The sequence below is a fragment of the Vibrio sp. CK2-1 genome (genome assembly GCF_021726515.1).
Lineage (GTDB): Bacteria > Pseudomonadota > Gammaproteobacteria > Enterobacterales > Vibrionaceae > Vibrio.
In genome coordinates, this window is sequence record NZ_JAKKCJ010000005.1 from 1 (window position 1) to 57671 (window position 57671).

Below are 57671 nucleotides of genomic sequence, written 5' to 3' on the forward strand. Positions count from 1 at the left end.
AGAATTTGCTTGGCGACCATAGCGCTTTGGACCCACCTGATTCCATGCCGAACTCAGAAGTGAAACGAAGTAGCGCCGATGGTAGTGTGGGGTTTCCCCATGTGAGAGTAGGACATCGCCAGGCTTTGAATTGAAATACTGAATAGACACTGCGGAGTGGTAGTTCAGTTGGTTAGAATACCGGCCTGTCACGCCGGGGGTCGCGGGTTCGAGTCCCGTCCACTCCGCCACTTATTTTAAGAAACCTGATTCGAAAGAGTCAGGTTTTTTTTCGTCTGTTGAAAATGGAATCTATAAGAATCGGTATTGAGAAGTGGTTATTCAGTTGGTTAAAGCAAACTAGCTGTCAGTTTGAGCATACCAAGTAAGGTATTAGGGGATGTTTACAGTTCTTCTACTCCGTCATGAGCATTCTCTCATTCTAAAATACATAGACTTGATTCGAAAGAGTTAGCGATTACTGAGCGAATAAAGAGTGATTATTCTATGCTGTAACTACAAATTTTAGCATTCATTGCTTAGATGCCGTATTAGGTATTGCTTTTTACTACGTAACTCTACCCTTTGGCTATGACAACTTAGCTTATTAAGTATAGAAGCACTTTTACTCTTTCTAAATAAGGGGAGATATATGTGCTGCTTATTGGTATTAGAGTGCAGGTTTTTAGTAGCAAGATCGATTGGAATTACAGAGAGCGGGATAAGTGAATATTTAGCTCTAAAAAAGCAGAGTAATCATACTCTGCTTTCGTTATATGCGAATTAAACCTGTTTGAAGGAGCTAATTTACGGCGTGGTTAATACATCCGTTTCATCAATAGGCGTATCTACACCTTCAATTATTGGTGTAGCTGTGCCATTACTATCGTTTATCGGATCTAATTCTGTTGAAGTGCTCTTATCTTCTTCTAGCGTACTACTCGCCTGATTGGGCTCATTGCTATTTGAAGTCGGAGTTGGCTTGGATTCGATAGACGGCGAGCTTACGTAATTGAATGCTTTGATTACTTTGGAGACATCTTCTATTTTACTAGCAACATCCGCCGCAATTTGAGCGCCTTCTTTCGATATGTTACCAATTAAAAATACTTCTTTATTTTCAGTGGTGACTTTAATGCTGTATTTATCTAGACGATCATCCGATAGAAGCGCGCTTTTTACTTTAGTGGTTAGCCAAATATCATGGCTGATTTGTTGGAATGATAGAGGTTTTGCGATGCGAATTTGGTTATAGACTTTATCTACGTTTGGTAAGTTTTTTACGTAGCCTTCGATGTACTGTCTATTATCTTCATCAACGGATTGCCCTAAAAGTAAGATGTGTCCAGCGCTCGTGATTTCGGAAGTGACGCGAACCTTTCCTCTATATTGAGGGGCTTGATTTAATGCATTGATGTTTGATTGTATGTTTTTTTCTTGCCATTGCTGTTGCTGAGCGGGATCAGAAGAGTTGCCTGTTGAGGCACAACCAGCAATTAAAAATAAGCTAGATAGGCATAAAATAACAACGTTTTTTTTCATATTACTTATCCGTCGTGAGAGGGAAAGATCACTTGATCGACCAAGTCACATAAACAATGAAGTGTCAGCATATGAACTTCATGTATTCTTGCTGTTCTATGTGATGGAATGCGTATTTCTACATCAGACTCACCAAGTAATCCTGCAAGCTCACCGCCATCTTTACCGGTAAATGCAATGATGGTCATATCTCGAGTAACAGCCGCTTCAACCGCTTTGATGATATTACTGCTGTTACCACTGGTAGATATCGCAATCAACACATCTCCGGCTTGGCCGAAGGCTCTTACCTGTTTAGAAAAGATCTCTTGATAGTGATAGTCATTGGCTATAGCCGTTAGCGTAGAAGTATCTGCAGTTAAAGCCATTGCCGGAAGGCTTGGTCGTTCTGTCTCGAAGCGATTGAGTAAGCAAGAGACAAATTGTTGTGCGTTAGCTGCTGAGCCGCCATTACCACAACAAAGGATTTTATTGCCATTCAATAAGCTGCTCACCATTGCTTGTGCAGCATGAGTTATGGCGTCGGGGAGAGACTCTGCTGCGGCAATTTGAATCTGAATGCTTTCTTTAAAGCTATCATTAATGCTTTCTAGCATGCTTTATCCTTGAGTAATTGCATTTTTTATCCAATTGATGTCCTCACCATTTTTATGAATAGCAATGACATCAAAACGAAAGGAGGTTTGCTCGATTGGCAGTGATTGTTTCTTAAGCCACACCATAGCGGTTTTTATCAGTTTTTGAGACTTTTGATAGGTTACCATTTCCGCTGCATGACCAAATGATGATGAGGCTCGATACTTAACTTCGACAAACACAAAAGTTTGTCCATCTTTCATGATTAAATCGATTTCGCCAAAGCGGCAGTTCATATTTCTATCTAACAGTTGAAGCCCTTGGCCAACCAGATATTGACTGGCCAAGGTTTCATATTGAGAACCAATTTCTCGCTTATTTTTGATCTTCTGACTGAAAAGCTTCATGCTCAGCCCAGCTTAGATCTCTTTGTACCACACATTGATCATCGATACTTAAATTGCCCGTTTGACCCTGGTATTGATAGCTTTGGACAACCTTCATTGTTGGAAGTTGTGCAAGTAAACTATATGAATCCATACCTAACGCATGTAGACGCTTTTCTGTGTTGCTGCTTTTTGGCCACAAGTTATCGTACTCAGTCAATTCAGTATTATCTTTATCCAATAGCATTGGAATGTCGCTAAATACAATGCCACTGACATCTTGATAGGCACGAGCTTTACCGTTATTACTGCTAGAGTTAGAGAACAGTTTAGGTGGTTTAGCATCAGGGTTAATAGCGACTTCAATAAATGGTTTTAGCAGCGTTAGCTCTGAGCGGTTTGCGATAATGTAAACGGAATCAATATCTCTACGGCTACGCGCTTCGGTTTCCATCTCCATATTGCTGATTTGTCTGATCTGGTTGATGCGAGCCTGGCTATCAGTTAGGCCGAATGCATCTTTAACATTTTTTTGCAATTCAGCACGGTTACCAAATGGCGTTGACGCCACTGGCGTATTACTTAATTCATTCCATTTTTCTGTAAATGCCTCAGTAATACGCTCACCAAGTTTCCCTTTAGGTGCCAGTACTAGTGGGTATTTAAAACCAGTTTCGAAAATGTGCTTAGCCGCTTGTGCCCCTTCTTGCTCTGGTGATAGCGTTAAGTAACAAACTTGAGAACCTTGCTCTAATTCATCTGGGAAGTTTAGCGCCAACATAGGAATATTGTCGCTATTGATATCCTGTAGCTGTTCTACATTATCTTTGATCAATGGACCAACGATGAAATCAGTATTATTGGCTTTTAGTTGAGCATAAATATCTTGCAGGGTCTGTGTTGACGTATCGTAAACCGTCATTTTTAGAGCAGGATCTTTATCTGCATCATCTGTCATTGCATGAATAAAGCCATCGCGGATTAACTTCGCAGGCATTTCATATTTACCAGAAAGAGGTAGTAGTACCGCGACATTTTGCGGCGTTGAAATGTCTAGATCTAAAATGCGTTGCACATCTTCAGGCGTGTGGGTCACGATTGGATGGCTAATATTGATACCAAACCACTGCTGAAGTTCTGTTTTCAAACCACTTGGATTGTTTAGCTGTGTCTTCATTTGAGTGGCCACATATAACCAACCTTGTAGCTCAGTTTCACTTGGTTGAGCTTCGAGTTGAACAATTTCATCTTTAGAATATTGCTCTAAGTTCTCCCAAATTCGCTTATCGGTTGATTCTTGCTTATTGACAGGTTGAAACTCTTTGTAAGCAATCCATTCTCGGTCGGCATTGAAGAAATCGCGAATATCTTCAAACAATTTAGCGCGTTGTTGATGATAATTACGCCATTGCACGTCCGCTAATTGCCACTGCTGTTGGAAGTTTAACCCTTTCAATGCTGTCTCTGAGTCAATGGTAGCAGCTGTAATTTGCGCTTTTGCTAATTGCCATTCTGCTTGTTGCATATCATTTAAAGGAAATTGAACGATGCGTTTTAGTAGGCTTTGGCCTTGGTCGTAATCTTTTTCAACCACAGAGGCTTTTAGCGCCATAATGAACAAATCAGTCTGCTCAGTCGATGGTTGAGTGTCATTCGCCTCGTTGGTATAGGCAAGTGAGGTTTGCGCCGGTGGGGCAGTAATATCAACTTTATCTGATTCAGACGTAAGTGATGAACACGCTGATACTAATAACATCAAGGCGATAGAAGTAAATAAGCGTGGTACACTGAAGATCTTATGATTCATAATTTGCATGCGTTTTATTCTTTATGTGAAAGATGACTCTATATTAATCGCTCAAGTGACGGTAAACAAATGATAGATAACAAAACTGCTCTTTTAGAGTCCCCAGCCCTGTATATTGTTCCTACCCCAATTGGTAATTTAGGGGATATCACTCAACGATCATTAGATATTTTAAATCAAGTTGACCTGATTGCTGCTGAAGATACAAGGCATAGTGGTCGTTTACTCTCTCATTTTGGCATATCAACTAAAACTTATGCATTACATGATCATAATGAGCAACAAAAAGCACAAGTATTAGTTGAAAAAGTGTTAGCGGGAGAGTCGATCGCATTAGTTTCTGATGCGGGTACACCTCTAATCAGTGATCCAGGGTATCATCTTGTGACTAAATGTCGTCAAGCGGGTGTTAAAGTTGTGCCATTACCAGGTGCTTGCGCCGTGATCACCGCATTAAGTGCTTCAGGATTACCGTCGGATCGCTTTAGTTTTGAAGGTTTCTTACCGGCTAAAAGTAAAGGTCGTAAAGATAAGCTATTAGAAATCAGCAAGGCCGAGCGCACTTGTATCTTTTATGAATCACCTCATCGAATTACAGACAGTTTAGACGATATGCTGGCAGTATTAGGGCCTGAGCGTGAAGTTGTGCTTGCTCGTGAACTAACCAAAACATTTGAAACGATTCATGGCGCGCCGCTAGGTGAGTTGATCGATTGGATCAATGAAGATGACAACCGTAAGCGCGGAGAAATGGTCATTCTTATTCATGGTCATCGAGAAGATAAATCTGCTGATGCGCTTCCTGATGATGCTTTAAGAACGTTAAAAATTTTGACTCAAGAATTACCACTGAAAAAAGCAGCCGCTCTGGTGGCGGAAATTCACAATTTGAAAAAGAATGCCCTATATAAATGGGGACTGGATAACCTAGATTAATATATTTCTATATGTGCCGATTCGCTTGTCTTCTAAGGTGATGTGCGTATAATCCGCGTCGGAGTTGACTGGATAGTCGCTGCTTCGTTGATGTCCTTACTGGTTTTTGCCTAGGTAGAAATCGGTGGGAGACTGTCGGAGGGGAGGAAAGTCCGGGCTTCAAAGAGCAGGGTGCCAGGTAACGCCTGGGGAGCGTGAGCTCACGACAAGTGCAGCAGAGAGAAGACCGCCGATGACGCTATTCTTCATTTCTTCGGAAGTAAGAAGCGAACAGGTAAGGGTGAAAGGGTGCGGTAAGAGCGCACCGTGCGTCTGGCAACAGTTCGTAGCAGGGTAAACTCCACCCGAAGCAAGACCAAATAGGCCCTCACATTGCGTTGCTCGCGTAAGGGGGCGGGTAGGTTGCTCGAGCCAGTGAGCGATTGCTGGCCTAGACGAATGGCTATCGCCGCGCAAGCGGAGACAGAACCCGGCTTATGATGTCAACTCCACCTATTTAAATGAACCCATCGCAGTTTTCTGTGGTGGGTTTTTTTATGAATTTCTTCATTCGTTGTCGCCCTTTTGACCTGCTATTAACGATTCTAGTTAGAATTAGCATAAACTAAGCCAAATAAGCGCAAATATCCGCTGATTTCTTGCGTTGCGCGCCTGACATGAATATCCTAAGCCATTCATCTTAAATTGAGCTATTGAACCCTATGACCGACACCTTCCAACACGTTTCTGTACTCCTTAATGAATCTATTGAAGGATTGAATATAAAGCCAAATGGTATTTATATTGACGGCACATTTGGTCGAGGAGGTCATAGCCGTACGATCTTATCTCAGCTCGGCCCAGAAGGGCGCTTATATAGTATCGATCGAGATCCTCAAGCGATTGAAGAAGCGAAAAAAATAGATGATCCCCGTTTTACCATTATTCATGGCCCTTTTTCTGGTATCCAATCTTATGCTGAGCAATATCAATTAGTTGGTAAGGTTGATGGCGTATTATTTGATCTTGGTGTGTCATCGCCACAACTTGATGATGCTGATCGCGGCTTTAGCTTTATGAAAGATGGCCCGTTAGATATGCGAATGGATCCGACAACCGGTCAATCGGCTGCAGAGTGGCTAGCGGAAGCGGAGCTTGATGATATTACCTGGGTACTACGAGAGTTTGGTGAAGAAAAACACGCCCGTCGTATTGCTCGTGGTTTAGTGGAATATCGTGAAAACCCTGAAAATGAGCCTCTGATAAGAACCAGCCAATTGGCTAAGCTTATCTCAGATGTTGCGCCAAAGAATTTTAAAGAAAAGAAGCACCCTGCAACGCGTAGTTTCCAAGCGATTCGAATTTACATTAACAGTGAATTGGAAGAAATCGATTTTGCTTTAAAAGGGGCGATGAATATTTTAGCGCCAGAAGGTCGTCTTTCTGTGATTAGTTTTCACTCTTTAGAAGACCGCATGGTAAAGCGATTTATGCGCCGTGAGAGCCAAGGCCCTCAAGTACCTCATGGTATTCCTATGACGGAAGATCAAATTAAAGCCTTAGGTTCTGCCAATATGAAAACGGTAGGTAAAGCGATTAAACCGTCGAAATCAGAAGTTGAAGTGAATACACGTTCACGCAGCTCGGTATTACGTATTGCTGAAAAACTATGATCATTAAAATACTATGACAGATAAACAACCACCCACTCTAATACGTAGTATCTGGACCGATCTTATTTCGGTAGGTCGAGTTCCGTTGGTATTACTGCTGCTTATTTTCGTAAGTTCTATAGCGGTAGTGTTAACCACTTATAATACTCGTCATCAAATTACTCTACGTGATGAATTATTAGAAAGTCGCGAGCAGCTTGATAGTGAGTGGCGTAACTTGATATTAGAAGAAAACGCTCTTGCTGAGCATACTCGAGTTCAGAAGGTCGCAATCAAAGATCTTGATATGAAACGTCCTGATTCGGATAAAGAAGTGGTTGTGAATCTTAAATGAAAAAGCCGACAAATAAAAAAACGGTAAAGAACAAGAAAACCGTTAATAAAAAGAAATCATCCCAATCCTCCGATATTTTGATCCCTTGGCGATATAACCTAGTCATAGGCTTTATCGTATTGGCTTTATTTGTGCTGGTAGCGCGAACGGCGTATATCCAAGTGATCGAACCTGACCAACTTATTCAACAAGCCGATATGCGTTCAGTGCGCGTAAAAGCAATAGCAACCGCTCGCGGCATTATCTCTGACCGAAATGGTGAACAGCTAGCGGTGAGTGTTCCTGTGCAAGCCGTTTGGGCAGATCCTGCCACCATCATTAAAGAAAATGGTCTTGATGAGCTTGATCGTTGGTATGCACTCGCTAACGTACTTGGGCTCGATCAACAAGGCTTAGTGGATAAAATTCGCCAGAATAAACGTAAGCGCTTTATCTACTTACAACGCCAAGTTAGCCCTGCAATGTCTAAATATGTTCGAGAGTTGAAATTGCCAGGTATTGGCCTGAAAGATGAATCTCGTCGCTTTTACCCAGCCGGGGAAGTCAGCGCCCATGTTGTTGGTGTGACAGGGATTGACGGACATGGCCTTGAAGGCATGGAACGAAGTTTTGATGATTGGTTAACGGGAGAAGCCGGTAAGCGAACCATTCGAAAAGACCGTTTTGGACGTGTTGTTGAAAATATTTCATTAAAAACACAAGAGCCGGGTAAACCTTTACAACTGACTATTGATCAACGTTTACAGGCAATTGCCTATCGTGCCATTAAGCAAGCGGTAGCCGATTTCCGAGCCACTTCAGGAACTGCCGTTCTGGTTGATGTGAAAACCGGTAATGTATTGGCGATGGTTAATGCACCTTCCTATAACCCGAATAACCGCGAACAATTGCAAAGTTTCCGCATGCGTAACCGTGCGCTTACCGATTCTATTGAACCTGGTTCAACCATGAAGCCATTCGTGATCTTGGCGGGTTTAGATAAAGGCATTATTGACGATAAAACGGTTATCGATACCGGCAATGGCATCATGCGCGTTGGTGGTAGTCGAGTTCGAGATTCTGAGCGCGCTGGTAAAGCCGATTTAACGACTATCCTAAAGAAATCAAGTAACGTAGGTGTAGCAACCATTGCTTTGAAAATGGATGTACGTGAAATTCTTGGCATGTACAGCGGAGTAGGCTTTGGTAATGTTTCCGGCCTACGCTTACCGGGTGAAGTCACCGGTATATTCCCAGATCGCCGTCGTTGGTCCCCATTTGAACAAGCGACCTTAGCCTTTGGTTACGGTATTTCAGTCACACCACTACAGCTTGCGCATGCTTACGCTACTCTAGGTAATATGGGGGTGAATAAGCCGCTGCATATCTTAAAAGGAAGTACATCTGGTCGTACTTTTAGAGCTGCCGATGCCGATGCGGCTCGTAAAGTGGTCGATATGCTTGAGCAAGTTACTCATAAAGGTGGTACCGCGCGTTCGGCTAAAGTACCGGGTTATCGTGTCGGTGCGAAAACAGGTACATCACGTAAGGCAAAAGCGGGTGGATACAGTGATCAATACGTTGCATTAACGGCTGGTCTTGCGCCAATTAGTGATCCTCGCTTTGCATTAGTTGTAGTCGTCAATGAGCCACAAGGTGATCAGTTCTATGGTGGTTCGGTTGCAGGCCCTGTTTTTGCCGAAATTATGAAAGGGGCTCTGCAAATTATGAACGTCACGCCAGATGCGACACCTGAATCTGAGGCTGGAGAATAAAGATATGGCTCGATTACTTTCCGATTTGTTAAAACCTTGGATTGAATTAGATTCTGAATTCGCCATTAGTGTCGCGAATTTACAGCTTGATAGTCGTAAAGTGTCTGTTGGCGATGTATTTGTTGCCATTCAAGGGCATGCGATTGATGGACGTGTCTTTATTGATAAAGCGATTTCTTCTGGTGCGGTTGCGGTTATTGCAGATGCTAGCAAGGAAAATCCTCACCAAGATGTTGAATGGCGTGCTGGCGTGCCGGTTATTTACTTATCAGAAATTGGATCGCAGCTTTCACACCTTGCGAGGAGTTTATATCAGTTTGCTCCGATGCAATTAATCGGCATTACTGGCACCAACGGGAAAACCACCATTTCACAGTTGATTGCCCAGTGGATAGACTTGGTCGGTAAAAAAGCCGCCGTGATGGGAACAACAGGCAATGGATTTTTGAATGATCTAAAACCTGCGGTCAACACCACGGGCAATGCAATTGAAATTCAGCAGACATTAAGCCAATTGCAACAACAAGGTGCTCACTATACGGCATTAGAAGTTTCCTCCCATGGTCTTGTGCAAGGGCGTGTTAAAGCCTTGCCTTTCGCTGCTGCTGCATTTACCAACTTAAGCCGTGATCATCTTGATTATCACGGCAGCATGGAAGAATACGCGGAAGCCAAATTCAGTTTGTTTTCTCAACATGACTGCCAACATAAAATTATTAATGCAGATGATGAGGTTGGTCAGCAATGGCTTGAGCGTTTACCTGATGCCATTGCCGTTTCTTTAGCTAAGCCGCAACTTTCTTCGACAAACTTATCTTTGACAAATCTCGCTTCGACACACCCTGCTTCAACACATGATTGTTTGTGGGCCAATGAAGTTCACTACTCAGATGCCGGCATCAGCTTATCGATTGATGGACATTGGGGAACCGCCGATCTGCAAGCCCCGTTAATTGGTGCTTTCAATGCCAGTAATTTGCTGGTGGCGTTAGCAACTTTGCTGAGTCTAGGTTTTGAATTAGATAAGTTAGTTCAAGTTGCTCCTCAATTGACGCCGGTAATCGGTCGTATGGAGCTTTTCCAAGCATCTAAGCCGCAAGCTAAAGTTGTCGTAGACTACGCACACACACCAGATGCGTTAGAAAAAGCATTGATGGCTCTACGTGTTCATTGCCAAGGAAAGCTTTGGTCAATCTTTGGTTGTGGTGGAGATCGTGATTCCGGTAAGCGCCCAATGATGACGGAAATATCTGAGCGCCTTGCCGATGAGTCGATCATTACCGATGATAATCCACGCTCAGAAGATCCGGATCAAATCGTCGCCGATATGTTGCAAGGGGCGGTAAACCCAGAACAGATTCATGTGATCCACTCTCGTTACCAAGCGTGTCAATATGCTCTGCAACAGGCTGGTGAAAACGATATTATTTTATTAGCGGGCAAAGGGCATGAAGACTATCAAATCATTAATGGTCAAACCGTACATTATTCTGACCGCGAAACCGTACAAGTTTTATTAGGATTACCCTTATGATCCCATTTTCTTTACAGCAACTCGCACAGATCACCTCAGGTACTCTTATCGGTGACAATACCGACATTACCTCGGTGACGACAGATACTCGCAGCGTTGAATCCGGCGCTTTATTTGTTGCCTTAATTGGTGAGCGATTCGATGCTCATGATTTTTGTCAGCAAGCGGTAGATTCTGCTGCCAATGCGTTATTAGTTTCTAAGAAGCTCGAACTCAATATTCCACAAGTTGTTGTCGCTGATACTCAAAAAGCACTCGGTCAACTTGGACAATGGATGCACCAACAATCAAAGGCGAAAACTTTAGCGCTGACAGGAAGCTGCGGAAAAACCACAGTCAAAGAAATGTTGGCCGCTATTTTAAATCAAAAAGGCCAAGTACTTGCTACAGCCGGTAACTTTAATAATGAAATTGGTGTTCCGTTAACGCTGTTACGTACTCAAGCAAATGACGATTATGCAGTGATTGAATTAGGCGCGAACCATTTAGGTGAAATCGCTTATACCACGAGCTTGATTCAACCTGATATTGCGTTAGTGAATAATGTTGCCGCCGCGCACTTAGAGGGCTTTGGCTCAATTGATGGCGTGGCAAAAGCGAAAGGTGAGATTTACCAAGGCCTATCTGCTGGTGGCGATGCAGTCGTTAACCTAGACAGCAATGGGTTGTCTCATTGGCAATCTATCTTGGCTGATAAAAATGTTATCACTTTTTCGGTCGATAATTCGGATGCAGACTTTTATTCACAACAGATTGAAGTTAACCAGCGCGGTGAAGCTTCATTTGTTTTAGTAAGCCCTCTAGGTGAAAAATCCGTGAGCTTACCTATGATCGGCAAACACAATATCAGCAATGCTTTGGCTGCTGCCGCGATGGCGATTCAAGCGGGAGCGACGTTAGATGAAGTGGTTAGTGGTTTACAAATACCAAGTCATGTTAAAGGCCGAGTGGAAGCGATTGATTTAACCGAACAAGTACGCGTGATTGATGACAGCTATAATGCGAGCGTACCTGCGATGAAAGCTGCCGCCGATTTATTGGCAAACTATCAAGGTACACGTTGGTTGATTCTTGGTTATATGGCAGAGCTTGGTGATGAAAGCCAGGCGTTACACCAAGAAGTTGGCGAGCATGCGGCGCAATATAATTTTGACTATGTCCTCACTTTTGGAGAGGATACCGCGATTATTAGCCAGCTTTGCCAGCAAACCGATGATTTATCGACTTGTGGTAAACATTTTACTACCCATAGCGCTATGATTGATTTTATTAAGCAGCACTTACCTAACCCAAAACTAGAAATGCAAGCAGACCAAAAACACACTTTACTGATCAAAGGGGCAAACAGCTCTAAAATGAGTCAGGTTGTTGCTGCTTTGAAGGAGAACTACGCATGATTATTTGGCTCGCAGAACTGTTACAGCCATATTTATCCTTTTTCCGATTGTTTGAATATCTCTCTTTTCGAGCGATTTTGAGCATTTTGACCGCTTTGGGATTATCTCTTTGGATGGGACCTAAACTTATCCAACGTTTACAGCTTTTACAGATTGGCCAAGTTGTGCGTAATGACGGCCCTGAATCTCACTTTAGTAAACGTGGCACCCCAACGATGGGCGGTGTGATGATACTGGCGGCGATCACGGCGACCGTTTTCCTATGGGCAGATTTATCTAACCCTTATGTTTGGGCTGTGATGGCTGTACTGCTTGGCTATGGTGTCATCGGTTTTGTGGATGACTACCGTAAAGTGGTGCGCAAAAATACCGATGGCTTGATTGCTCGCTGGAAGTACTTTTGGCAGTCAGTGATTGCACTAGGCGTAGCGTTTGCTCTATATGCAATGGGCAAAGATACTTCAGCGACTCAGTTAGTAGTTCCTTTCTTTAAAGATGTGATGCCACAGCTTGGTTTGATGTATATCGTGCTAACTTACTTTGTCATTGTTGGTACCAGTAATGCAGTGAACTTAACCGATGGCCTAGATGGCTTAGCGATTATGCCAACGGTATTAGTTGCATCTGGCTTTGGCGTTATTGCTTGGGCAACGGGTAACGTTAACTTCTCTGAATATTTGCACATTCCTTATATTCCCTACACCAGTGAACTTGTGATTGTTTGTACCGCGATAGTCGGCGCAGGCTTGGGCTTTTTATGGTTTAACACCTACCCAGCACAAGTATTTATGGGCGATGTTGGTTCATTAGCGTTAGGTGGTGCTTTAGGTACGATTGCTGTTTTGGTGCGCCAAGAATTTGTATTGGTGATCATGGGCGGTGTATTCGTGATGGAAACCCTGTCGGTTATCTTGCAAGTTGGCTCTTATAAACTACGTGGTCAGCGTATTTTCCGTATGGCGCCGATTCACCACCATTACGAATTAAAAGGTTGGCCGGAGCCTCGCGTTATCGTGCGTTTTTGGATCATCTCTATCGTGCTGGTATTAATTGGCTTAGCGACACTGAAAATACGTTAATTTTTTATAGGATATTACTTTATGTCACACTCATTATTAGCAAAATGGCAAGGGATACAACGTGTCGTTGTGGTTGGTTTGGGTGTGACGGGGTTATCCGTTGTTCGATATTTACAAAAATTGCCGCACGATCTATCGATAAAAGTTATTGATACGCGTGCAGAACCACCCGGTGTGGAATCGCTGGATGCTAGTGTTGAAGTACATACTGGTAGTTGGCAGCTTGATTGGTTGTTGGAAGCCGACTTAATTGTGACTAATCCGGGAATTGCATTAGCCACTCCTGAGATCCAACAAGCGCTGGCAAACAATATTCCGGTAGTCGGTGATATCGAGTTATTCGCATGGGCAGCTAATGCTCCAGTGGTTGCTATCACAGGTTCAAATGGCAAAAGTACAGTCACCGATTTAACGGGCGTTTTGGCAAAATCTGCCGGGTTAACGGTTGGCGTCGGTGGCAATATCGGTGTGCCAGCTTTGGAGCTACTCGCAGATGATGTGGATTTGTATGTGTTGGAACTCTCTAGTTTTCAATTGGAAACCACATCTTCATTGAAATTGGCCGCGGCTGCTTATTTGAATCTTTCTGAAGATCACATGGATCGCTATCAAGGCATGGAAGACTATGCTGAGGCCAAGCAACGTATTTTCTTACATGCCGACAAAGCGATTGTTAATCGTGCTGAACCTGATACCTATCCCAAAAATGATATTCCAGTTGTCAGTTTTGGCTTTGATGAGCAAGACTTTGGTTTGGTGTGGTTAGAAGCGCAAGAATATCTTTCTAAGCAAGGCCAACCAATTGTCGCTGTTGAGGATTTAAAACTCGTCGGCCGACACAATATCGCCAATAGCTTAGTTGCTTTAGCCTTATTGGATAGTGTTGATGTTGAATTATCGAGTGTAGTGCCAGCGCTGAAAACTTACTCAGGGCTAACACATCGCTGCCAATTAGTTGTGGATAATAATGGCATCAAATGGATCAATGATTCTAAAGCAACCAACGTAGCAAGTACCTTAGCGGCATTATCTGGGTTGCAATTAACGGGCTGCTTGCATTTGTTGGTCGGTGGTGTTGGAAAAGGAGCGGATTTCTCTGAACTCGCACCTGTGCTGCAAAGCTTAAATGTTCAATTGCATTGCTTTGGTCAAGATGGTGACGCGTTTGTTCCGCTACACTCTTCGGCACAACGCTGGGAAACCATGGAGCAAGCCATTAAGTCGTTTCACAATGAATTAAAAGCCGGTGATTTAGTTATGCTATCGCCTGCTTGTGCCAGTTTTGATCAATTTAAAAACTTTATGGCCAGAGGAGATGAGTTTACTCGTCTGGCGCAACATTATGCGAAATTATCGTCTTAATAATTTTTCTCATTGCTCATTTATCGGATTGAAGGCTGACCGTGGTTAAAGCAAAAGTGCAAAATATGGGTAAAGGATTTCAAGGGTGGGTGAGTCAAGCCTCTCCTGATGTGCTTTACGATCGTCAATTAGTTTGGTTAGCATTTGGCTTAATGTTAATTGGTCTGGTGATGGTAACGTCAGCGTCTTTTCCTATCAGTACTCGTCTAACTGGCGAACCGTTTCACTTTATGGTGCGACATGGCATATTCTTATTTCTCGCTTTATGTGCCGCGACGGTGGTGGTACAAATCCCGTTAGAACGTTGGATGAAGCATAGTATGCACTTACTTTTGCTTTCTATGTTTTTGTTGTTAGTAGTATTGCTGGTAGGGCATTCCGTTAACGGTGCGTCTCGCTGGATCCCATTAGGCTTATTTAACTTACAGCCTGCGGAAGTGGCAAAGTTATCTCTGTTTGTCTTTATGTCTAGCTACCTAGTTCGTAAGCATGATGAGGTCAAAAGTTCATTTTTTGGTGGGTTTTTAAAGCCTATTATGGTGTTTGGCTGTTTAGCGGTATTGCTACTTGCTCAGCCTGATTTAGGTACTGTGGTGGTAATGTTGGTGACGTTATTCGGCATGCTATTTATCGCAGGAGCCAAACTAAAACAGTTTATTGCTTTGTTATTGGTCGGTATCGGCGCAGTAGCTTTGCTTATTTTGGCTGAGCCTTACCGTATGCGTCGCGTAACCTCATTCATGAATCCATTTGAAGACCCATTCGGTAGTGGCTATCAGTTAACCCAATCGTTAATGGCATTTGGTCGTGGTGGTTTATTTGGCCAGGGGTTAGGTAACTCGATTCAAAAGCTAGAATATTTGCCCGAGGCACATACTGACTTCGTGTTTGCGGTGGTGGGCGAAGAGTTAGGCTTTATTGGCGTGACATTAGTCTTGTTGATGATTTTTGCTTTGGTATATAAAGCATTATCGATTGGTAAGAAGTCGCTTGAATCGGGCCATTTATTTGGTGGTTTCTTAGCAACTAGCATTAGTATTTGGTTCGCATTTCAAACCTTAGTTAACGTTGGTGCAGCGGCTGCGATTGTACCGACTAAAGGTTTAACATTACCTTTGATCAGCTATGGTGGTTCTAGTCTTATTATTATGATGACGGCGGTAGCACTGTTGTTACGTATTGATTATGAGCGTCGCTTGGCAGAGTTGTCAGGTAGCACCAAACCGATAAGTGAAAAGAAATCTCAACCAGAGCAAACCCAACAAGAATTAAGTGATAATGAAAAAGAATAAACGTTTATTAGTAATGGCTGGTGGTACTGGTGGGCATGTTTTCCCCGGTTTGGCTGTGGCGAAAAAGTTGCAACAACAAGGTTGGGAAATTCGCTGGCTAGGCACACCGGATCGTATGGAAGCAGATTTAGTACCAAAGCATGGTATTGAAATTGATTTTATTCATGTAAAAGGTCTGCGTGGTCAAGGGCTTGCTAAGCTAATTAAGGCCCCTTTCCAAATTGTTAACGCCATTATGCAAGCGAAAAAACACATTAAAGCTTGGCAACCAGATGTGGTTTTAGGCATGGGTGGCTATGTCAGTGGTCCGGGTGGTGTTGCGGCTTGGATGTCTGGTATTCCAGTGGTTCTGCACGAGCAAAATGCCGTCGCTGGTTTAACCAATCAATGGTTATCTAAAATAGCCAAGAGAGTGATGCAAGCATTCCCTGGTGCATTTCCCAATGCTGAAGTGGTGGGAAATCCTGTGCGCCAAGATGTCGTCGAGATTGCTGAGCCACAACAACGCTTAGAGCAACGCGATGGACCTATCCGTATTTTGGTTATGGGTGGCAGCCAAGGTGCTCGAATACTTAATACAACGTTACCTCCTGTAATGAAAGCTTTAGGTGATGATTACGAGATCCGCCATCAAGCGGGTAAAGGTCAGTTGCAAATGGTAGAAGGCTTATACCAAGAAAACCAAGTGAATAATGCTCAGGTTACCGAGTTTATTGATGATGTGGCGCAAGCTTATGAGTGGGCAGATTTATTAGTATGTCGCTCTGGTGCTTTGACGGTTTCTGAAGTTTCTGCAGCTGGTGTTGGGGCTATTTTTATCCCCTTTATGCATAAAGATCGCCAGCAAGCCCTGAATGCTGATCATCTTGTTCAATGTGGTGCTGCCTTAATGATTGAGCAGCCGGATTTGACTGAACAAGTTTTAATGGAACAAATACAACAACTGGATCGGACTCAGTTACTAGCGATGGCAGAAAAAGCACGAGCGGCTGCCATTACCGATGCCGACACACGAGTTGCTGAAGCGATTATCGCTGTAAGCCAAGATTGAGAAAGAATTGATGTTAACAAAACAAAATCCCAACCTATCTGAACTACGTTCTATCGTACCCGAAATGCGCCGAGTAAAGTGCATTCACTTTGTGGGTATTGGCGGTGCTGGCATGAGTGGTATTGCTGAAGTTTTACTTAATGAAGGTTATGACATTAGCGGTTCTGATTTAAATGAAAACACCGTAACCGAGCGTTTGAAGTCAAAAGGGGCGACAATATATATTGGTCACCAAGCGACTAATATTGAGAAAGCCAGTGTAGTGGTGGTCTCGACTGCAATTTCAACCGAAAACCCTGAATTGGTTGCGGCTAAAGAGTTACGTATTCCAGTGGTACGTCGCGCCGAAATGCTCGCTGAACTGATGCGTTTTCGTCATGGTATTGCGGTTGCCGGTACTCACGGTAAAACCACAACCACAGCGCTTGTCACGCAAATTTATTTTGAAGCCGGTCTCGATCCTACCTTTGTTAATGGTGGATTAGTGAAAAGCGCCGGAACTAACGCGCGCTTAGGCTCTAGCCGTTACTTGATTGCTGAAGCCGATGAAAGTGACGCATCCTTCCTGCATTTACAACCAATGGTGAGTATTGTTACCAACATCGAAGCCGATCATATGGATACCTATGGTGGTGATTTTGAGACGTTGAAGCAAACTTTCATCGATTTCCTGCATAATTTGCCATTTTATGGTCAAGCGATCATGTGTATTGATGACCCTGTTGTCAGAGAGTTGATCCCAAGAGTTAGCCGCCAAGTGATCACTTATGGCTTCTCTGAAGATGCGGATGTTCGAATTGTTAACTACCATCAAAAAGGTCAGCAAGGGAAATTTACCGTAGTCCGCCAAGGGCGTGCTGATTTAGATATTACGTTAAATATCCCTGGTAAACACAATGCGTTAAATGCCTCTGCGGCTATTGCGGTCGCCACTGAAGATGATATTGCCGATGATGCGATTGTACGTGCTTTAGTGAGCACTCAAGGTACTGGTCGTCGTTTTGATCATCTAGGTGAGTTTGAAACGGGTAATGGTCAAGCCATGCTGGTGGATGACTACGGCCACCATCCAAGTGAGGTCGACGTTACTATTCAAGCGGCTCGTTCAGGTTGGCCAGATAAGCGCTTAGTGATGATTTTCCAACCCCATCGCTATAGCCGTACACGCGACTTATATGATGATTTCGCGAATGTTCTCGAAAAGGTCGATGTGTTGATTATGCTTGATGTCTATTCTGCAGGTGAAAAGCCGATTGCGGGAGCAGACAGCCGTTCTTTATGCCGCACGATTCGTAGTCGTGGCAAAGTGGATCCAATATTTGTGGATTCATCGAATAAACTACCTTCAACCTTGGCGAGTTTATTAGAAGATAATGACTTGGTTTTAACTCAAGGGGCGGGTGATGTTGGCCGTGTCGCAAAGAGCTTAGCCGATTTTCAGCTGAATATTGACAAAATGAAAGTCATTAGTGAGTAAAATAGCTGCAAGTTGTCTTGGCACTCAGGCCTTGGGTCAGTATAATCCCTGTTAATTGTAGTTATTTTCAGGGATGTACCATTAGTTAACCTCAGATTATGGGCATTTAATGAATATTTTAGAGTCTAACTGCTCATTATGAATATCACCGCGGAAGATTTGGTTGAAGGCAATACTCAATCACCATCATCGAAACAGCATTGGGTCGGTGGCGTTTTTTTACTATTAGTCGTGATTGGTATTGGTACTTTAATTTATTCAACTTTTAGCTGGATGACCGATGACCAGCGTTTACCTCTTTCGCGTTTAATGGTTGAAGGGGATTTGCATCATGTAAGTCCTAAGCAGGTACAAGGTGCTTTAGCTGAACTACCACGCATGGGAACATTTATGACCCAAGATGTGGACCAGTTACAGCAAGCGTTACAAACCTTACCTTGGGTTGCTCAAATTTCGATCAGAAAACAATGGCCTGACCTAGTTAAAGTCTATATTGTTGAATATAAAGCGCTTGCGATTTGGAACGGTAATTCGCTATTAAATCCTGAAGGTCATATTTTTAATGGTCACCCAGAAGATGCGCCTGAAAATACGGTGAACCTATACGGACCAGAAGGTTCAAGTGAACAAGTCTTGTCGGTTTGGCAAAAAAGCACGCAAAAATTAAAGCCGTTAGGTCGTACTATTACATCGGTTGTATTAAATGATAGACGCGCATGGCAATTAATATTAGATAACGGTATTCGCTTAGAGCTCGGAAAAGATGCTCGTGAAGACCGTTTGAATCGTTTTATTAAACTTTATAGTCGTTTGGGCGATAAAGTAGAGCAAATTAGCTACATCGATCTTCGATATGATACTGGGGCCGCCGTTGGTTGGATTCCAGATGATGATTCAGCACAAGAGAGAAATAAATGACGAAGACCGCAGAAGGTAACATAGTCGTTGGTCTTGATATTGGCACAGCTACTGTATCCGCGTTAGTAGGTGAAGTTCTTCCTGATGGACAAATTAACATCATCGGAGCCGGAACGAGCCCATCTCATGGTATGGACAAAGGTGGTGTTAACGATCTTGAATCGGTTGTAAAATCCGTTCAGCGCGCTATCGACCAAGCCGAATTAATGGCAGAATGCCAGATTACAAGTGTCTATCTTTCTCTTTCAGGTAAGCATATTGCTAGCCGTATAGAAAAAGGTATGGGGGCGATTTCAGAAGAAGAAGTCTCTCAAGACGATATGGATCGTGTTATTCATACGGCTAAATCGATTAAAATCGGTGAAGAGCAGCGTATTTTGCACGTCATTCCGCAAGAGTTCACCATCGATTATCAAGAGGGGATTAAAAACCCTTTAGGTTTATCTGGTGTTCGTATGGAAGCAAGTGTTCACTTGATTTCTTGTCATAACGACATGGCAAGAAATATCATCAAAGCGGTAGAACGCTGTAATTTAAAAGTGGAACAGCTGATATACTCAGGCTTAGCATCAAGTAATGCGGTTATTACTGATGATGAGCGTGAACTCGGTGTCTGTGTGATCGATATCGGTGCCGGTACAATGGAACTATCCATCTGGACTGGTGGTGCGCTACGTCACACAAAAGTATTTTCTTATGCTGGTAATGCCGTAACAAGTGACATTGCCTTTGCATTTGGTACACCTGTCAGCGATGCTGAAGAGATAAAAGTTAAGTATGGTTGTGCGCTTAGCGAGTTAGTAAGCAAAGACGATACTGTTAACGTACCAAGTGTTGGTGGTCGTCCTTCTCGAAGTTTACAACGTCAAACTTTGGCAGAAGTGATAGAACCCCGATATACTGAGCTTATGGGCATGGTTAATCAAAGCATTGATTCTGTGCAAGCAAAGCTACGTGAAGATGGAATTAAACATCATTTAGCCGCAGGTATTGTGCTAACCGGTGGAGCATCACAAATTGAAGGATTAGTGGAGTGTGCAGAACGCGTATTCCGCAACCAAGTAAGAATTGGTAAACCCCTAGAAGTCAGAGGGTTAACTGACTACGTTAAAGAGCCATATCATGCAACGGCGGTTGGATTATTACATTACGCCAAAGACAGCCAGTTTTATGATGAGGGTGAATATCAACACACAGCACCAAAGCAGCGCTCTGGTAGCTCGTTTACTGATATCATTCAAAAGCTACGTAATTGGATACAAAAAGAGTTTTAACCTGAGGCGAACAGGAAGAAACGGAGAAAACACATGTTTGAACCGATGATGGAAATGTCTGACGATGCTGTAATTAAAGTCGTTGGAGTTGGTGGCGGTGGCGGCAACGCCGTAGAACACATGGTGCGAGAGTCCATCGAAGGGGTGGAATTCATCAGTGTTAATACGGATGCCCAAGCGCTACGTAAAGTAAGTGTCAGCAATGTTATTCAAATTGGTGGCGATATCACTAAAGGTCTAGGTGCCGGAGCAAACCCTCAAGTAGGTCGTGACTCAGCATTAGAAGACCGTGAAGCGATTAAAGCTGTTTTAGCTGGCGCTGATATGGTGTTCATCGCAGCTGGTATGGGCGGTGGTACGGGTACTGGTGCAGCGCCTGTGATTGCAGAAGTTGCTAAAGAGCTTGGTATTTTAACCGTAGCGGTTGTGACTAAACCGTTTAGCTTTGAAGGCAAAAAGCGTATGGCTTTTGCTGAGCAAGGTATTGAAGAGCTTTCAAAGCATGTTGATTCATTGATCACCATTCCAAATGAAAAGCTACTGAAAGTACTTGGCCGTGGTATTACATTGCTTGAAGCCTTTGCTAAAGCGAATGATGTACTACGTAATGCTGTTCAAGGTATTGCTGAGCTGATTACTCGCCCTGGTATGATGAATGTTGACTTCGCCGACGTACGTACGGTGATGTCTGAAATGGGTCATGCCATGATGGGTAGCGGCGTCGCTACTGGTGAAGACCGTGCAGAAGAAGCAGCTGAAATTGCTATTTCAAGCCCATTACTAGAAGACATCGATCTTGCTGGTGCGCGTGGTGTGTTAGTTAACATCACTGCTGGTCTAGACATGCGTTTAGAAGAGTTCGAAACCGTAGGTAACACAGTTAAGGCATTTGCCTCAGATAATGCAACGGTTGTTATTGGTACTTCTCTTGACCCTGATATGAGCGATGAAATCCGCGTGACTGTTGTTGCAACGGGTATTGGTAACTCACATCAGCCTGATATCACTTTAGTTAAAGGTAGTTCAGCAAAACCAGTTTCAGCACCTCAACCTGCAGTGCAAGCGCCAGCTCAACCAGCAGCTAAGCCTGAGGAAGAAGCGCCACAGCCAATGCTTCGTACCAACAAAGCACCGGCGACAAGTTCTTCATCAAGCTCTTCGAATGAAAATTCAAATACGGTGAAGAAGCCGGATGAAAATGACAGTGGTTACCTTGATATCCCTGCATTTTTAAGACACCAAGCTGATTGAGTTTTGCACAATTAGTTGAAATGTGTCTAAAATGTGATAAGATATCTGACCAGTCAGGTATTGGCTGCGATATGTAGCGTAAATTAGAGGCAAATTAGATGATCAGACAACGTACATTGAAAGAAATGGTGAAAACGACTGGTGTGGGTCTCCACTCTGGACGTAAAGTCACGCTTACGCTACGTCCTGCACCAGCTAATACCGGTATAATTTATCGTCGCACAGATATGAATCCACCAGTGGATTTCCCTTCTGATCCAAACTCAGTACGCGACACTATGTTGTGTACTGCGTTAGTGAACGATGAAGGCATTCGAATTTCTACCGTTGAGCATTTAAATGCGGCTCTAGCGGGTATGGGAATCGACAACATTATCATCGAGGTTGATGCACCTGAAATTCCAATTATGGATGGCAGTGCTAGCCCGTTTGTATATCTGCTGCAATCAGCAGGCGTCGAAACTCTAAATGCACCAAAACGTTTTATTCGTATTAAAAAGCCAATTCGTATCGAAGACGGTGATAAGTGGGCAGAACTTGTTCCTTATGATGGTTTCCGTATGGATTTTGAAATTGAATTTGATCACCCTGCTATCGATTCTGAACAGCAACATATGTTGTTTGATTTCTCTTCACAGGCGTTCATCAAAGATATTTCTCGCGCTCGTACCTTTGGTTTTATGCGTGATATCGAATACTTACAGTCACAGAACCTATGTCTAGGTGGTAGCTTTGACTGTGCAATCGTTCTTGATGAATACCGCATCTTGAATGAAGAAGGCTTACGTTTTAGTAATGAATTTGTTACGCACAAAGTATTAGACGCCATTGGTGACTTATACATGTGTGGCCATAGCATTGTTGGTGAGCTTCGTGCTTATAAAACAGGCCATGCTTTGAACAACCAGTTATTGCGTGCAGTTCTAGCTGACCAAGAAGCTTGGGAATGGGCAACGTTTGAAGAAACTGCCGGTTCACCAGTTGCATTTGGTGAAGTTATGCCGAATACAGTATTAGCTTAAGATTGAATTAAGCGTTGAAGAAGCCAGGCTGAAAAGTCTGGCTTTTTTATTACCTAAAATTTATCAAAACAAGAAAGAGTTATTTGTTTTTTGATTGGGCAAGTTTGGCTAGGCTTTCCATTCGCTGTTTCAGCTTAGGTGGCGCTAAAGAGGCGGCCATTAGAATAGATTGAGCCGCTTCCTCGCTTAAAGCGTGTTGCTTATAAGTCACTTCTTTTTCTTTGAGTGATTCACTGCGATATAGCTCAGGATTTACTTTAAATTCGATCCCAGCCAAACGAGAAAATCCTGCCGCTCTTAGCTCAGATAAAATCCTGATCCGTTCATAGTTGAGTTTCATTTGGAAAGAAGCATTCGCCACTTCGATCAGTAGTTGGTTTTGGCGAACATTGGCCGCTCGACAATGAGCTAATAAGTTCTTCGGCAAGATACTTTTTAGTGCTTGGTTGATCGATAAAATTTCAGAAACATGCTGAGAAAAGGCCTTTAACTGGCTATCACCAATCAGGTCTTGTGTTAGTTTTGGGCGGTGGTCTCGCATAAAATATCTCATCATATTAAAGCTTAATCGTAATATTATGCGTTATGAAAAATTATTAATGTCAAAAAATACTATTTTTGATCAAAAATAATGAGGATGAACGCAAACAACGGTGTTTGTAGATAGAAGATAGGCGCATAATCCCATACTATATAGCCACTTGTCTTTTAGTCTTGAAAATGGGCTTGATTGGCACCATATGACAAGTAGACCAAATTTTATCTCAGTATTCTTAGAATTAAACTGTGAGAAGCTGAAAGCAGAGATCCGAAAGATCAGGAAGAGAGATTCGTAAATAATGTTAACTAAGTTACTGACTAGTGTCATCGGCAGCCGTAATGATAGAACGTTGCGCCAGCTGAGAAAGATCGTAAATCAAATTAATAGCTTTGAACCAGAATATGAAGCATTAACTGACGAACAACTTCAACATAAAACCATTGAGTTTCGTGAGCGTTACACCAATGGTGAATCGTTAGACAAACTATTACCAGAAGCTTTTGCAACGGTACGTGAAGCGTCAAAGCGTATTTATGGCATGCGTCATTTCGACGTTCAGCTTATTGGTGGTATGGTACTTAACGCGGGTAAAATCGCCGAGATGCGTACTGGTGAAGGTAAAACGTTAACCGCGACTTTAGCTGCTTACCTCAATGGTATTTCAGGCAAAGGCGTTCATGTTATTACCGTGAATGACTACTTAGCCAAACGTGATGCTGAGACTAACCGCGAGTTATTTGAATTCTTAGGTATGACGGTTGGTATTAACGTACCAAACATGATCCCATCTCAGAAAAAAGCCGCTTATCAATGTGATATTTTGTACGGAACGAACAACGAATTCGGTTTCGATTACCTACGCGATAACATGGCGTTTCGTCCAGAAGACCGCGTACAACGCGAACGTTTTTTTGCGGTAATCGATGAAGTCGACTCCATCTTGATCGATGAAGCGCGTACTCCGCTGATCATTTCAGGTCCAGCTGAAGACAGCTCTGAATTATACACTCGCATTAATACTTTAATTCCATACCTAGAGCGTCAAGACGAAGAAGATACGGAAGAGTATCGCGGCGATAAGCACTACACCATTGATGAAAAAGCCAAGCAAGTACACATGACTGAAACTGGTCAAGAGTTCGTTGAAGAGCTACTGATCAAAAATGGCTTAATGGAAGAAGGCGATACATTATATTCCCCAGCCAACATTAGCTTATTACACCACGTTAATGCAGCACTTCGCGCGCATGTATTGTTTGAAAAAGACGTTGATTACATCGTTAAAGATGATGAAATTATCATTGTTGATGAGCATACCGGTCGTACTATGCCGGGACGTCGTTGGTCTGAAGGTCTTCATCAAGCGGTAGAAGCGAAAGAAGGCGTTAAGATTCAAAATGAAAACCAAACTTTAGCGTCGATTACCTTCCAGAACTACTTCCGTTTATATGAGAAACTGTCTGGTATGACAGGTACTGCGGATACTGAAGCGTTCGAATTCCAGTCTATTTACGGTCTTGATACGGTGGTGATTCCAACTAACCGTCCAATGATCCGTAATGATATGCCGGACGTTGTTTATCGCACCGAAAAAGAAAAATTTGATGCGATCATTGAAGATATTAAAGAGCGCGTTGCTAATGGTCAGCCGATCTTAGTTGGTACGGTTTCGATTGAAAAATCTGAACTGCTTTCTAATGCGCTAAAAGCGGCAAAAATCAAACATAACGTTTTGAATGCTAAGTTTCACGAACAAGAAGCTGAAATCGTTGCTCAAGCCGGTACTCCTGGCGCGGTGACTATTGCAACCAACATGGCTGGTCGTGGTACCGATATCAAACTAGGCGGTAGCTGGGAAAACCAAGTTGAGAAGCTAGAAGAATCTCAAGGTACTCCTGCCACTGAAGAGCAAATCGCGCAAGTGAAAGCCGAGTGGCAAAAAGTGCATGACGCGGTACTAGAATCTGGTGGTTTGCACATCATAGGTACAGAGCGTCATGAATCTCGCCGTATTGATAACCAGCTACGTGGTCGTTCTGGTCGTCAAGGTGATGCCGGTTCTTCACGTTTCTACCTATCAATGGAAGATTCACTACTACGTATCTTTACTTCTGAGCGTATGGCTGGCTTGATTCAGAGCGGCATGGAAGAAGGTGAAGCGATTGAAAGTCGCATGCTATCTCGCTCAATTGAAAAAGCGCAGCGTAAAGTAGAAGGTCGTAACTTTGACGTACGTAAGCAATTGCTTGATTACGATGATGTCGCCAATGACCAACGTAAAGTGGTGTATGAGCTTCGTGATGAATTAATGGCATCAGAAGACATCAGCGAAATGCTTGAACAGAACCGTACTGACGTTTTAAGTTCGGTATTTGAGCAGTACATTCCACCTCAATCACTTGATGAAATGTGGGATGTAAAAGGCTTAGAAGAGCGTTTACAAGCTGATTTCGACTTACCACTACCGATTCAAACTTGGTTAGATGAAGACGACAAGCTATATGAAGAAGTCTTGCTTGAGCGTGTGATCAGCGAAGCGAATATCATCTATAAGCAAAAAGAAGAAGCGGTGGGTGCGGAAGTACTACGTAACTTTGAGCGTCAAGTAATGCTACAGACACTTGATAACTTATGGAAAGAACACTTAGCGGCGATGGATCATTTGCGTCAAGGTATCCATTTACGTGGTTACGCACAAAAAGATCCAAAACAAGAGTTTAAGCGTGAATCGTTTGAGCTATTTGGTGAGCTATTAGATAGCTTGAAGTTCGATGTGATTTCTACCTTGAGTCGTGTTCGCGTACAACAGCGTGAAGAAGTTGACCGTATGGAAGAGCAACGTCGTATTCAAGCAGAAGAAGCGGCACGTAACCAACAGTTCCAGCATGAATCAGCAGAAGGCATGGAAGAAGAAGCCGCTGATGCTCCAAATCAACCAAGTGTTCGCGAAGAACGTAAAGTTGGTCGTAATGAGCCTTGCCCATGTGGTTCTGGTAAAAAATACAAACAGTGTCATGGTAAAATTTAGTTATTAGATTGATTGACACAACTAAGGCCGCAGAGATTGCGGCCTTTTTATTGCTCACTTTTTTAAACTTATTTTGGGAATAGCAATGAAACGAGTTCATATTGTTGCCGCGATTATTTTAAATGCACAGCAAGACCAAATATTTATTACTAAACGCCCTGAGAAGCTGCACAAAGGTGGATACTGGGAGTTCCCCGGGGGTAAGGTCGAGCTAGGAGAATCTGCTGAGCAAGGCTTGATTCGCGAGCTACAAGAAGAAATTGATATTACCGCTACCGAGATGTCACTGTTTGAACATTTTGATTTTGATTACCCAGAAAAAAGCCTAACTTTTGATTTCTTTACCGTGACGGATTTTTCAGGCCAGCCGTATGGTAAAGAAGGGCAAGAAGGCAAATGGGTCGCGATCGGTGATTTGAATGGTTACACCTTTCCAGAAGCTAATGAGCCAGTGTTGGAGAAGGTTATTAAACGTTTTGGTTAATGATTCGAGCTTGTTCGAGCCTCGTTGCTCGGGCGCTACGTTGCTCGTTTCTAGGAAAAGATAGAGCCTAGATTGATATTTCCTACATAAACCTAAAAGAATATATAGAATCACCTACAATATGTTGAGAATCCAAACGCTGTTGGAGATCCTGAACTGCGCTCCTTCGTCGCTTTTCAAGATGACGTTTCAATCGATATATTTCTATAAAACTAGGGGCTTATTTCTTTTCCGAGCCACGAGCAGCAAAGCGTCCGAGTAACGAGCAACGTAAATCCCCTTTAACCTTCCGACCACCCATCAGAATCCGACATATCGGGCGCGCCCGGAATGGCTTTTTCTTCATCGGCCCATTCACCAAAATCAATCATCTGGCATTGCTTGCTACAAAAAGGGCGGTAAGCACTCACTTCCCCCCAAACAACGTCAGTTTGGCAAGTCGGACATTTAACTACGGTAACTTTCTTGGGTTGTGCTTGTGTCATATTGATGGATAACCTGAACATTAAATATTAAGTTAATTCTAACAGACTGCCAGCTTAAACTCGACATCCTGACTGTACGCCTTTGCTGTTTCAAAGCTGATAAACTTAACCACAAAGCGGTTCTTATGACCGGATATCATAGGGTAGATACCCAATTCTGATGGGATTTCTAGACGTAGAATATTGGCGTCATTGGCATCGCTTTGAAAAAATCCATTATGTGCAATCTGAGATTTAAAATGACCGCTGCCACGTAGTAGCTTTAACAGTAATTCAAGGGCGTGATGCAGTGGCGTTAAGGTAGAAAGCCATTTATCGACATCTAATAAACGTTTATCTAGTGGCAGGTTTTGCCAATAGTGTAGTGAAGGTAAGTCAAAGCAACAGTGGCCACCGGGTAAATTAAAACGCTGTCGAATCGCACTTAAAAAGCGATCTTCTTTTAGAGATTGGCCAAAACGTTCTGCTGCCATCACTTCACGGAAGCAAGAGTCGAGTTGTGTTAATATGTTATCTAATAGAACTTGATCGACACCGGGTACATTCGCCCAAGTTTTGACGGTGATTTTTTGTTTTTCGAGCTCTTTGGTGATCTCAGATTTAACATGAATTTGCTCAAACAGATCCATCAAATTAAACAGTGAGCGGAACAAAATCTGGTCATCTAGCGGGGATTCAAACTTAGCGGATTTATGCAACTGGGCCATTAGAGTTTCGACTCTAAGGTAAATTCGTACTTTTTCGGTTAACGGATGTTCGAATTTAAGCATAATGCCTTCAAGTGATGGAGATACTTGTTCTATTTTTACAGAAAGTGACCAGATAATGCTAGGTACTTTTTGTGTAAAACTGTGACTTGAGATAAAAGTTTTTGCTTTGCCTGCTCAGTGAGCGGAGCATCATTGTTAATTACGTCATCGGCTGCTGAGAGACGTTGTTCACGAGATGCTTGAGAGGCTAAGATTGAATGAACTTGCGCTTCTGGCACTCCATCACGTTGGCAAGTGCGAGCAATTTGCGTTTCTGGGGTAACATCCACGACTAGCAAACGGTCGATCATGGTTTGCCAGTTATTTTCCACCAATAGCGGCACCACCAATAAAGCATAGTCTGAGGTTACTTCGGTTAGCTGTTGTTTAATGCGTTGACGGATCAGTGGATGAAGTAAATTATTAATCCACTCTTTTTCATCGGGATGATTGAAAATACGCTCTCTTAATGCCGCTCGATTAAGCTGCCCATCAAGAGTTAATATTGCTTGACCAAAATGTTCGGCAATCGCCTGTAATCCAGCACTTTGGGGTTCAACCACTTCTCTTGCCACAATATCAGCATCGACAATATTAATTCCAAACTGATCGTAGAATAGGTTAGCGACAGTGGTTTTACCGCTGCCAATGCCTCCCGTTAAGCCTACTACCATGGTCATGGTTTACATTCCTAGCATATTGGTTAGGTACCAAGACGTTAAGTCATTACCCCAAATTAAACAAAACCAACCGGCAATCGCGAGGTAAGGGCCAAATGGAAAAGCTTTCTCTATGCCTTTCTTTTGTAAGCGTAGTTGGATAATGCCAAAAATTAATCCAACCACCGAAGATAACAATATGAGTAAAGGGAGTTGTTGCCAACCTAGCCAAGCACCGAGCGCAGCTAATAATTTAAAGTCACCGTAGCCCATGCCTTCTTTGCCAGTGAGTAACTTAAATGCCCAAAAGATTGACCATAAACATAGATAACCGGCCATGGCGCCAATCACGGCATCTTGTAGTGATACTGGGCTAATCTCAAACAAAGACAGCGCTAAACCTGCCCACATTAAAGGTAGTGTCAGTTGATCGGGTAACAACATAGTATCTAGATCGATAAAAGTGGCTGACACTAGAGTAAAAGTGAAGAACAGTAATGCGAGGCCATACCAATCGGCTGCAAAATTAACGCCGATCACCACACATAAAATAGCGGTAAGGAGTTCAATGGCTGGATAGCGAAAGCTGATTGGGTTAGCGCATTTGTGGCATTTGCCTTTGAGCATTAACCAACTAATAACTGGGATATTATCGACCGCGCGAATTTGTGTATCGCATTTTGGGCAACGTGAACGCGGCACATTGAGATTAAATGGTTTATTGAGTTCGGTAAGTTCTTGTTTGATCTTTGGATCTTTTTTCAGCTGTGGGAAAAACTCAATGCACTCTTGCTTCCACTCTCGCTCCATCATAATGGGTAGGCGATGGATCACCACATTTAAAAAGCTGCCAATTAATAAGCCAAAGATACCAGCCGCAATCGGAAAGAGAGCTGGGTAATAATCAAAGATCACCATGAGATACGACAATGTCCAATAATCAAATAAATAATATGGGCTCTAGAATACACTAACTAGCTTAAAGATTGGCAGATAAAGTGACACAACTAAGCCACCGACGACCACGCCAAGAAAGACAATAATTACAGGCTCAATAATTTTACCTAAGTTATCGACGGTATTATCGACTTCAAATTCATAAATCGCCGCAACCTTATTAAGCATATCATCGAGGTTACCGGACTCTTCGCCTATCATAACCATTTGCAAAACCATTTCCGGGAAAGCATCGGCGTTACGCATCGCAATGTACATCGGCATCCCCGCGGCAGTATCTTTATGTACTTGTTCGATAGCCACTTGATAGTGCAAATTACCTGCGGTTTTCGCGGTGGTCAGTAGACTCGTTAAAATTGGAATACCAGCGCTAAAGCTGGTGGCTAGTGTACGACTAAATTTGGCAATTGCTGCCTTAGAAAACACCCCACCGAGAACGGGCATATTGAGTGCCAAGCGACTGGTTTTAAGCTTAAAAGTAAAGGATCGTTTACGCGCTTCTTTCATCGCAAAGATAGAGCCGAATAGTGCGAGGATCATGATAAATAAATAGCTCTGAATAAAATGAGATAAATAGATCACTTGCTGAGTAAACCAAGGCAGTTCCGCACCAAAGCCCTTAAACATGGCTTCAAATTCTGGGATCACCATAGTTAGCATCAGAATCGATACGCTGGTAGCCACCAAAACAACCATCGCAGGGTAGATCATCGCTTTAATAACTTTCGATCTTAACTCTTCACTTTTTTCACGATAAGTCGCAAGGCGATCAAATACATCGGCCAAGTTACCGGTTTGCTCACCAGTGGCCACTAGATCACAATAGAATTCATCGAAGAAAGGGCTGCTGGATAACATGGCTTTGGAAATTGGAGTACCGGCTTCTACCTGAGTACAAATTTGTGAGAGCACCGATTTCATTTCGGCTTTACGTTGGCTATCTGAGATCAATTTGATCGCCTGAACGATAGGAACGCCGGTGCCGAGCATGGTGGCTAATTGTCTGGTGAGTACCGTAATATCTTTGCGTTTTACCTTGTGGCTCATTTTGGCAAAAATCGACACACTACGTCGTTTGAGTTTCTTGATTTGGACGCGTTGTTCTTTCAGTTTGGCGCGCACCTCAACTTCGTTGATCGCCAACATTTGCCCTGATACTTTTTTGCCAGAGCTATTTACCCCACGCCATTGAAAGTTTTTGAGTGCTGGCGCTTTAAGAGTCGATGCTTGTGCCATGAGATTCTGTCCTTGTTTGGCATTCCAAATTTGTCGAAAGCTTTATTTATTAAAAGTTTTATTGGTCGAGTTTCTTGGTATAAAGGGTTAGAAGTACAGCACACGCTGCAATTCAGCAAAGCTAGTAACGCCTTGCTTTAAGTTCTCAATACCTGATTGGCGTAGCGTTGCCATGCCTTGTTTTACTGCGATCATTTCAATGTCATTGGCAGAGGCTTTCTTGATCACTGCACTCGCCAATTCAGTGGTAAATGGCATCACTTCATAAATCCCCACTCGACCTGAATAGCCGCCAGTGCATTCCGGGCAACCTTGCTTAGACGATTTATAAATCACCACATCGGGCGAGATATGAAATTTTTCACGCAGCGCATCAGGGAAATCATCGGGCTTTTTGCAATGGTTGCATAAACGACGCGCCAGACGTTGAGCAATGATTAAACTCAATGAGGAAGCCAAGTTAAACGCTTCAATCCCCATATTAGATAAACGCACCACGGTTTCGGCGGAAGAGTTGGTATGTAGCGTCGAGAGAACTAAGTGACCGGTTTGCGCTGCTTTTACCGCAATTTCGGCGGTTTCTAGATCGCGGATTTCACCGACCATCACTATATCGGGATCTTGACGTAAGAACGCGCGTAAAGCCGCCGCAAAAGTAAAGCCAATCTTAGGTTTGACTTGTACTTGATTGATGCCAGTTAAGTTAATTTCGACCGGATCTTCGGCGGTGGAAATATTTTTATCTGGGGTATTTAAAATCCGTAGGCCGGTATACAAAGAAACGGTTTTACCGCTCCCGGTTGGACCGGTCATTAAGATCATGCCTTGCGGTTGTTGCAGGGCATCTAGATACAATTGTTTTTGCGCTTCGCTATAACCGAGTTTATCGATATTCAGGTTGGCAGCGCTGCTATCGAGCAAGCGCAGTACGATCTTTTCGCCCCATAAGGTCGGTAGAGTAGACACCCGCATATCGATCGCAGTATCAGCATTAAGGCGGATCTTGATTCGTCCATCTTGCGGTAGGCGACGTTCAGCAATATCCAGTTTCGATAAGATCTTGATCCTAGCAGCAAGGCGTCGACCTAAATGAGGCGCAGGGCGATTGGTTTCCACCAAGATCCCATCACAACGTAGACGAACTCGGTAGAGTTCTTCATAAGGTTCAAAGTGAATATCTGATGCGCCTTTACGTACCGCATCGAGTAAAATTTGATTGATAAAACGGCTGACCGGCGCTTCATCTTGACTAAGATCTTCGGTTTCTTGAATCTCATCGCTGCCAACTTCAACGAGATTTGCCAGCTCATCTTGGGTTATATCTTTGCCTTGCGTAGCATCCGAGTTGACCGCTCGGCCATACAAGCGGCGAATTGCGCCTTCGAGCTCTTTACAATCCGCGAGAATAAATTCGATTTGTTTGCCAGTTGCGAAACGAAAATCGTCTTCAACATTGGTATTGGTTGGGTCGGCGACCGCAAGCAGTAAGCTGTGAGAATCGACCTGTAGCGGCAGCACTTGGTGATTAATGATTAAATCACGCATCCCCAGTTGTTCACATACTTGGGCGAAGCTGTAATGTTCTAGGTTGGCTTGAGGTAGGGCAAATAAGTGGCAAAGTTTTACTAATAGTTGATCACTAGAAATAAAACCAGCGTCCACGCAAGCTACGGGGACGCTTTTATTATCATTAAGAACGCTACTCACCACCATAAGCTCTTGATCGTTAGTCAAAAGCTCCGCTTGGCGTAATATGGAGGCGAGGTTGGTGTTCATGGCATCCTTACTAAGCGTTGGTGTTTGAATAAATACATTCTACAAACTGGCATCATACCCACAGCCTTGAACGGTTAATTGGGTTTTATTGTGATGACATTGCCAGCGCCCTTGTGCATCTCGTTGCATCCTCACCTTTGTACCTTTGGCGATACCTTTATTGATTTGAGCCAATAAGTCGTTATTGCCAATCGCACCGGATACCGTAGTAATTGAACCAAGTGGAAATGCAGCAGAGATCTGCGGAAATGTAAAATGTGAGTCGACGTATTCTTCGACAATGGTTTTATAGTTATTAGCAGAACCGATCGCCGTGGCGAGAGCGGCTTTTTGAACATATTGCTGATACTGAGGTACCGCAATCGTCGCAAGCACACCGATAATCGCCACGGTGATCATGAGTTCTATAAGAGTAAAACCTGTACTCTTTCTCATAATAATATATTAATTAACAGCCATTTAGTGTTATGCCATCACTAGCTTCGGCTGAATTTGTACATTTCCATGTACCAGCATCTGTTCGGTCTAAAGTGATTTTTTCGCCGTTAGCTGGCCCTTTATCGAGTTCGACAACAATGTTACCAGCTGAGTCAGCACCGCTTGCTGCTAGAGCAATTGTACCCAAGCTAAATGCCGGAACTGATACGTCATCACTTGTTGAACTACCTGATGATGTAGCAGCTACATCAGGGAAAGTTCCTTCAGAAGCAATATAATCTTCAACATTTGTTTTTAATGATGTAGCTGTAGCTAAGGCTGAACCTAATGCACCTTTCTTCACATAATCTTGATACTGAGGAATAGCAATCGCCGCCAGCACACCGATAACCGCAACTACGATCATCAATTCAATTAGCGTAAAACCTTTTTGTAGCTTCTTCTTACCTTGTTGTAATTGTTTCATTTTCATCTCCGTGAATAATTGAGTGGTATTACCACGGAAAGAGTAGAGTGAGCGGTAAAAAAGAAAATTATCCTGAGTAGCCTATTCGAGCCAGTTTGAAAACTGAGTCACTGATTACATTGGAAAAACAATTTATTGCGAGCAACATTAAACTATTGGGTGATGTGAGATGATTTTTTGACCATGCGCTGACGTAAGGGAAGTATGAATTTAGTATGAAATTGGGAAAGGAAATGGGAGGGAGGTCACGGGGATTTTCGGTGCTCGTGACTAGGGCGTTTCATTTCTCGTGGCTCGATGAAGATGGTTTTGGGTCCCTAGTTCCTAGTCCCTAGGGAAGAGCAGATATGAGATCGCTTTTGCTTTTCCGAGCCACAAGCAGCAGAGCGCCCGAGAGATGAGGCACGAAACCCTAGTCTCTGGTTTCTAGGAAAATATAGCCTGCGAGATCTTTTGCTTTTCCAAGTAACGAGAAGCGGAGCGCCCGAGAAACGAGACACGATACAAATTCAAAAACACCTCAATCGTGAAAGCGATCGAGGTGCTAAATTTTATGATGTCCGGATCGCGTTAGCTAATTACCCTCATCGACAAATCCATCGCCCTAACATGCTTAGTCAGCGCGCCGACTGAAATATAATCTACGCCAGTTTTAGCATATTCATTCAAGGTTTCTAAGGTAATGTTGCCTGAGTTTTCTAGCGCGGCTTGGCCGGTGGTTAAGCCGTTTTCTTTACCGATTTTTTGGTTGATTTCCACGGCAGTAAACATCATTTCTTTGGTGAAGTTATCTAACATGACAATGTCTGCACCGGCGCGAATGGCACGTTCTAATTCTTCTAAAGATTCGGTTTCTACTTCAACGGGTTTACCTGGGTTTAATTGTTTGGCGGTCTCGATAGCTTTTTCAATACCACCGCAAGCGATGATGTGGTTTTCTTTAATTAGGTAGGCATCAAACACGCCGATACGGTGATTAAAGCCGCCACCACAAGTCACCGCATATTTTAATGCGCTGCGCAGACCGGGAATGGTTTTGCGGGTATCCAGTAGGCGACACTCCGTTCCGGCTAACTCTTTAACATATTCGGCCGTTAAACTAGCGCAACCAGACAGGGTTTGAATGAAGTTCATCGCATTGCGCTCGCCCGTTAGTAGGGCGCGAGATGGGCCTGTTAGCGTGCAAAGCGTTTGGTTAGGTTCTACCGTATCACCATCCGCTACATGCCAGTCGATTTGAACTTGGCCGCCAAGTTGTTTAAATACTTCATCCGCCCATGCTTTGCCACAAAATACCCCATGTTCACGAGTGATAATGGTTGCCGTGTTGGTCGCTTCAGCTGGAATTAAACTAGCGGTAATATCTGCATTAGGATCGAGCGTGCCACCCAAATCTTCTTTTAAAGCATCACTGACCATACGAGTGATTTCAGTTGGTAATTGTTGCTTTAAATATTCAAGACGAGATTGAGAATCGTGAGTGGTTTTCATGAGGCAAGATCCGTTGAGGTTGTTAGAGGGGGTATGATACTGCAAGGGGAAACGATTTTCGAGCGCTTCGCTCTAGGACGTTTCACTTCTCGTGTTTCGATCTTTTGACCTTTTCGAGTCACGAGTAGCGCAGCGCCCGAGCAACGAATTACGTTTCTAGGTCATTTCACTTCTTGTTGCTCGAATTGTTTAATGAGATCTTGCTTATAGGTAGAACTCTGGTTTTATCTTTACCTAGCCACGAGAAGCGTAGCGCCCGAGTTACGAGCTCCCTCGCTTGACTTAAACCTTGATTACTACAGAATAACGCCATCGAATAAATAAGGTTGCCGACTATGCACATCACTCCCGACTCTTGGCTGTCTGATACCAAACATGTGCCATCACCATTTTACGATGCTCGCCCTGAGCAAACGCCGATTTCTTTGCTGGTGGTGCATAATATTAGCTTGCCGCCGGGGCAGTATGGCGGGCCTTATGTGGAGCAATTCTTTACCGGTAAGTTAGATCCGAATGAGCATCCATTTTTTCAAGTGATCCACAAAATGGGGGTGTCGGCGCATTGCTTTATTCGTCGTGATGGCGAGATCATTCAGTTTGTGCCATTTAATGCTAGAGCGTGGCATGCGGGGAAATCGAGCTTTGCTGGGGTAGAGCGTTGCAATGATTATTCTATTGGGATTGAGCTAGAAGGGACGGATTTAGATAGCTACAGCCAAGCGCAGTATCAATCTTTAGCTGCGATCACCAAGTTACTGATGCAGCAATACTCTGAGATTAGCTTACCGAGAATTACAGGCCATCAATATATCGCTCCATTAAGAAAGTCCGATCCTGGCCTAGGGTTTGATTGGCGTTACTTTCGTAGTCTATTAAAGGATTGATTCCATTACTGGCTATTCAGCTATTTATTTACCTATTCATCCTACCAAAGCTTTAATCATTAATGATTGCCTATTTGCTACTTGGCAACTAGCTATTTAACTTCTATCTAGTAGTTTAGTTGCTTGCGATTTGGTTACTAGCGGTTTTCCTACCTCTGATTGAGTTCACATTTTTAATAAAATTATCAGTACGACAAAAAGTCTCTCTTTCAGTTGGGAGGCTTGGATGCTGATTTTGTCATTTTTTAGTAACAAATTTTAGTTACAAACACACTCATCTGTATTGGTCGGCTTGTACTCCTTACGGGGTATTTTAAGTAAGATCAAAATCACACTTTTAACAAATTATCCCCATCTTACTTAATGAAATGACAATTTGAATGTCGACTATTTAAATGGTCTTACCAATCTTATTAGTGTTTTAGTGTGATTATGTTACGTGGCGGTTAACGCAGCTTGCTTATTTGATGTGGGTCAATTTTGTCTGGACACTTGTGTTTGCATTCGGTAAAATTTTTGTTGTACATGGTAATTGGTCTTACCAATTTACAATAACGAGTGAGAAATGAATTAATCATGGCTTATCAAAGGATCCGTCAGCCAAAGCTTTCCGACGTCATTGAACAGGAAATCGAACGGCTGATTTTAGAAGGCACACTTTCTCCCGGGCAACAATTGCCGCCAGAGCGAGAACTAGCAAAACAATTTGATGTGTCTCGACCTTCGATTCGTGAAGCGATTCAGCGTTTAGAAGCAAAACGTTTATTAACTCGTAAACAAGGTGGCGGTACGTTTGTTACCGATACTTTGTGGACTTCTTTTTCCGATCCTTTGCTAGAGTTATTGTCGACGCATTCAGAAACACAACTCGACTTACTCGAATCTCGTCATGCAATGGAAGGTATTTCGGCTTACTTCGCTGCCTTGCGTGGTACCGAAGAAGATTTTGAGCGCATTTCGCAATGCCAAAAAGAAGTCGAAAAAGCGATTGAAAATAAAGATGTGGCGCAAGAATCAAGCGCAGTAATGGCAGTGTTAATTGCGATTTCTGAAGCGGCTCACAATGTCGTGTTATTACACATTGTTCGTAGCCTAGCCCCTTTATTGCAGCAAAACGTATTACAGAATTTAGAATTACTTCATCGTCGTGATGAGGTGGTAGAAAAGGTGAGTCATCACCGCGCCAATATTGTGCAAGCGATTTTAGAACGTGAACCAGAAAAAGCACGTAAAGCATCGCATGCCCATTTGGCTTATATCGAAGAGACCTTGTTGGATTTGACTCGAGAAGAGAGTCGTCGTGAGCGTTCACTGCGCCGAATTCAACAAGCTAACGAATCATAAGATTGGCTAAAAGCTAGTTAATCTGTCAAACCAACAAAAGGATAGATCGCCATGTCTGAAGTCATTAATAATGACGTTGATGCACTGGAAACTCAAGATTGGTTACAAGCCCTTGAATCAGTGGTACGTGAAGAAGGTGTCGAGCGCGCTCAATATCTATTAGAGCAAGTGTTAGATAAAGCCCGTTTAGACGGTGTAGACATGCCAACTGGCATCAACACTAACTATGTAAACACCATTCCGGCAGCACAAGAGCCGGCATATCCTGGTGATACTACGTTAGAGCGTCGCATCCGTGCGATCATCCGTTGGAATGCGGTAATGATTGTATTGCGTGCATCAAAGAAAGACTTAGAGCTAGGCGGCCACATGGCTTCTTACCAGTCTTCTGCTGCGTTCTACGAAGTATGTTTCAACCACTTCTTCCGTGCGCCAAATGAAAAAGACGGCGGCGATTTAGTTTATTATCAAGGTCACATCTCTCCAGGGATCTACGCACGTGCTTTCCTAGAAGGTCGTTTAACTGAAGAGCAACTTGATAACTTCCGTCAAGAAGTTGATGGTAAAGGTATCCCTTCATACCCACACCCTAAATTAATGCCTGAATTCTGGCAGTTCCCGACAGTATCTATGGGCCTAGGTCCAATTTCTGCTATCTACCAAGCGCGCTTCTTGAAGTACCTTGAAGGTCGTGGCATGAAAGATACTTCTGAGCAACGTGTTTACGCGTTCCTAGGTGATGGTGAGATGGATGAGCCAGAATCACGCGGTGCGATTTCTTTCGCTGCTCGTGAAAAACTGGATAACCTATGTTTCCTAATCAACTGTAACCTACAGCGTCTAGATGGCCCGGTTATGGGTAACGGCAGCATCATTCAAGAACTTGAAGGTCTATTTAAAGGCGCAGGTTGGAATGTAGTTAAAGTGATCTGGGGTAACAACTGGGATTCACTACTTGCTAAAGATACTTCAGGTAAATTGCTGCAATTGATGAACGAAACCATCGATGGCGATTACCAAACATTTAAATCGAAAGATGGTGCTTACGTACGTGAACACTTCTTCGGTAAATACCCTGAAACTGCAGCACTTGTTGCCGATATGACTGATGACGAAATCTTCGCACTTAAGCGTGGTGGTCACGAGTCTTCTAAGCTATACGCAGCTTACAAAAACGCACAAGACACTAAAGGCCGTCCAACGGTTATCCTAGCTAAAACTGTTAAAGGTTACGGCATGGGTGAAGCGGCTGAAGGTAAGAACATTGCACACCAAGTGAAGAAAATGGACATGACGCATGTTCTTCACCTACGTGATCGTTTAGGCCTACAAGAACTTCTATCTGATGAGAAAGTGAAAGAGCTTCCTTACCTAACGCTAGAAGAAGGTTCTAAAGAGTACGAATACCTACATGCTCGTCGTAAAGCTCTACACGGTTACACGCCTCAGCGTCTACCTAACTTTACTGAAGAGTTACAAATTCCACAGCTAGGTGATTTCGACGCATTGCTTACTGAGCAAAAGCGTGACATATCAACTACGATGGCGTTTGTTCGTTCATTAAATATCTTGTTGAAAGACAAAGGTATTGGCAAAAACGTAGTACCAATTATTGCTGATGAAGCTCGTACTTTTGGTATGGAAGGTCTGTTCCGTCAAATCGGTATCTACAACCCGAATGGCCAAACTTATACTCCAGAAGACCGCGGTGTAGTGTCTTACTACAAAGAAGCGACTTCAGGTCAAGTTCTACAAGAAGGTATCAACGAGCTAGGTGCTATGTCTTCATGGGTTGCTGCGGCAACATCATACAGCACCAACAACTTGCCAATGATTCCATTCTACATCTACTACTCAATGTTCGGCTTCCAACGTGTGGGCGACATGGCGTGGATGGCTGGTGACCAACAAGCTCGTGGCTTCCTACTAGGTGCTACAGCTGGTCGTACAACGCTTAACGGTGAAGGTCTACAGCACGAAGATGGCCACTCGCACATCATGGCGAACACGGTACCTAACTGTATTTCTTACGATCCTACTTTCGCTTATGAAGTGGCAGTTATCATGCAAGACGGTATTCGTCGCATGTACGGTGAGCAAGAGAACGTTTACTACTACCTAACCGTAATGAACGAGAACTACCACATGCCAGCAATGCCAGAAGGCGCTGAAGAAGGCATCCGTCGTGGTATCTACAAGCTAGAAACTTACGCAGGTAATTCTTCGTTAGTAGGGAAAGGGTCGAAAGTTCAGTTAATGAGCTCAGGTACTATCATGAACGAAGTTCGTAAAGCAGCGCAGATCCTAAGCGATGATTACGGCGTAGCGTCTGATGTTTACTCAGTAACTTCTTTCAACGAACTGACTCGTGATGGTCAAGAAGTTGAGCGTTACAACATGCTTCACCCAGAAGCTGAGCAAAAAGTACCTTACATCTCAACAGTACTAGGTTCAGAACCTGCTATTGCTGCGACGGACTACATGAAGAACTACGCAGACCAAGTACGTGCATTCGTACCTGCTGAGTCTTACAAAGTATTGGGTACTGATGGCTTCGGTCGTTCTGATAGCCGTGAAAACCTACGTCGTCACTTCGAAGTGAACGCGGGTTATGTTGTGGTTGCTGCTCTAACTGAGCTAGTTAAGCGTGGTGATATTGAAAAATCAGTGGTTGCTGAAGCGATTGCTAAATTCAACATCGATGCAGACAAAATCAACCCACTGCACGCTTAATTCACGAAACGCATAAGAATGAAGGTGCGTAGCATGACAAAATACATGCTGCGCACTTCAATCAAAAAAGGAAAGAATAATGACAATCGAAATTAATGTACCTGACATTGGTGCCGATGAGGTTGAAGTTACTGAGATTCTAGTAAACGTTGGTGACAAGGTTGAAGAAGAGCAGTCTCTTATTACGGTTGAAGGCGATAAAGCTTCAATGGAAGTTCCTGCACCACAAGCTGGCGTAGTAAAAGAAATTAAAATCAATGTAGGTGATTCAGTTTCAACTGGTTCATTTATCATGGTATTTGAAGCTGAAGGCGCAACAGCGGCTCCAGCGGCAGAAGCTCCAAAAGCAGAAGCAGCTCCAGCAGCAGCCCCTGCAGCTTCTGAGTTAAAAGAAGTACACGTTCCTGATATCGGCGGTGATGAAGTTGAAGTAACTGAAATCATGGTTGCTATCGGTGACAGCATTGAAGAAGAGCAATCTCTACTGACGGTTGAAGGCGATAAAGCTTCAATGGAAGTACCAGCTCCTTTTGCGGGTGTTCTTAAAGAACTTAAAGTGAATACTGGCGATAAAGTGACGACTGGCTCACTTATCATGGTATTTGAAGTGGCAGGCTCAGGCGCTCCAGCGGCAACAGCTGCAGTTGAGGCGCCAGTGGCAGCTTCTGCTCCAGTAGCCTCTGCTGCAAAAGAAGTGAACGTTCCTGATATCGGCGGCGATGAAGTTGAAGTCACTGAAGTGATGGTTGCAGTTGGCGATACCGTTGAAGAAGAGCAATCTTTGATCACGGTTGAAGGCGACAAAGCTTCTATGGAAGTTCCAGCACCATTTGCTGGCGTAGTAAAAGAAATCAAAATCAATGCCGGTGATAAAGTATCAACGGGTTCATTGATCATGGTATTTGAAGTCGCTGGCGCAGCACCTGCACCACAAGCGGCGGCTCCAGCTCAAGCTGCGGCACCTGCATCGGCTTCAACTCCAGCTCCAGCAGCGGCTCAAGCGCCTGCATCAACGGGTGATTTCCAAGAGAACAATGAGTACGCTCATGCTTCTCCTGTGGTTCGTCGTTTAGCACGTGAGTTCGGTGTAAACCTAGCAAAAGTGAAAGGGTCTGGTCGTAAGAGCCGTATCTTGAAAGAAGACGTACAAAACTTCGTAAAAGATGCACTAAAACGTCTAGAGTCTGGTGCAGCAGCATCTTGCAATGGCGACGGCAGTGCACTAGGTCTTCTTCCTTGGCCAAAAGTGGACTTCAGCAAGTTCGGCGAAACTGAAGTACAGAAACTGTCTAAGATTAAGAAAATCTCTGGCGCTAACCTGCACCGTAACTGGGTAATGATCCCGCACGTTACACAGTGGGACAATGCAGATATCACAGCACTAGAAGCGTTCCGTAAAGAGCAAAACGCAATCGAAGCGAAGAAAGACACTGGCATGAAGATCACACCACTTGTGTTCATCATGAAAGCAGTCGCTAAAGCGCTAGAAGCATTCCCAGCGTTTAACTCTTCTCTTTCTGAAGATGGCGAAAGCATCATTCTTAAGAAATACGTAAACGTTGGTATCGCAGTTGATACGCCAAACGGTCTTGTTGTTCCTGTATTTAAAGACGTGAACAAGAAAGGCATTTACGAGCTATCTGAAGAGCTGGCTGTGATTTCTAAGAAAGCACGTTCAGGTAAACTGACTGCTTCTGATATGCAAGGCGGTTGTTTCACAATTTCAAGCCTTGGCGGTATCGGTGGTACAGCGTTTACTCCAATCGTTAACGCACCAGAAGTAGGTATCCTTGGGGTATCTAAATCTGAAATGAAGCCAGTATGGAATGGTAAAGAATTTGAACCACGCCTACAGCTTCCACTTTCTCTATCTTACGATCACCGCGTGATCGATGGTGCAGAAGGTGCGCGCTTCATTACTTACCTAAATGGTTGTCTATCAGACATCCGCCGTTTGGTACTGTAATGAAATAAAATAGGGTGGCTCAGCGGCCACCTTATTTTTTGAACAAGATTTTACTGTTACGCGAATAAACTGTATTGATTTTTCACGTAATATGACTCAAGTAAAAAAGAATGTTGTCTAGCTCACAGGCTAACGTGAATCACTTTTCAGACCGTTAACAAGTCGATAAACTGACTGTAATTCTGAAATAGATAATTCACTCCCGTTTATTCATCATCGTACAAATGGGAACCGTCAGCTTGTCAGGGATTAAATGACTATAACGAGGTCAAAATGAGCAAAGAAATTAAAGCACAAGTCGTGGTACTTGGTGCAGGTCCTGCTGGTTACTCAGCAGCATTCCGTTGTGCAGATTTAGGTTTAGAAACGGTTCTTGTTGAACGTTACAGCACTCTAGGTGGTGTATGTCTAAACGTGGGTTGTATCCCATCAAAAGCATTACTTCACGTTTCTAAAGTAATTGAAGAAGCCAAAGCAATGGCGGAACACGGCGTAGTATTCGGTGAGCCTCAAACTGACATCGATAAAATCCGTGTATGGAAAGATAAAGTAATTACTCAGCTAACTGGCGGTCTTGCTGGTATGGCGAAACAACGTAAAGTAACCGTTGTGAATGGCTTTGGTAAATTCACAGGTCCTAACACCCTAGAAGTGGAAGGCGAAGAAAAAACAACGCTTACTTTTGATAACGCGATCATTGCAGCGGGCTCTCGTCCAATTAAACTGCCATTTATCCCACATGATGACCCACGTATCTGGGATTCAACTGACGCGCTAGAATTGAAAGAAGTACCGAAAAAACTTCTTGTAATGGGCGGCGGTATCATCGGTCTAGAAATGGGTACTGTGTACCACTCGCTAGGTTCTCAAATCGATGTAGTTGAAATGTTTGATCAAGTGATTCCAGCAGCGGATAAAGACGTTGTTAAAGTGTTCACTAAGCAAATCAAAGACAAATTCAACCTAATGCTTGAAACTAAAGTAACCGCGGTTGAAGCGAAAGAAGATGGTATCTACGTTTCAATGGAAGGCAAAAAAGCGCCAGCAGAAGCTGAGCGTTACGATGCCGTTCTTGTTGCGATTGGCCGTGTTCCAAACGGTAAACTAATGGACGCTGAAAAAGCAGGTATCGAAGTTGATGAGCGTGGTTTCATCAATGTTGATAAGCAAATGCGTACTAACGTTCCTCACATCCACGCGATCGGTGACATCGTTGGTCAACCAATGTTGGCTCACAAAGGTGTGCATGAAGGTCACGTAGCGGCTGAAGTTATTTCTGGTAAGAAACACTACTTCGACCCGAAAGTCATTCCATCAATTGCTTACACTGAGCCAGAAGTTGCATGGGTTGGTAAGACTGAAAAAGAAGCAAAAGAAGAAGGTATTAAATACGAAACGGCTACCTTCCCTTGGGCTGCATCAGGCCGTGCAATCGCTTCTGATTGTGCTGAAGGTATGACTAAGCTTATCTTCGATAAAGAAACTCACCGCGTAATCGGTGGCGCTATCGTCGGTACTAACGGTGGTGAATTGCTAGGTGAAATCGGTCTTGCGATCGAAATGGGTTGTGATGCAGAAGATATCGCATTAACTATCCACGCTCACCCAACACTACACGAATCTGTTGGCCTAGCGGCGGAAGTATTTGAAGGTACTATCACTGACCTTCCAAATGCAAAAGCAGTAAAGCGTAAGAAGTAATATATCCTGGCTCGATATTAAGTCGAACTGAGATAAAGAAGAGCCGCACAGGTTAAACTGTGCGGCTCTTTTGTTTTATAATTTAATCTCGAATCTCGAATCTCGAATCTCGAATCTCGAATCTCGAATCTCGAATCTCGAATCTCGAATCTCGAATCTCGAATCTCGAATCTCGAATCTCGAAAAACGACGAATAATCTAAACTAAATAATGGTCTGGTGGCCTTATTAACCAATATGCCTAGCGTTTATAAATACACAACATATCCAAGAAGCTAGTGATCAGCTTGGTTAGGTACTGTTTATCTGGCGTGCGGTTGGCTTGAATAAAGAGGGAATAACATAGGCCATGGAAAAGCTTAGCAATATTACCAGGGTTATGTTTTTCTTCTAATTCGCCATTTTTAATCGCGCTTGAGAAAAGGTCACGGAAATATTGTTGATGCTTCCCATGAGTTGCCACAAATAATGGCCACACATCATCTCGAGTGGAAGTGCTCCATTCAAACCAAATCTTAATCCATTGTGTATCATCTAATACGGTATCGATTAATTGATGGCAAAGGTTGTCTAGATTTTGTCTTACTGGAAGTGAATGATCGATATTTTGATTTAAAAAATCGGCAAAGTGTTGTTCAACGTCGCTTAATACCGCTTCAACAAGATCTTCGCGAGTGGGGAAGTAATTAAAAACGGTGGCGACAGATACTTGGGCTATTTCGGCAATATCCGCATGTCCACCGCGGCCAATACCACGTCGCGCGAATACCTCTATGCCAATTTCTAATAATTGTAATTTTCTTTTTTCTGGGTTTAATCGAGTCCTTGGGCGTTTCGTAATCATATCCATATCAAAAGTCCTAAAATGAGCCTATTTAAGTGTTTCTCACCTAGTTGATTCCGGTATCAAATGTGCGAGATGGATAGCTCTATAAATGAGTATAGTAATGTTTCTTATATTTATTATATGAATAAGTCTACCTTGGTTGATTCATGTGTCAATCTGATTAAAACATCATCAATAGAAAGATTGTCGCGGGTAAAAGTTAACGTTAAGGGCTTGCAGTGCTAGAATAGATAGCTTGACGTCAAAGTTTTGCTGATTGAGTAAAACTTATTTTGCTGCAAAATCTAAATATTGAGAAAAGTATGAAACACACTGTAGAAGTAATGATCTCTGAACAGGAAGTGCAAGATCGAGTGAAAGCGCTAGGCAAGTCTATTGCTGAGCATTATCAAGGATCCGAAAATTTGGTGATTATTGGCCTACTACGTGGTTCGTATGTATTTATGGCAGATTTGTCTCGCTCTATCGAGGTTAATCATCAAATCGATTTTATGACCGCTTCTAGTTACGGAAACAGCATGACTAGTACTCGTGATGTGCGAATCTTAAAAGATCTTGATGATGATATTAAAGGTAAAGACGTACTGTTGGTTGAAGACATCATCGATACTGGCAACACGCTAAGTAAAGTGTGTGAAATTTTAGAAATTCGCGAACCAAACTCAATTGAGATTTGTACTCTTCTTGATAAGCCATCTCGCCGTGAAGTACACGTTGATGCAAAATGGATTGGCTTTGAAATTCCAGATGAATTTGTGGTTGGTGTGGGTATCGACTACGCGCAAAACTACCGTCACTTGCCTTATATCGGTAAGGTAGTGCCACAAGAGTAATAGGAAGAATCAGTAGACTATTCTTGCCAGTGATGTTCACTATGAATCAAGATCATTGGTAGAGTGAAACAAAAGTCAGTATTCTTGCTGTAACAACAAAAAAGAGCGACCAAATCGGTCGCTCTTTTATTAACTATTCACTCGTTTAATTGAGTTATATGTTTAGATTTTCTGGGTTATCTTCATTTAAGATTTTAGCCAGAGAAGCTTGGTGAGAGATTTCAAGTGACTCACGACTGTTGCAACGAACGCCTAGGTCATTAAGAACACCATCACCAATACCGTATACCCAACCGTGAATTTCAATTTTTTGGCCGCGTTCCCAAGCTTGTTGAAGCACGGTAGAGTTACCTAGGTTGTAAACTTGTTCGGCAACGTTGATTTCACACAGTTTATTGGCCCACTCTTCTTTCGGGAATTGGCCAAGCCAGTTACGGTGTTTTAGATATAAATCACGGATGTGCAGCAACCAGTTGTTGATAAGGCCAAGGTTTGGATTATCAATAGATGCTTGTACACCGCCACAACCGTAGTGGCCACAAATGATGATATGTTTAACTTTTAGTACATCGACTGCATATTGAACCACTGATAAGCAGTTGAGGTCAGTATGAATAACTTGGTTTGCCACATTACGGTGAACAAACAATTCACCCGAGTAGAGTCCGGTAAGACGCTCAGCGGGTACTCGACTATCCGAACAACCTATCCATAGGTATTCAGGGTGTTGTGATTCTTCTAATTTAGCGAAAAACTCAGGGCGTTCTGATTTAATCGACTGAGCCCAAGTCGAGTTATTTTCAAATAACTGTTTAATGTCTGGCATGTTATCTTCCTCATTGATCTGCCTAACTATACACAAGACTGATAAAAATCAAATCCGATTTGTGATCAAATCATCAATTCAGGGTAAAAAATATTATGTATGCATTAGAAATTCAAGCGTTACGTAAAGTCTATGCGGGCGGTGTCGAAGCGCTGAAAGGGGTTTCACTCAACGTTGAGCAAGGCGATTTTTACGCACTACTAGGCCCAAATGGCGCAGGTAAATCGACTACCATTGGCGTGATCAGCTCACTAGTTAATAAAACTTCAGGCCAAGTTAAAGTGTTCGGCTATGACATTGATACTGATTTAGTCAAAGCCAAGCAACAACTAGGTTTAGTACCACAAGAATTTAACTTCAACCCATTTGAAACGGTTGAGCAAATCGTGATGCAACAAGCGGGTTATTATGGCGTGTCAGTCTCTTTAGCCAAGGAACGCGCTCAAAAGTACCTCTCGCAGCTCGATCTATGGGAAAAGCGTAATGAGCGTGCACGTAACCTATCTGGTGGTATGAAGCGCCGCTTGATGATTGCTCGCGCATTGATGCATGAGCCTAAGTTACTGATTCTCGATGAGCCAACCGCTGGGGTAGATATTGAGTTACGTCGTTCAATGTGGGAGTTTTTGAAAACGATCAACCAAGAGGGCGTAACGATTATTCTGACGACTCACTACCTAGAAGAAGCGGAAATGCTGTGTCGTAATATCGGCATTATCAACCGCGGTGAAGTAATCGAAAATACTTCGATGAAAGCCTTGTTGAATAAACTGCATGTCGAAACTTTTATTCTTGATCTGCAAGATTGCGAGCAAGCGCCAGTACTTGAAGATGCAAATATCACGCATTTTTCGCCGAACAGCCTAGAAGTAGAAATTGATAAGACTCAGGGCTTAAACCGAGTATTTGAGCAATTAACGGCTCAAGGTGTACAGGTATTATCGATGCGCAATAAAGCCAACCGATTAGAAGAATTATTTGTCACTATCGTACGCAATGGTGAAAAGACAAATGCTGAGAAAAAACAAGCACAAGGAGCAACCCTGTAATGGCAGAGTTATATTGGACTGCATTTAAAAGCTTAGTTACTAAAGAGATTCGTCGCTTTATGCGTATCTGGGTGCAAACTATCGTACCGCCAGCGATCACGATGACTCTGTACTTTATTATTTTTGGTAACTTAATCGGCTCACGCATTGGTGAAATGAACGGCTTCAGTTATATGGAATATATCGTGCCGGGCCTGATCATGATGTCGGTGATCACTAACTCTTATTCCAATGTGGCTTCGTCCTTCTTTAGCGCAAAATTTCAGAAGAACATTGAAGAGTTGCTGGTGGCACCGGTGCCTCATCATATTATTATTTGTGGCTATGTGATGGGCGGGGTAACTCGTGGCTTAATGGTTGGCGCGATGGTAACAGGTGTCTCGCTGTTTTTTGTTGATCTTCAAGTTCATCATTGGTTTATCATTATCTCGACGGTCTTTTTTACCTCGGTAGTGTTTGCACTAGGTGGACTGATTAATGCGGTATTTGCCGATACCTTTGATGATATTTCGATTATTCCGACCTTTGTTTTAACACCACTGACATACCTTGGTGGGGTATTTTATTCGATTAGCCTGCTACCGGAATTTTGGCAAGGCGTGTCGAAAATCAATCCAATCGTTTATATGGTCAATGCTTTCCGTTACGGCTTCCTAGGGGTTTCCGATGTGGGTATCTACACCTCATTTGGCGTATTGATGGTGTTTATCGTGGCACTGTATAGCGTGGCGTATTATTTAGTGTCACGTGGTATTGGTTTACGTAGCTAGATTTTATTTTCAATAAATACCAAAAAGCCTGAACATCTTGTGGAATGTTCAGGCTTTTTTTCTTATCGAGCCACGAGCAGCAGCGCGCCCGAGACTCGAAAAAGGTACAATTACTCTTCTTCCGTGCCGCTTTCTTGACTAGTCTGCGGGTTAAGCTCAACCACTAGGTTATCAATTAAACGTGCTTTACCTAGGAATGCTGACATCAAAATCACAACTTGAGTGGTGTCTTCGCTTGGTAATTGCAGGCTTTCTGCATCACGAATAAAGATTTCATCCGGATCTAAATCTGCTGCACGTAGTTGATCGTTGCCATCTTCTAGTAGCGATGCATAATCATCACGTCCACCACGAATTTGGCTGCCAATCCAACGCATGGTTCTTGCGAGTACTGGGGCTCTTTGACGCTCACTCAAACTTAATAGTCCGTTACGTGAACTCATCGCGAGTCCATCTAATTCACGAACGGTTGGTACGCCGATAACCTCAATATCCAAAGCAAGGTCCATCACCATTTTTTTGATCACGGCTAGCTGTTGGAAATCTTTCTCGCCAAAGCAAGCGACATCCGGTTGAACGATATTAAACAGCTTAGTCACGATAGTGCTTACGCCACGGAAATGCCCTGGGCGAGATGCGCCTTCTAGTATGTGTGATAACCCCGGAACCTCGATAAAGGTTTGTTTATCTAAGCCTTCTGGGTAGATGATTTCTGGCGTAGGTGTGAACACAAAATCGACGCCTTCAGCATTTAGTTTGCTGAGGTCATCATCCAGTGTTCTTGGGTAGTTGTTTAAGTCATCAGAACGCTCAAACTGCATTGGGTTGACAAAAATACTGATCACTACAAGATCTGCGTGTTCACGGGCTTTGCGAACCAGTGTGAGGTGACCTTCGTGTAAGTTGCCCATTGTTGGGACAAAAGCGATACGACGACCATCGCGACGTGCGCTTTTAAGCTGTTCTCTTAGAGAGAGAATATCGGCAAAAGTTTGCATACTTGTTCCTTACTTATATCAGCACAAAACTATTCAAAGCTATGCTCTGGGCCAGGGAATACCCCAGCTTCAACATCTTGAATATATTGCTGAACAGCGGCTTGCATGCTGCCGGTTTCGGTTAAAAAGTTTTTTGAAAATTTAGGCATATAGTTGGCTGAAATACCAAACATGTCATGCATTACTAGAATTTGGCCATCGGTATGTTTTCCTGCGCCAATGCCAATCACGGGAATGTGAAGCTCTTGAGTGACGCGTTTGGCTAATTGACTTGGTACGCACTCTAATACCAGAATTTGTGCACCGGCATTTTGCAGTGCGATGGCATCATCAATAATCTGCTGAGCTTTTTCTTGTTCACGGCCTTGAATACGGAAACCGCCAAAAATATTGACTGATTGCGGCGTTAAGCCAAGGTGAGCACACACTGGTACAGAACGTTCTGTCAGTTGCTTTACGGTTTCAACTAACCAGCTTCCGCCTTCCAGTTTCACCATATTCGCCCCTGAACGCATAAGAACCGCAGCATTTTTATAGGCCTGTTCAGGCGTGGCATAGCTCATAAATGGCATGTCAGCCATTAATAAGCAATTTGGGCTACCAGCGCGCACGCAGCGAGTGTGGTAGGCAATATCTTCAATGGTCACTGGTAAAGTGCTTTCTTCGCCTTGCAGTACCATACCGAGTGAATCGCCAACTAATAATAATGGTATTTCTTGTTGTTCAAACAACTGAGCAAAGCTGGCGTCATAAGCGGTTGATGTCGCAAACTTACGACCATCCTGTTTCCACTTGATTAAAGTGTTAATGGATACTTTTTTCATTATTTGGTCCTTATACAACAAACTTATCGGTCTAAGCTTGCCAAATAGAGAGCCCGTTACGGTCGATACTGTCGAGCAGTGACTTGAGCTCTGTCCCATCCGGGAGAGATAAATTCGGGGCAATTTCAAACAGCGGGTAGATAACAAACTCACGTACTTTCATGCCGTAATGAGGCACGGTTAAACGTTCGTTATCAATCATTTGATCGCCATAAAGCAGAATATCGAGATCTAAGCTTCTTGGTCCCCAACGTTCTTCTTTGCGAACACGCCCTTGTTGTTGCTCGATAGCTTGGGTGTTATCGAGTAGCTCAAGAGGTGATAATTCTGTTTGTATTTCAGCGACGGCATTAATGTAGTCAGGCTGATCTTGTGGGCCCATCGGAGTACTGGAATACAACGACGAGCAAGCAATAAGCTTAATATGGGGATGATCACGCAACGCTTCAATAGCTCGTTTCGCTTGTTCTACTGGTTCGGCTAAATTACTGCCGATGGCAATGTAGGCGGTGATCATTCTTGAGCCTTTGGTTTCGCGATTTTTTTCTTAGCGTGTGGACGTTTACGACGGCGACCAGTGGGTTTTGGCGCGCCTAAGGCTTGTACCATATTTTGACGATGAACCGATGGCGCATCTTGGAACTCTTGCCACCACAAGGCTAATTCTTCGGTTTGGCCTTGTTCGACTTTGCCGCGCATTTCGAGCATATCAAAGCCGGCACGGAACTTATTAAGCTCTAGCATCTGGAAGGCGCGTTTACCGGTTCGACGAGTAAGACGTAGTTGCAGTTGCCAGATATCACGAATGGTTGCGCTATGACGACGTGGGATCGCTAAATGACGCACTTGCTCATCGAGAATATGATTGCTGGCCATCATGATTGCATCGTAATGGCTCATCTTGCGAACTTCGGCTAATTCTTTGGCGTGCTTTTGTAGCGGGTACCATAAGAATGCAGCAAACATAAAGGCAGGGTTAATACGCTTGCCTTCATTGATGCGTTTATCAGTCGACTTTAACGCAATTTCGACCATTTGTTCGACATCAGAATCTTGCTCTGGGGTGAAGTATTGCGCCACAGTAGGGAATAGACTCGAAAATAAATCAAACTCACGCAGTAGTTGGTAGGTTGCCCAACCTTGGCCTGATTGCAGTAGTTTCAGTGACTCTTCAAATAAACGCGCAGCTGGCACACCTGTCATTAAATGAGCAAGCTCTTTGATTGGAGCGGCAGTGTTTGGCTCAATCGTCATATCCAGTTTAGCGGCAAAGCGAATGGCGCGGATCATGCGGACTGGATCTTCACGATAACGGGTTTCCGGATCACCAATCATGCGGACTACGCCAGCTTTTAGATCTTTCACGCCATTGGCGTAATCATGAATGCTGTAATCGGCAATGTTGTAATACATGGCATTGATAGTGAAATCACGACGCTCAGCATCTTCTTCTACCGTGCCGTAGACATTATCGCGTAATAACATGCCTTCTTTTGATTGGGCTGATTGATTCTTTTCAGGCTCTTGATGGTGACCACGGAAAGTGGCAACTTCAATAATTTCGCGGCCAAACATGATGTGTGCCAAACGGAAGCGACGGCCGATTAAACGACAATTGCGAAACAGTTGCTTGATCTGCTCTGGGGTCGCATTGGTGGCAATATCAAAATCTTTTGGCTCTTTGTCTAGCAGTAGGTCGCGTACACCGCCACCGACAAGAAAAGCATCGTAGCCATGATTGTGTAATCGATAGAGCACTTTCAGCGCGTTGTCACTAATGTGAGCGCGCGAAATCGTATGCTCTTGGCGAGTGATAATGTTCAGGTTAACGTCTCCATTTGAGCAGTTCTGCGCTGAGCTCGATTGGTCGGATTTTGTGTTGGTAAATAGTTTACGACACAAATTAGCAGCTTGAGTGAAAATAACCCACCTCAGTAGTGTTGGTAATGCTGCGATGACTAAATTCTACAGCGAGAACAAATATTCAAAGCAAAGCTAAAAATTTCGCCAATGATAGCCTAGCTAGCCTCATTTTAGAATGGTGAATCGACCTTTAGCGAGTTGGGCAGTTGAGCAAGCGTCCAATTTTGGCATCCCCATTGCAATATTTGCTCTATGCTAGCGGACGCAAAGTCACTCGGGAGACTAAAACCAAGAAAGCGCATCACTTGAATTAAAGTGTGCTTGGGGTTCTTGATATCCACCGCTGGCGCATGGTTTTGCTTGGATAATTTATTGCCTTGCGCATCCACCGCTAAAGGTAGATGAATATAGCTGACTTCAGGCTGTTGTAAGGTGCGATACAGGTTAATTTGTCGACCAGTTGGTTCGATTAAATCCGCGCCTCTGACGACTTGTGTGATCCCTTGATCAATATCATCGAGTACTACTGCTAGGTTATAGGCAAATAATCCATCTCGGCGTTTGATAATAAAATCTTCTTGCGCTAATTGCTGCGGGATTTGAATTGTGCCGTGTTTATCATCGTAAAATTGTTGAATGGCTTCATCGACTTTAAGACGGATAGAGCAGTTTTCTGGGCTTTGAATAGCTTGGTCTCGACAAGTTCCTAGGTAAAAACCACCGGATTGCTTAATTTGCTTGCGAGTACATTGGCAGTAATAGGCATGGCCTGATTGTAGCCAAGTTTCGATTTGTTCTTGGTAGCGCTGGTGGCGTTGGCTTTGATAAACCACGGATTGATCCCAGTGCAAACCATAACTTTCTAAAGTAGATAAAATTAAGCTTGCTGCGCCCGGCATTTCTCTCGGAGGATCGAGATCTTCCATTCGAACTAGCCATTGGCCATTTTGTGATTTCGCTTGAAAATAGCTGCCAAGTGCGGCAACTAGTGAGCCAAAGTGTAAAGGCCCAGAAGGGGATGGGGCAAAGCGACCGATATAGGTAGACATCAAATAAATCTTACGTGCAAAAAAATCGCCTCTAAACCTTAGGTTAGATACCGTGGTATAGAGGCGACTTTGATGGTGCTATTAACCTTGCATTTGCTTTTCTTTAAGCTCAGCTAGGGTTTTACAGTCGATACAAAGATCCGCTGTTGGTCTTGCTTCTAAACGACGAATGCCGATTTCAATGCCGCAAGATTCACAGAAACCAAAGTCATCATCTTCGATTTTGATCAGTGTTTTTTCAATTTTCTTGATAAGACGACGCTCGCGGTCACGGTTACGTAACTCTAAGCTGAACTCTTCTTCTTGTGATGCACGGTCAACCGGATCAGGGAAGTTGGCTGCTTCGTCTTTCATATGGCTCATAGTGCGACTAACTTCTTCATGAAGCTGGTCACGCCATGCTTTTAAAATTTTTGAAAAGTGAGCCATTTGCTCTGGTGACATGTATTCTTCACCGGCTTTCTCTTGATATGGCCCAACACCCGCAATGGCTAGAATGCCTAGCGTTTTTTTCTTGTTTAGTTCTGGCATACAGCGCTCCTACTTGCTCTTTTTAACCAATCGCTGGTTAACAAGGGCGGTACATATAGCAGAAAGAATCTTGCTTGGCAAACAAATAGATTGTTGAATGTGAATTTGAATAAAAAGATTTTGATTTAAACAAAGTCTAGTCAATAAATTCAATGGGTGACGCCAATTCTATTCGCTCGGGTGATAGTTGCGCTTTATAGCAGATCACCTCAACACCAACTTCTTTTGCTTGCTTTAAAAGTTGTGAATAATTTGAGTCTATATGGTGGGCGCTAGAGACTTTTTCAATCCCTGAATGCAAAACAGCGAAAAAAAGTACCGCTCTGTGCCCAGATTGCACCATTTCCATTAACTCGCGTAAATGTTTCTGTCCGCGGGTAGTCACCGCATCAGGAAAGAAGCCACGCCCTGCGCCAAATTCATCTTGCAGTAATGTCACGCTTTTCACTTCGATATAGCAATCTTGGTTAGCATGTGGCGATTGCAGAACGGTATTGGAATGAGGCTCCAGCAAGATATCAATGCGGCTGTTTTCACTACCGTATTTCACTTCAGTGCGAAGGTTTTGATAACCCGCCAATTCAGGGATTTTTTGTTGTTCAATCGCTTCGACTACTAAGGCATTGGCTTTGGCGGTATTAATGCAAATAGTGTCGCCTTGTGGCGTGACCGATAACTCCCAACTATTGGGGTATTTGCGCTTAGGATTGTCAGATGTCGAATACCACACTTGATTGCCAGGCTCGGCGCAACCGGTCATGGCTCCAGTATTAGCACAATGCATGGTTTTGATTTCACCATCTGGCAAGGTGACATCGGCAAGAAAGCGCTTATAACGTTTGATTAAAGTGGCAGATTGCAAAGGAGGATAAAAAATCATGATGGTTTTCGATGGCCTTTATTTTGATGGCATTAAGCTTATTGGGTAGAATCAGCGTCAATTCATCATGACATAAGGATTTACCCTTGTCACAACTTCCCATCGTTTCAGTTATCGAGGACTTGCTGTCGACGTTGCGTAGCCATTCGCAAGTGATTCTGAAAGCAGCCCCCGGAGCCGGTAAATCGACCTATCTTCCTAAAGTACTACTGCAGTCTGGTGCGGATGATATTGGGCTACAAGGCAAGATCATCATGATGGAGCCGCGTCGTTTAGCGGCTCGAAATATTGCTCATTACTTGGCAAAGCAACTAGGTGAAAGCGTCGGTCAAACGGTGGGTTTTCGTGTTAAAGGTGAATCGAAAGTCAGTGCCAACACACGTTTAGAAATCGTCACCGAAGGGGTGATGACTCGGATGATCCAAAACGATCCTGAACTTAATGGGATTGGCTTGGTGATTTTTGATGAGTTTCACGAGCGTAGTATTCATGCCGACACTGCGCTGGCTTTTTGTCTGGAAGCTCAACAAGCATTACGTGATGATTTAAAGATTTTATTGATGTCGGCAACCCTAGATCAGCAAGCGCTAAAAAAACTGATGCCTCAATCGGGTTATATCGAATCTGAGGGGAGAGGTTTTCCGATTGAATATCACAATGCCCCTTTAGCCGCCAATCAATACCTAGTGCCGCGACTCACTCAACTTATTCCTTTATGGCTAGCAAAAGAGCCTGGCTCGATGTTGGTGTTTCTGCCCGGCGCGCGGGAAATTCGTCAATTAGCTGCCAATCTTGAAGATCTCGATTTATCTGAATCAAGTCTATCAGAGCAAGGCATTGATATTTGTCCTTTGTACGGCCAACTCGATGCCAAGGCGCAGCAATCGGCTATCGCAGCCAGTGAATCCGGGCGACGAAAAGTCGTGTTGGCAACTAATATTGCTGAGACCAGTTTAACCATTGAAGGCATTCGTATGGTGATGGATTCGGGGTTCGAGCGTGTGGCAAGGTTTGACCCGAAAACCGGTATCACGCGGCTGGAACAAGCAATGATTGCACAATCTTCGGCCGAGCAAAGGGCTGGACGAGCCGGGCGACTAGAAGCGGGTGTTTGTATTCGTTTATACAGCCAAGAAAGCCTTAAGCAGCAACCGGTTGTGCCACAAGCAGAAATTCTGCATAGCGATTTAACTAGCCTACAAATGGAATTGCTGTTTTGGGGAGCCAATGCTGCCGATGAGCTGTCTTGGCTTGATCTACCTCCACAATCAAACTTGCAACAAGCCAAAGGGTTATTGAAATCGCTAAGGTTAGTGAATCCTCAAGGACAATTGACTACTTATGGTCAACACAGTCAAAAGTTAGGAGTAGAGCCTCGTTTCGCGGCAATGTTGCTCAGAGCGAAAGATTTAGGCGATGACTACTACCATACTGCATTAGCGACACTGGCGATGTTAGAAGAGCCGGAAAAGAACAGCCAAGATATCACTCAAGATTGGCATCGTTGGAGCCAAGGTAGTCACAATAAAACTGCTGTTTTAGTGCGTCGTAGTCAGCAAGTCGGTAGAGCTTGTGGCGTGCTATTTGATATTAAGCAGGTGGATAGTCAGTTAATTGGTAGTTGTGTTGCGCTGGCTTTTCCTGATCGCATCGCTCAGAGTCGAGCAAATGGTCAAGGTCAGTTTTTATTGGCCAATGGTCATGGCGCAACTATGGATGAGCGACATGGATTAGCGAATTACTTTTTATCGAATAAGCCTCACCTTGAGAGTGACTTAATCGTGGCGATCGATTTAATGCGTCCTTCTCATTCGATGGCCAGTCAGATCTTTCGTGCGGTGAGAGTCGCAAAGCAAGATATCGAACGGATCTTTACTGAGCAAATAGAAAGTGTCGATCATGTTCAATGGCTAGAAGCAAGAGGCTGTGTCAGCGCGGAAAAACAACGCCGATTAGGGGCTTTAGTCTTAGAAAAGCAAGTCATTAACGATATCGACCCGTTACTTAAGCAAGCGGCTATTCTCGATTATATTCGCCGCAAAGGTTTATCGGTACTGTCTTGGGATAAATCTAGCACTAACTTATTGAATCGAATTAGAAATGGCATTGAATGGATGCCAGAGCAAGATTGGCCTGCGATGAGTGATGACATTCTTTTAGCAAAACTCGAACAATGGCTTGAGCCTTACATGGTAGGAATAGATAGCGTTGCCAAAATAAAGCAAATACCGTTATCGCAAGCGTTATTGTCGTACCTAGGTTGGCCACTCAATCAAGAAATTGATAACTGGTTACCCACGCATTACCGTTTACCTACGGGTACTAACAAAGCCATTCGCTATCAAGCGGGCGCGGAGCCAGTACTCTCAGTTCGCATGCAAGAAGTGTTTGGTGAGTCGGATTCACCATTAATTGCTCAAGGACGCAAAAAGCTCGTGCTAGAATTGCTTTCTCCGGCGCAACGCCCTTTGCAGATCACTCAAGACTTAGCGGGATTTTGGCAAGGGGCATATAAAGAAGTACAAAAAGAAATGAAAGGGCGTTATCCCAAACATGTTTGGCCGGATGATCCAGCTAATCATGTCGCCACGACTAAAACAAAACGACATTTTTCGTAAATTGAGATGGCTCGGCCGTCATATCATGGATGTTGCACGTACTATACCTTGACGTTACTTGGCTATATGCGTCGCAAATAAAAAGGCAATACATTGAACACACCAAAGAAAACCACCACAACGCGCCGTAAACCTGCGGCAAAATCAACCGCTAAATCGACTCGTAAAGCAGGGCCTGCCCGAGGGCGAAAAACGCCACCGAAGAAAAAAACATGGTTGCAAAAGCTATGGAGCATCGGTTGGAAATTAGGCTTAGTGTTTATCGCCTTTATGGTGGCAGCAGGGTTTTATTTAAATGGTGTGGTGACGCAACGTTTTGCTGGGCAATTATTTGAACTGCCAACCGTCGTGTACGCCAGAGTGATGACCCTTGAGCCGGGTAGTAACCAGACGATCACCAAAGTGCGTCAGGAGCTTGATGTTCTGAATTACCGTAAAGTCGCCAATCCAATGCGTGAAGGTGAATACTCTGCCTCATCGACCAAAATTGAGTTATTCCGTCGCCCGTTTACCTTTGAAAATGGTCCGGAGCCAGCACGTCATGTGATGATGTACTTTGATAATAACGGCCTGAAGCGCATCCAATCATTAGAATCAAAAGCAGATTTAGGTTTCTTACGCATTGAGCCGAAAATGCTCGGTATGCTAGAAGCGAAAAAGCAAGAAACCCGCTTATTCTTAAAACGTGAGCAATTTCCTGAAGCTATGGTAGCGGCGTTACTTTCAACCGAAGACCGTGATTTCTACCAGCATGGCGGGGTCGCACCATTAGCGATTGCTCGTGCTTTTGTTGTTAACTTAAAAGCTGGGCGTGCGGTACAAGGTGGTAGTACTTTAACTCAGCAATTGGCGAAAAACTTATTCTTAAGTAGCGAGAAGACCTTATGGCGTAAGTTTAAAGAAGCTTATATTGCGGTGATTTTAGATTATCGTTTTAGCAAAGATAAAATTTTAGAAGCTTACTTAAATGAAGTGTACCTAGGTCAAAATGGCGGAGAAGCGATCCACGGTTTTGCCTTGGCC

At 43.5% G+C, this 57671-nt stretch carries 50 protein-coding genes, 1 tRNA gene, 1 rRNA gene and 1 other RNA gene (1 of these 53 running past the window's edge); 30 read left to right on the forward strand and 23 right to left on the reverse strand.

The annotated features are described in order from the left end of the window. Positions 1-8 precede the first annotated feature (8 nt). Positions 9-124, forward strand: a 5S ribosomal RNA gene (gene rrf / locus L3V25_RS13155). 29 nt (positions 125-153) lie between these two features. Beyond that, positions 154-230: transfer RNA gene (locus tag L3V25_RS13160), tRNA-Asp, on the forward strand. Positions 231-786: 556 nt separating this feature from the next. On the opposite strand, the gene L3V25_RS13165 is transcribed toward L3V25_RS13160, so the two are convergent. From L3V25_RS13165 to L3V25_RS13180, 4 genes are read right to left on the reverse strand one after another with little or no spacing between them, the layout of a single operon-like run. Continuing rightward, positions 787-1521: a BON domain-containing protein gene (locus L3V25_RS13165; RefSeq protein ID WP_237295981.1), complete on the reverse strand. Its 735-nt coding sequence runs from the start codon at positions 1519-1521 to the stop codon at positions 787-789. Positions 1522-1526: 5 nt separating this feature from the next. Then, positions 1527-2117, reverse strand: a complete 591-nt coding sequence (locus tag L3V25_RS13170) for a phosphoheptose isomerase (RefSeq protein WP_193001598.1) — start codon at positions 2115-2117, stop codon at positions 1527-1529. Between the two features lie 3 nt (positions 2118-2120). Next, the gene (locus L3V25_RS13175; protein ID WP_237295982.1) at positions 2121-2504 is read right to left on the reverse strand and encodes a YraN family protein; all 384 of its coding nucleotides are present in this window, start codon (positions 2502-2504) and stop codon (positions 2121-2123) included. Next, positions 2473-4299 carry a penicillin-binding protein activator gene (locus L3V25_RS13180; protein ID WP_237295983.1) on the reverse strand — a complete coding sequence of 609 codons (1827 nt, stop codon included), beginning with the start codon at positions 4297-4299 and terminating at the stop codon, positions 2473-2475. Before L3V25_RS13180 ends, L3V25_RS13175 begins: the two co-directional genes overlap by 32 nt. 60 nt (positions 4300-4359) lie before the next feature. Between L3V25_RS13180 and rsmI the strand changes: the two genes are divergently transcribed. The 16 genes from rsmI (at position 4360) to lpxC (ending at position 22623) form a co-directional block, all read left to right on the forward strand. Continuing rightward, complete coding sequence (rsmI, locus tag L3V25_RS13185; protein WP_237295984.1) at positions 4360-5226, forward strand: 16S rRNA (cytidine(1402)-2'-O)-methyltransferase; 867 nt, start codon at positions 4360-4362, stop codon at positions 5224-5226. A gap of 60 nt (positions 5227-5286) precedes the next feature. Then, positions 5287-5720, forward strand: an RNA gene (gene rnpB, locus L3V25_RS13190) — RNase P RNA component class A. A 207-nt stretch (positions 5721-5927) separates the two neighbouring features. Beyond that, complete coding sequence (gene rsmH / locus L3V25_RS13195; RefSeq protein WP_237295985.1) at positions 5928-6878, forward strand: 16S rRNA (cytosine(1402)-N(4))-methyltransferase RsmH; 951 nt, start codon at positions 5928-5930, stop codon at positions 6876-6878. Positions 6879-6891: 13 nt separating this feature from the next. Beyond that, positions 6892-7212: a cell division protein FtsL gene (gene ftsL / locus L3V25_RS13200; RefSeq protein WP_193001608.1), complete on the forward strand. Its 321-nt coding sequence runs from the start codon at positions 6892-6894 to the stop codon at positions 7210-7212. Beyond that, the gene (locus L3V25_RS13205) at positions 7209-8966 is read left to right on the forward strand and encodes a penicillin-binding transpeptidase domain-containing protein (RefSeq protein WP_237295986.1); all 1758 of its coding nucleotides are present in this window, start codon (positions 7209-7211) and stop codon (positions 8964-8966) included. The genes ftsL and L3V25_RS13205 overlap by 4 nt, the downstream gene beginning before the upstream one ends. Positions 8967-8970: 4 nt before the next feature. Continuing rightward, positions 8971-10500: a UDP-N-acetylmuramoyl-L-alanyl-D-glutamate--2,6-diaminopimelate ligase gene (gene murE, locus L3V25_RS13210; protein WP_237295987.1), complete on the forward strand. Its 1530-nt coding sequence runs from the start codon at positions 8971-8973 to the stop codon at positions 10498-10500. After that, on the forward strand, positions 10497-11897 hold the full coding sequence (gene murF / locus L3V25_RS13215) for a UDP-N-acetylmuramoyl-tripeptide--D-alanyl-D-alanine ligase (protein ID WP_237295988.1): 1401 nt from the start codon (positions 10497-10499) through the stop codon (positions 11895-11897). The genes murE and murF overlap by 4 nt, the downstream gene beginning before the upstream one ends. Then, positions 11894-12976 (forward strand): phospho-N-acetylmuramoyl-pentapeptide-transferase, encoded by a 1083-nt coding sequence (gene mraY, locus L3V25_RS13220; RefSeq protein WP_237295989.1) that lies wholly within the window; start codon positions 11894-11896, stop codon positions 12974-12976. The genes murF and mraY overlap by 4 nt, the downstream gene beginning before the upstream one ends. Before the next feature lie 21 nt (positions 12977-12997). After that, a complete protein-coding gene (gene murD, locus L3V25_RS13225; protein ID WP_237295990.1) occupies positions 12998-14338 on the forward strand; it encodes a UDP-N-acetylmuramoyl-L-alanine--D-glutamate ligase in 1341 nt (446 codons plus the stop codon). Positions 14339-14403: 65 nt separating this feature from the next. After that, on the forward strand, positions 14404-15630 hold the full coding sequence (gene ftsW / locus L3V25_RS13230) for a cell division protein FtsW (RefSeq protein ID WP_237295991.1): 1227 nt from the start codon (positions 14404-14406) through the stop codon (positions 15628-15630). Further along, positions 15617-16681 carry an undecaprenyldiphospho-muramoylpentapeptide beta-N-acetylglucosaminyltransferase gene (murG, locus tag L3V25_RS13235; protein WP_237295992.1) on the forward strand — a complete coding sequence of 355 codons (1065 nt, stop codon included), beginning with the start codon at positions 15617-15619 and terminating at the stop codon, positions 16679-16681. The genes ftsW and murG overlap by 14 nt, the downstream gene beginning before the upstream one ends. Positions 16682-16691: 10 nt before the next feature. After that, complete coding sequence (gene murC / locus L3V25_RS13240) at positions 16692-18158, forward strand: UDP-N-acetylmuramate--L-alanine ligase (RefSeq protein WP_237295993.1); 1467 nt, start codon at positions 16692-16694, stop codon at positions 18156-18158. Between the two features lie 144 nt (positions 18159-18302). Continuing rightward, a complete protein-coding gene (locus L3V25_RS13245; RefSeq protein ID WP_237296101.1) occupies positions 18303-19076 on the forward strand; it encodes a cell division protein FtsQ/DivIB in 774 nt (257 codons plus the stop codon). Further along, positions 19073-20350, forward strand: coding sequence for a cell division protein FtsA (gene ftsA / locus L3V25_RS13250; protein WP_237295994.1), 1278 nt, complete (start codon positions 19073-19075; stop codon positions 20348-20350). Before L3V25_RS13245 ends, ftsA begins: the two co-directional genes overlap by 4 nt. A gap of 33 nt (positions 20351-20383) precedes the next feature. After that, positions 20384-21601, forward strand: coding sequence for a cell division protein FtsZ (gene ftsZ, locus L3V25_RS13255; RefSeq protein ID WP_237295995.1), 1218 nt, complete (start codon positions 20384-20386; stop codon positions 21599-21601). A 98-nt stretch (positions 21602-21699) separates the two neighbouring features. Further along, complete coding sequence (gene lpxC, locus L3V25_RS13260) at positions 21700-22623, forward strand: UDP-3-O-acyl-N-acetylglucosamine deacetylase (RefSeq protein ID WP_089124898.1); 924 nt, start codon at positions 21700-21702, stop codon at positions 22621-22623. Positions 22624-22702: 79 nt separating this feature from the next. Here the strand turns inward: lpxC and L3V25_RS13265 are convergent, their stop codons facing one another. Beyond that, the gene (locus L3V25_RS13265) at positions 22703-23164 is read right to left on the reverse strand and encodes a DciA family protein (protein WP_237296102.1); all 462 of its coding nucleotides are present in this window, start codon (positions 23162-23164) and stop codon (positions 22703-22705) included. A gap of 298 nt (positions 23165-23462) precedes the next feature. Between L3V25_RS13265 and secA the strand changes: the two genes are divergently transcribed. Together secA and mutT are read left to right on the forward strand one after the other, a co-directional pair. Further along, positions 23463-26192 (forward strand): preprotein translocase subunit SecA, encoded by a 2730-nt coding sequence (gene secA, locus L3V25_RS13270; protein WP_237295996.1) that lies wholly within the window; start codon positions 23463-23465, stop codon positions 26190-26192. A gap of 85 nt (positions 26193-26277) precedes the next feature. Beyond that, positions 26278-26676 carry an 8-oxo-dGTP diphosphatase MutT gene (gene mutT, locus L3V25_RS13275; RefSeq protein WP_237295997.1) on the forward strand — a complete coding sequence of 133 codons (399 nt, stop codon included), beginning with the start codon at positions 26278-26280 and terminating at the stop codon, positions 26674-26676. A gap of 281 nt (positions 26677-26957) precedes the next feature. On the opposite strand, the gene yacG is transcribed toward mutT, so the two are convergent. The 9 genes from yacG to nadC form a co-directional block, all read right to left on the reverse strand. Continuing rightward, entirely contained in the window at positions 26958-27161 is a 204-nt protein-coding gene (gene yacG, locus L3V25_RS13280) for a DNA gyrase inhibitor YacG (protein ID WP_193001267.1), read from the reverse strand. 38 nt (positions 27162-27199) lie between these two features. Next, positions 27200-27931, reverse strand: coding sequence for a cell division protein ZapD (gene zapD / locus L3V25_RS13285; RefSeq protein ID WP_237295998.1), 732 nt, complete (start codon positions 27929-27931; stop codon positions 27200-27202). A 35-nt stretch (positions 27932-27966) separates the two neighbouring features. After that, the gene (gene coaE, locus L3V25_RS13290) at positions 27967-28590 is read right to left on the reverse strand and encodes a dephospho-CoA kinase (protein ID WP_237295999.1); all 624 of its coding nucleotides are present in this window, start codon (positions 28588-28590) and stop codon (positions 27967-27969) included. A gap of 3 nt (positions 28591-28593) precedes the next feature. Next, on the reverse strand, positions 28594-29487 hold the full coding sequence (locus tag L3V25_RS13295) for an A24 family peptidase (protein ID WP_237296000.1): 894 nt from the start codon (positions 29485-29487) through the stop codon (positions 28594-28596). Positions 29488-29529: 42 nt separating this feature from the next. Further along, entirely contained in the window at positions 29530-30762 is a 1233-nt protein-coding gene (locus L3V25_RS13300; RefSeq protein ID WP_237296001.1) for a type II secretion system F family protein, read from the reverse strand. An 87-nt stretch (positions 30763-30849) separates the two neighbouring features. After that, positions 30850-32538: a type IV-A pilus assembly ATPase PilB gene (pilB, locus tag L3V25_RS13305; protein ID WP_237296002.1), complete on the reverse strand. Its 1689-nt coding sequence runs from the start codon at positions 32536-32538 to the stop codon at positions 30850-30852. 39 nt (positions 32539-32577) lie between these two features. Further along, positions 32578-32973, reverse strand: a complete 396-nt coding sequence (locus L3V25_RS16545) for a pilin (protein ID WP_276574038.1) — start codon at positions 32971-32973, stop codon at positions 32578-32580. 13 nt (positions 32974-32986) lie between these two features. Beyond that, positions 32987-33442, reverse strand: a complete 456-nt coding sequence (locus tag L3V25_RS13315) for a pilin (protein WP_237296003.1) — start codon at positions 33440-33442, stop codon at positions 32987-32989. A 570-nt stretch (positions 33443-34012) separates the two neighbouring features. After that, positions 34013-34933 carry a carboxylating nicotinate-nucleotide diphosphorylase gene (gene nadC, locus L3V25_RS13320; protein WP_237296004.1) on the reverse strand — a complete coding sequence of 307 codons (921 nt, stop codon included), beginning with the start codon at positions 34931-34933 and terminating at the stop codon, positions 34013-34015. A gap of 335 nt (positions 34934-35268) precedes the next feature. On the opposite strand from nadC, the gene ampD reads away from it, so the two are divergent. The 5 genes from ampD to lpdA all read left to right on the forward strand — a co-directional run bounded on the left by ampD (position 35269) and on the right by lpdA (position 43561). Continuing rightward, on the forward strand, positions 35269-35817 hold the full coding sequence (gene ampD, locus L3V25_RS13325; protein ID WP_237296005.1) for a 1,6-anhydro-N-acetylmuramyl-L-alanine amidase AmpD: 549 nt from the start codon (positions 35269-35271) through the stop codon (positions 35815-35817). A gap of 576 nt (positions 35818-36393) precedes the next feature. Then, positions 36394-37161 (forward strand): pyruvate dehydrogenase complex transcriptional repressor PdhR, encoded by a 768-nt coding sequence (gene pdhR, locus L3V25_RS13330; RefSeq protein ID WP_027696321.1) that lies wholly within the window; start codon positions 36394-36396, stop codon positions 37159-37161. A gap of 51 nt (positions 37162-37212) precedes the next feature. After that, a complete protein-coding gene (aceE, locus tag L3V25_RS13335; protein ID WP_237296006.1) occupies positions 37213-39894 on the forward strand; it encodes a pyruvate dehydrogenase (acetyl-transferring), homodimeric type in 2682 nt (893 codons plus the stop codon). Between the two features lie 79 nt (positions 39895-39973). Then, the gene (gene aceF, locus L3V25_RS13340; protein ID WP_237296007.1) at positions 39974-41860 is read left to right on the forward strand and encodes a pyruvate dehydrogenase complex dihydrolipoyllysine-residue acetyltransferase; all 1887 of its coding nucleotides are present in this window, start codon (positions 39974-39976) and stop codon (positions 41858-41860) included. Between the two features lie 273 nt (positions 41861-42133). After that, on the forward strand, positions 42134-43561 hold the full coding sequence (lpdA, locus tag L3V25_RS13345) for a dihydrolipoyl dehydrogenase (protein ID WP_237296008.1): 1428 nt from the start codon (positions 42134-42136) through the stop codon (positions 43559-43561). 240 nt (positions 43562-43801) lie between these two features. Here the strand turns inward: lpdA and L3V25_RS13350 are convergent, their stop codons facing one another. Continuing rightward, positions 43802-44410: a TetR/AcrR family transcriptional regulator gene (locus tag L3V25_RS13350; RefSeq protein WP_237296009.1), complete on the reverse strand. Its 609-nt coding sequence runs from the start codon at positions 44408-44410 to the stop codon at positions 43802-43804. A 299-nt stretch (positions 44411-44709) separates the two neighbouring features. On the opposite strand from L3V25_RS13350, the gene hpt reads away from it, so the two are divergent. Beyond that, complete coding sequence (gene hpt / locus L3V25_RS13355) at positions 44710-45240, forward strand: hypoxanthine phosphoribosyltransferase (RefSeq protein WP_237296010.1); 531 nt, start codon at positions 44710-44712, stop codon at positions 45238-45240. 154 nt (positions 45241-45394) lie between these two features. On the opposite strand, the gene can is transcribed toward hpt, so the two are convergent. Next, positions 45395-46066, reverse strand: coding sequence for a carbonate dehydratase (can, locus tag L3V25_RS13360; protein ID WP_237296011.1), 672 nt, complete (start codon positions 46064-46066; stop codon positions 45395-45397). 95 nt (positions 46067-46161) lie between these two features. Between can and L3V25_RS13365 the strand changes: the two genes are divergently transcribed. Both L3V25_RS13365 and L3V25_RS13370 read left to right on the forward strand, forming a co-directional pair. Next, the gene (locus tag L3V25_RS13365; RefSeq protein ID WP_193001239.1) at positions 46162-47115 is read left to right on the forward strand and encodes an ABC transporter ATP-binding protein; all 954 of its coding nucleotides are present in this window, start codon (positions 46162-46164) and stop codon (positions 47113-47115) included. Beyond that, complete coding sequence (locus L3V25_RS13370; protein ID WP_237296012.1) at positions 47115-47885, forward strand: ABC transporter permease; 771 nt, start codon at positions 47115-47117, stop codon at positions 47883-47885. Before L3V25_RS13365 ends, L3V25_RS13370 begins: the two co-directional genes overlap by 1 nt. 110 nt (positions 47886-47995) lie before the next feature. Here the strand turns inward: L3V25_RS13370 and panC are convergent, their stop codons facing one another. From panC to sfsA, 7 genes are all read right to left on the reverse strand, one after another. Continuing rightward, positions 47996-48883, reverse strand: a complete 888-nt coding sequence (panC, locus tag L3V25_RS13375; RefSeq protein ID WP_237296013.1) for a pantoate--beta-alanine ligase — start codon at positions 48881-48883, stop codon at positions 47996-47998. 29 nt (positions 48884-48912) lie between these two features. Beyond that, positions 48913-49707: a 3-methyl-2-oxobutanoate hydroxymethyltransferase gene (gene panB / locus L3V25_RS13380; RefSeq protein ID WP_237296014.1), complete on the reverse strand. Its 795-nt coding sequence runs from the start codon at positions 49705-49707 to the stop codon at positions 48913-48915. A 31-nt stretch (positions 49708-49738) separates the two neighbouring features. Beyond that, entirely contained in the window at positions 49739-50224 is a 486-nt protein-coding gene (folK, locus tag L3V25_RS13385; protein ID WP_237296015.1) for a 2-amino-4-hydroxy-6-hydroxymethyldihydropteridine diphosphokinase, read from the reverse strand. Then, positions 50221-51609 (reverse strand): polynucleotide adenylyltransferase PcnB, encoded by a 1389-nt coding sequence (gene pcnB, locus L3V25_RS13390; RefSeq protein WP_237296016.1) that lies wholly within the window; start codon positions 51607-51609, stop codon positions 50221-50223. Before pcnB ends, folK begins: the two co-directional genes overlap by 4 nt. A 131-nt stretch (positions 51610-51740) precedes the next feature. Next, positions 51741-52619 (reverse strand): tRNA glutamyl-Q(34) synthetase GluQRS, encoded by an 879-nt coding sequence (gene gluQRS / locus L3V25_RS13395; protein ID WP_237296017.1) that lies wholly within the window; start codon positions 52617-52619, stop codon positions 51741-51743. 81 nt (positions 52620-52700) lie between these two features. Next, positions 52701-53150 carry an RNA polymerase-binding protein DksA gene (dksA, locus tag L3V25_RS13400; RefSeq protein ID WP_237296018.1) on the reverse strand — a complete coding sequence of 150 codons (450 nt, stop codon included), beginning with the start codon at positions 53148-53150 and terminating at the stop codon, positions 52701-52703. Between the two features lie 136 nt (positions 53151-53286). Further along, entirely contained in the window at positions 53287-54030 is a 744-nt protein-coding gene (gene sfsA, locus L3V25_RS13405; RefSeq protein WP_237296019.1) for a DNA/RNA nuclease SfsA, read from the reverse strand. A gap of 86 nt (positions 54031-54116) precedes the next feature. On the opposite strand from sfsA, the gene hrpB reads away from it, so the two are divergent. Continuing rightward, the gene (gene hrpB / locus L3V25_RS13410) at positions 54117-56648 is read left to right on the forward strand and encodes an ATP-dependent helicase HrpB (protein WP_267135496.1); all 2532 of its coding nucleotides are present in this window, start codon (positions 54117-54119) and stop codon (positions 56646-56648) included. A gap of 93 nt (positions 56649-56741) precedes the next feature. Next, positions 56742-57671, forward strand: partial view of a penicillin-binding protein 1B gene (gene mrcB, locus L3V25_RS13415; protein ID WP_237296020.1) — the start only. 1443 nt of this gene lie beyond the right edge of the window; only the first 930 of its 2373 coding nucleotides appear in the window; it begins with the start codon at positions 56742-56744; its stop codon lies beyond the right edge, outside the window.

Excerpts from the sequence above, each read along its gene's own strand:
- murD (WP_237295990.1), top strand. The coding sequence starts at position 12,998 with ATGTCACACTCATTATTAGCAAAATGGCAAGGGATACAACGTGTCGTT.
- L3V25_RS13315 (WP_237296003.1), bottom strand. The coding sequence starts at position 33,442 with ATGAAACAATTACAACAAGGTAAGAAGAAGCTACAAAAAGGTTTTACG.
- can (WP_237296011.1), bottom strand. The coding sequence starts at position 46,066 with ATGCCAGACATTAAACAGTTATTTGAAAATAACTCGACTTGGGCTCAG.
- L3V25_RS13365 (WP_193001239.1), top strand. The coding sequence starts at position 46,162 with ATGTATGCATTAGAAATTCAAGCGTTACGTAAAGTCTATGCGGGCGGT.
- sfsA (WP_237296019.1), bottom strand. The coding sequence starts at position 54,030 with ATGATTTTTTATCCTCCTTTGCAATCTGCCACTTTAATCAAACGTTAT.
- mutT (WP_237295997.1), top strand. The coding sequence starts at position 26,278 with ATGAAACGAGTTCATATTGTTGCCGCGATTATTTTAAATGCACAGCAA.
- L3V25_RS13165 (WP_237295981.1), bottom strand. The coding sequence starts at position 1,521 with ATGAAAAAAAACGTTGTTATTTTATGCCTATCTAGCTTATTTTTAATT.
- panC (WP_237296013.1), bottom strand. The coding sequence starts at position 48,883 with ATGCAAACTTTTGCCGATATTCTCTCTCTAAGAGAACAGCTTAAAAGC.
- hpt (WP_237296010.1), top strand. The coding sequence starts at position 44,710 with ATGAAACACACTGTAGAAGTAATGATCTCTGAACAGGAAGTGCAAGAT.
- murC (WP_237295993.1), top strand. The coding sequence starts at position 16,692 with ATGTTAACAAAACAAAATCCCAACCTATCTGAACTACGTTCTATCGTA.
- L3V25_RS13370 (WP_237296012.1), top strand. The coding sequence starts at position 47,115 with ATGGCAGAGTTATATTGGACTGCATTTAAAAGCTTAGTTACTAAAGAG.
- murE (WP_237295987.1), top strand. The coding sequence starts at position 8,971 with ATGGCTCGATTACTTTCCGATTTGTTAAAACCTTGGATTGAATTAGAT.
- aceF (WP_237296007.1), top strand. The coding sequence starts at position 39,974 with ATGACAATCGAAATTAATGTACCTGACATTGGTGCCGATGAGGTTGAA.
- L3V25_RS13175 (WP_237295982.1), bottom strand. The coding sequence starts at position 2,504 with ATGAAGCTTTTCAGTCAGAAGATCAAAAATAAGCGAGAAATTGGTTCT.
- ampD (WP_237296005.1), top strand. The coding sequence starts at position 35,269 with ATGCACATCACTCCCGACTCTTGGCTGTCTGATACCAAACATGTGCCA.
- rsmH (WP_237295985.1), top strand. The coding sequence starts at position 5,928 with ATGACCGACACCTTCCAACACGTTTCTGTACTCCTTAATGAATCTATT.
- ftsZ (WP_237295995.1), top strand. The coding sequence starts at position 20,384 with ATGTTTGAACCGATGATGGAAATGTCTGACGATGCTGTAATTAAAGTC.
- murF (WP_237295988.1), top strand. The coding sequence starts at position 10,497 with ATGATCCCATTTTCTTTACAGCAACTCGCACAGATCACCTCAGGTACT.
- L3V25_RS13350 (WP_237296009.1), bottom strand. The coding sequence starts at position 44,410 with ATGGATATGATTACGAAACGCCCAAGGACTCGATTAAACCCAGAAAAA.
- L3V25_RS13180 (WP_237295983.1), bottom strand. The coding sequence starts at position 4,299 with ATGCAAATTATGAATCATAAGATCTTCAGTGTACCACGCTTATTTACT.
- yacG (WP_193001267.1), bottom strand. The coding sequence starts at position 27,161 with ATGACACAAGCACAACCCAAGAAAGTTACCGTAGTTAAATGTCCGACT.
- lpdA (WP_237296008.1), top strand. The coding sequence starts at position 42,134 with ATGAGCAAAGAAATTAAAGCACAAGTCGTGGTACTTGGTGCAGGTCCT.
- zapD (WP_237295998.1), bottom strand. The coding sequence starts at position 27,931 with ATGCTTAAATTCGAACATCCGTTAACCGAAAAAGTACGAATTTACCTT.
- panB (WP_237296014.1), bottom strand. The coding sequence starts at position 49,707 with ATGAAAAAAGTATCCATTAACACTTTAATCAAGTGGAAACAGGATGGT.
- ftsL (WP_193001608.1), top strand. The coding sequence starts at position 6,892 with ATGACAGATAAACAACCACCCACTCTAATACGTAGTATCTGGACCGAT.
- aceE (WP_237296006.1), top strand. The coding sequence starts at position 37,213 with ATGTCTGAAGTCATTAATAATGACGTTGATGCACTGGAAACTCAAGAT.
- L3V25_RS16545 (WP_276574038.1), bottom strand. The coding sequence starts at position 32,973 with ATGAGAAAGAGTACAGGTTTTACTCTTATAGAACTCATGATCACCGTG.
- rsmI (WP_237295984.1), top strand. The coding sequence starts at position 4,360 with ATGATAGATAACAAAACTGCTCTTTTAGAGTCCCCAGCCCTGTATATT.
- mraY (WP_237295989.1), top strand. The coding sequence starts at position 11,894 with ATGATTATTTGGCTCGCAGAACTGTTACAGCCATATTTATCCTTTTTC.
- folK (WP_237296015.1), bottom strand. The coding sequence starts at position 50,224 with ATGATCACCGCCTACATTGCCATCGGCAGTAATTTAGCCGAACCAGTA.
- coaE (WP_237295999.1), bottom strand. The coding sequence starts at position 28,590 with ATGACCATGGTAGTAGGCTTAACGGGAGGCATTGGCAGCGGTAAAACC.
- ftsA (WP_237295994.1), top strand. The coding sequence starts at position 19,073 with ATGACGAAGACCGCAGAAGGTAACATAGTCGTTGGTCTTGATATTGGC.
- nadC (WP_237296004.1), bottom strand. The coding sequence starts at position 34,933 with ATGAAAACCACTCACGATTCTCAATCTCGTCTTGAATATTTAAAGCAA.
- gluQRS (WP_237296017.1), bottom strand. The coding sequence starts at position 52,619 with ATGTCTACCTATATCGGTCGCTTTGCCCCATCCCCTTCTGGGCCTTTA.
- pdhR (WP_027696321.1), top strand. The coding sequence starts at position 36,394 with ATGGCTTATCAAAGGATCCGTCAGCCAAAGCTTTCCGACGTCATTGAA.
- murG (WP_237295992.1), top strand. The coding sequence starts at position 15,617 with ATGAAAAAGAATAAACGTTTATTAGTAATGGCTGGTGGTACTGGTGGG.
- L3V25_RS13300 (WP_237296001.1), bottom strand. The coding sequence starts at position 30,762 with ATGGCACAAGCATCGACTCTTAAAGCGCCAGCACTCAAAAACTTTCAA.
- dksA (WP_237296018.1), bottom strand. The coding sequence starts at position 53,150 with ATGCCAGAACTAAACAAGAAAAAAACGCTAGGCATTCTAGCCATTGCG.
- lpxC (WP_089124898.1), top strand. The coding sequence starts at position 21,700 with ATGATCAGACAACGTACATTGAAAGAAATGGTGAAAACGACTGGTGTG.
- ftsW (WP_237295991.1), top strand. The coding sequence starts at position 14,404 with ATGGGTAAAGGATTTCAAGGGTGGGTGAGTCAAGCCTCTCCTGATGTG.
- L3V25_RS13265 (WP_237296102.1), bottom strand. The coding sequence starts at position 23,164 with ATGCGAGACCACCGCCCAAAACTAACACAAGACCTGATTGGTGATAGC.
- secA (WP_237295996.1), top strand. The coding sequence starts at position 23,463 with ATGTTAACTAAGTTACTGACTAGTGTCATCGGCAGCCGTAATGATAGA.
- L3V25_RS13205 (WP_237295986.1), top strand. The coding sequence starts at position 7,209 with ATGAAAAAGCCGACAAATAAAAAAACGGTAAAGAACAAGAAAACCGTT.
- L3V25_RS13295 (WP_237296000.1), bottom strand. The coding sequence starts at position 29,487 with ATGGTGATCTTTGATTATTACCCAGCTCTCTTTCCGATTGCGGCTGGT.
- pilB (WP_237296002.1), bottom strand. The coding sequence starts at position 32,538 with ATGAACACCAACCTCGCCTCCATATTACGCCAAGCGGAGCTTTTGACT.
- L3V25_RS13170 (WP_193001598.1), bottom strand. The coding sequence starts at position 2,117 with ATGCTAGAAAGCATTAATGATAGCTTTAAAGAAAGCATTCAGATTCAA.